Here is a 55,756-nt window from a genome sequence, read left to right as displayed (position 1 = left end):
CCCGTCTGCGACGCGGCAGCAGCGGGCAGCGTGCCCTGAGCCTGCCCGGGATAAAAACGGCTGCCCTGACCGCTGGCGGGACCGCCTGCCGGATCGGTGATGTGCCACTGCGCCGGTCCGGCCGGTCCCAGCGGAACCGGGCCGTTCTGCCCTGCACCGGGCGCTGACGGCGTGCCGGATGCGCCCGGCTGCGTCGCGGCATGCGTACCCTGCGACTGAAGCTTGTCCAGTGCCGCCGTGATCTGCTCCAGCTTCCGGTCGAGCGAGGCCGCCTGGCTGTCGACTTTGGTGTTGAGGTCCTTCAGACCCTGCTCAAGCCCGGCCGTTTTGTTCTGCTGCTGCGCCAGCACGGAGGTTGTGACCGCGTCGGTGAAGGTGGGCGTGACCAGCCCGGAGCCGGTCAGGTCGGCAGGCTTATGCGCCGCCTGGTGCTTCAGCGCCGCCTGATGCTGGTTGTAAAACCAGATGCCGCCGCCGGTAACGGTCATGGCCGCCAGCGCCCCGCCTGCTATCAGCCACTGACGGCGGCGGGTGACGGTGTTGATGTTGCTCACGATGCACCCCCTTCATCGGTGGAAAAAATCACCCAGACATAGCCCTCTCCGCCCGCATAAAGGGTACGGGTGGACAGCATCACGGCGCGCACCCCCTTCTGCCAGAACTGCCTCTCCGTCAGGGCCCGGGTGACGTAGCCGGTGTTTTTCATGCGGTAGCGCATGACGCGGAAATGCGCCCCTGCCAGCTGGCGCTCCGGCGTGAGCAGCACGCCGGCGGCCGGGGTGTAGTCCGGCCCCTGCGAGGCGGAAAGCTCGGTGTAGTTATCAGGTACGCCGCCGTTCACCACGGTGCGCGCCAGCGCCACCAGGGTTTTCTGGAAAGGCTGGCTTTCCTCCCAGGCCTTCGCGTCCGGGTTCGGTTTCAGACGGGTGCGGGCCGGAATGAGCAGCAGCGTGCGGCCGTTACCCTTATCCGGCACCACGTCGAGCGACAGGCCGATGCCGTCGGCAGTTTCCAGAAAAATGGTGAAGTCATGCGGCGTGAGCGGCGTAATCAGCAGCGCGCCGTCCGCCGTGTTCTGCTGGGTAAAAGCGCCGTCAGGACCCGACACGCCGGTGATCAGCTCGCCGTCGATGATGATTTTGTTGGGACTGGTGAGGCTCATCTTTGAGCGCAGATGCGCGTTGTTATCAAAAACCGTGCCCGCCGGGCCGCTGATGGCGGCGACGGCACAGGGCGACAGGCAGGCACCGGCAACCAGTGCGGCAGTCAGGGAGATTTTCATGGTTTTTTCCCGGAATCATCGGTGTTGAAAATGGCAGGCCAGGCCACTTCAGGGAACGCCGTCAGGCGGATGAGCCCGTTGTCGTACTGAATGTGCAGGCGGTATGCTTTTTTCTCGTCGGGCAGAGCAGCTCCTGCGGTGCCGTTTGCCGTGGTGGTTCGCACCGCGCCGGGCTGACTGAGCGCCACGGTCCCGTTCATGGTGCTGGCATGTATCGTGCCGCCGACAATGATGTCACCGGTTTTGGGATCGGTGGCTTCATGCTCAATGCTGTAAACGCTGGAGATGCCGTTTTTCTTTATGTAGCTCGCCTCAATGGCCAGCACTTTCTTCAGCGCTGAACGCTCCTCCGGCGGCACCCAGCTCAGCAGCCGCGCGTGCTGCCTGTCCACGGTTTCGGGGGTAACGCTCAGGCGAAGGCTGATGAGCGAGCGCGCCAGCATGCTGTAGAGGTTGTCGTCCCCGCCGTCCATGGTCGATGAAAAGGGACGGTCATACACCATCGGTGTGGTAATGGTCCGCTGGTGCCAGTAACAGTACCAGGCCAGCGATCCGGTAATGCAGTTGGCCACTACGCTGACAATCAGCAGACCGCTGAGCGTGAGCAGAAGCAGGGCCAGCAGGCGGTCGCGTGATTCTTTAACCTCGAGCTTCATTATTCCTCCCGCTTGCGGGGAAAAGGCCGCCCGGGAAGGGCGGCATGAGATTTACTGCATCCAGTGACGGTTACAGGAATCGGGGATACGCAAGAACCGCACCCTGAAGAACAGGGTGGGCAGATACCAGTAAAGGAGATTCAGGAGCCACCAGGACCCCTGCCCTTTCTTGAGGTGACGGATACCCATCCAGAAAACGGCACTGATGCAGAGCATGGTGACAAAGTTATTGCAGAAGAACCCGATTAACCCGAACGTGAGCAGCACGCACGCCTCCTCGGGGGAAGACCCAGCCAGCGTTTCTGCTGATTAAGGGTTTCGGGGAAGCGGTATCTGGCTGATTCCCGCTCGTCCATCGGTCAGCCTCCGATCATTCCGTACATGGCGCGGGAGATGACCAACATGATGACCAGACCGACGAAGATGAGCGGGTTGCGGGTTTTGATGAAGCCCACGAGGGACATCACGATTTCACCCATATAAATCCAGCGCAGAACGGTACTGTTCAGGCCGAACGTATCCGTGGCATCACCTGTCTGCGAAGACATCAGGTCGGTTGCGCTGGCCACGTGCGGGACAATAACAACCGCAAGCATCAGCGCGAAAAGCATCGCGTTCTGCATTGCGGGGGTGTGGTTTTTATTAAAGGATCTGAATCGGGTGTTGCGAAGGTTTTTAAGACGGGAGGCGGTGTACTGAATGAAATTACCTGGCCGCACTCGGGGGCGTTCAGGCAATGCTACCGCCACGTCAGCCGGTTCCCCGGAAACGAATTTATCAGCGTGCATTTATTTAATCCTGTAAGTGACGATCGAAAAGAACATACGTAAGTGAATTACATATGCGGTTTTCAGATATATAACGGGTAATGCCAGAAATGGTTTCCGGGTGGTTGACCTCCTGCTGTGTGTAGAATAAATAATTACATTACTGCCTGAGTAAAAAAGCCCTGGTGTTGGCTTTAATTCATATATAAAAAATTGGTTTTATGTTTTTTTCAGTTACGGTTACTGGTTTACAGACTCAACATGCATATCGTCTGTAAGCTCATTAAGGTGAGCACTTGTTGTGACAGAAACCCTTAACAAAACAACTCAAAAGATACTCACCAATGAATCATATATGGACTCGATAGGTAAGAAACCTCATCCTGTCTATCAGATCTCTTGTCATGTCAGCACAATCCGGCTTAGGCGATAGGCTGTATTTGCTGACTTGCGTGGCGTTTACAAAACTATACTAAAAGTCAGCACATTTTGTGAAGACCCTTTTTGAGGTGTTTTTGAGTTTTATAAATGAACTTTTTATGACGACATATTAAACTCCTTATTATTTAATAACTTGCAGAGTTATCACCATCCTCAAACACGACGCATTCGTGTATGATTTCCCTGATTAAGACAAATTTTCAAGTGCGGGTACAGGTACTGCCAGCCTGAGCACAATGACTGGGAAATCGCCGTGGACGAGAACAACAAAAACCTTGAGAAAGTACTGGAGTTGTTTGAAAGAAAAGGCATAGAGAAAAGGAAGCAGGCCACAACCATGGCCGGGATACTGGGCATCCAGTACAAGAGTGCTAAACAGAAGCTCGATGGCAAAAGAGGCGTTCGGTTTGAAGAAGTACAAAAAATACACGAACACTTCCATGAGGCCTACAATAAACGCCCTAAATACAATGGCATTTTCATCGTCAATGATCTGCATATGAGATGTAACATTGAAGTTGAAACTGAAGATACAGAAAAACCAGAACCAGGCACAAACTATGCCTACAAAGACGGCGAGTACTGGATAGTTAACCCCACGTCTAACCGGATACACAGATCGGTAAAAAAAGTCATTAAGATGGAAGTTCTGCCAGCTCCACGCATAGCCATACTCGACAACGATCCTGAAATACTTGAACTGATGAAATCGCTTTCGAACCGGTTTGGAATTGAAGCAACGCTTTTCAGTGATAAATCAACAATGCTTGAGCACGTCAGGCGGCACTTTTACGATGCTTATGTCCTTGACTGGCTACTGGATTTTGAAGAAAACGCAGGCGAAATCATTAAAACTATCCGCGCTAACAACCCCAGGGTCCCCGTAATCATTTTAACGGCTCAACTGGACCAGCATGAAAATGAGATAGGGGAAATCATCGCTAAACAGGGTGTGGAAATCCTCGAAAAGCCGTCACGCGTGACCATCATTTCATCGATCCTGATATCTCACCTCTTTTACTGACTGCGGGATTACACACAGCAGAGTGCGGTAAAGAATGTCTTCCCCTTTTAAAGTTATGTCCGCAGGCTTTCTCTGGTAATAAAGGACATGCCTTGCGCATCCGGAAGTGTGAATTGAAGCGCTCATTTATCCTTATAATCATATGCAGGTAGGATTAGATACTATCCGACATAATTATCGCTCTTCACAGAGACGGATCTTATTAAACGGCTGACAAAAATGTTCTCATCCCGTATTTTTCCTGAAACTGGTTCATGATTAAGGAGATCTAAAGTGGAATTTCTCAAACTCAGTACCGAACACCTCAAAGAGGTGTATGACATCCGCTTTTCCGTTACTGAGAATCTGGTTCACGCTCATCAAATCCAGTATCTGCAGCGCCAGCAGGCACTGGAAGACATCGCTCAGGGCGGTGGATGGATATGCCGCGTCGGAGAGGAATATGCCGGCTATGGGCTGGGCATTTACATCCCCTCTGATGACCAGGTCAATTATGTCACACACGCGCTGATAGGCGGCCTGTTTGTCAGACCGGAATACCAGGGCCGGCATATCGGCACGGAACTCATTCAGCGCATCACTCGCTGGTTTTTCGACAAGGGTACAGAACAGATCGAACTGACCACCGACAGGGATTCACGGGCGGTTGAATTTTATAAAAAGAACGGCTGGCAGCCGGAAGGTCTGGATGAGTTCGGTCAGCTGGTTATGAAAAGGAATCGCAGAGATGACGAGTAAAATCCTTGCACTGGTATTGAGTGTCATGCTGAGTCCAGTGGCACTGGCAGACAGCTTCAAGCTGGTTGACGGTAACACTGTGAAAACTGTATCGACCACTGACCTGGAGAAAATGCCAGTGGCCAGCATCACCACAGGAACCAACTTTACGCCGAAGGCCACATTCACCGGCGTTCCGTTTCAGGATTTCCTTGATAAGTACGGTGTTACAGCAAAGGCACTGCGTTTTTTTGCGCTGGATGAGTACAGCTACACCGTGCCCGTGAATGAGCTGCTGAAATACCATGCCATACTGGCCTACCGTAAAAACGGAAAAAACCTGCCTGTTTCGGATATGGGGCCCTACGTAGTCATCTTTCCACGCGATGAGCATCCGGAACTCCCCAGAGCAGATATCAATGCTAAAACGGTATGGATGATTTCAGAAGTTAAGGTGGTCCGGTGAAAGGCAAACTGTTTACCCTGATATGTCTGTTACTGACTTCACTGATGGCTGTAAGCATGTACCTGACGGTTTCACACTTTAATGCCATTAAGCATCAATATAATCAGCTCGATCCGAACCTGGATAATTACTCGACAGGTGAGGTTCTCTTTTTAAGTTTTGAACGGATGCGAACGGCAGCATACGAAACAGATTCTCCCGAAGCCTTCCCGCTACAGAAGGAAATTTTTGATGCAAAAGTGAATGTGCTTAACTTCAAATCCATGGACAGCCATTCATTCTATTACAATAAACATTTTTCTGCTGACGTGAAGTTACTTGAAACTCAGAGTAAAAAACTTGGTGAGATATATTCATCTATGCCACCAGGTAAGGCTCGTCAGAATGCTGTACTTCATCAGTTAGACGTCATGATGCCGACAATGGAGGATATACAGGAGGTCATTTACAGCATTCAGCTTAACAACTTCCAGAGTATGAAGTTTCTGATAACGGATAACTCAGGCTTAGCAGAGATATATTCTCTCTGCTGCCTGTTTTTATTTTTTCTCTTTGTTGCTTTCACCAGCTATTACGTCCTTACCCTTAAGGAGGTAATAAAGAAAAAAAATATGTTTATCTCAACAATCTATCATGAATTTTCCGGTTCAATTCATAAGATTCAGATGTCAGCAGACATGATTAATCCACGTGACGATGTATTCAATACAGAAAAATATCTCAGCAAAATCATGTTTCATACCAATAAACTTTTTCATCAGACCAGAGAAATCATGGAGTATTCTAAAATTGAAGTCGGGAATACAAAACTGAAAAATACATCTTTCACTCTGAAATCACTGATGGTATCAGCCGTTTCATTATTCAACGAACAAAACGGCAATTGTCTGGTGACGCGTACACATCCTTATGACGGCATAATTTTTTCTGACATGGGAAAGATGACATCAATAATTCATAACTTTATGGACAATGCCAATAAAAACACCATCAAGGGAACGATAAAAGTTTATCTGAAAAAAACGCAACGATATGTGGTGATTCGTGTCAGTGATAACGGTTCAGGATTTGATATCAAAAAACTTCCCTTTCTGTTTCGTCCGTTCAATCAGGGGATAAAATCAGAAACAAGGCAGGGCATTGGTCTGGGCCTCGCCATTGTAAAAAACCACGTTAAAGCGCTGAACGGGAAAATAAAAGTCAGATCAGAACCAGGCAAAGGCTCAGTTTTCACCGTTTTTATTCCGATAAATACGTAACGCCAGGGGCAACCGGCCCCTGTTCTATTTTTCTTCCTGCAGATAATACCGTCCTTCCGCTTCTACTTCCGCTTTGTTCATAGCTTTAAGATTTTCATCCAGCATTTCAACTATCCTTTCTTCAGTGTTATCTCCGCGCATATGGAGGTAGATTTCGGAGACCATAGCAATAAGAATGCTGATACCTTCACGGCTTCCGCTCACCTTACGTATGAGTTCACGGTTAAAGCCTTCCTGATCAAATCTGTCGCCTTCTTTTTGAAGTTTTTTAATTCTTAGTCCTATCTCAACGAGTTTACCCACTTCGGAGGAGAAATTAACTTCGCCGTGTGTGGCACCGTTCTGGATTTCGATCTGAACAAGCTCATCGACCTCCCTTAAAATTTTCTCTCTGAAATAAACATTCCTTCTGGCCATAATCTACCCGTATAATTTCCTGCGTTGTAAAATTAAATTTATAAAAAACCTTTATGTTTATTGCATTGATATCATTCAGCGGCATCGAAAATTATCTTTCAGTTTCTTCGTGTGTGTCAATCAGGCACTGTGTAATAATTTTTATTGGCCTCCGGAATGTGTGTCAATCCGGCACTTAAGAGCATGCTTTAAGTATATAACCAACTGAAGAGGCTTGAAAATACATAAAATCATGAAATTTTATGTGTGTTGTTCCGGCACTATATAGCCTTTTTATGTGTGTCAGTCAGGCACCACATGTGTATAATCTAGCCATAACCTACTGAATTTAAATATTAAACACAATTAACACACAATGCAGTGCCTGTTACAGTGCCTTATTAACACACAAAGCGGCACTTAATAAGCACACTATTCAGCACTGTAATAACACACCATCAGGCACTAATTTGTGTGTGTATTAGCACACATTTTCCGATATACATTCAAAAAAACATTTAAATTAGAACATAACATCATGTTTTTAAAAAACAAAACGGCAAGATGAAATCTTGCGTGGGGTGTGATGATAGTAAAACTGTAAAAGCGGTTTGTGAAATAACCGCCTTATCTTAAATTTAAATAAACCCCACACCGGTTTCGAAACTCATCCGCAAGCGCACAGTGCGCGTCTGTAACGAATTATCTTGCGCGGGATGATCTGAAAGGGTATTTTTTGACAGGTAAATCACAGCGCATTATGCGCGCGCATATGAGACTTATTAAATATGAAGTGGTTAACCGCCGCCGTCTTTTTTACCGCGTTAAGCGTCCAGGCTCAGCCTGATATGTGTTTCACTAAAGCCGGGCATGATTTCGGTATTGATCCGCGTTTACTCATGGCACATTCCATTCAGGAGTCGCATATGCGTAATAACGCTATAAACAGCAAAAGCGCGCGAAAAAGCACTGACGTATGCAACATGCAAATCAACAGTTCAAACTTCAATGCTTTAAAGAAATTCAATATTACGCGGGAACGTTTACTGGCCGATCCGTGTATTTGCATTTATACCGGCGCATGGATCGAGGCGAGCAATTTCAAAAAGTATGGCAGGACGTGGGACACGGTCGGCATGTATAACACCGGACCGAATCCGAAACTGATCAAACAGCGCAGGGAATATGCGGCGATAATAAAAAGCATCTATCGCGTTCTGGTGGCAAGGGATGAAGTGTACGCGAGGATGAATAAGGGCGCGTCGCCTGAAACATCGCCCCCCTTAACGCTCAGCAGAAATGATACTGGCACCGCCAAAAAGTAAGCCCCGGCGAACCGGGGTTTATTTTTTTCAGCTTTTCAGCTTCGCGAATTCCTCCGCCATCTTCCACAGCGCCTGATTTAGTTTTATGTCGCCGTCGATGCCGTTAACGGGGCGCGTGGTGGTACGCTTCCCTTTTTCAGTGCGTCCCGGCAGGCCACCTTTTACCAGATTCTCCTGCACGATATTAAAGGATGTCCACAGGTCGGTGCCTTTGTCATGCCAGCGGCGGGGGTGAATAATATTTTCGGCGGTCACCGGCGGTGCCTTGTCTTCATATTTGTATTCCAGCGCCAGCTGGCCCAGCAGCAGCCTTTCCGCCTTATCCAGCTGAATCCTCTTCATCATGCCGATATTATTTTCGACTTTTTCAAACACATCGAGAACCGAATACGCGCCTTCGATCACCTGACTGACAATATCGCCTTTGTGAGGCACGCTGATTTCGCCGAACGTTTTCCAGCAGACCAGCCCGTTGGTGCAGACTTCGCGAAAAATACCGGGGATCATTTTATAACTGCTGGAACCGTCATGACTGTTAACCAGAACAATTTCAGGCACCTCTTTGCCGCTGCCGTTATTTCCGCGACGCAGGCGGATCATGTGTTTGGTAAAATCCCGGCGGTTCTGGTCGCGCACGCGGGACTGTTTTGCATAGAAAGGTTCGAACCCTTCGGAGCGGAGTTTGTCGAGCAGGGTAATCGTCGGAATATACGTATAACGGTCTGAACGCGACTCATGTTTTTCAACGGAAAACGCGCTCGGGACGTATCGCATCAGCTCATCATTGGTGAGCGGGCGGTTTTCGCGAATGGATGTTTTCCGGGCATAACGGCTTGCAAAACTGACCATGATAATAACCTCTCTGCGTGAGTTAATTTATTTTGAGATTCACAGCCGGGTTTTCACCCGGCATCAGATATCACGTTCTCAGCGCGGCGCTGATTTATTCCCCGCGTTTTCCAGGGACCAGGCGATCATTTTTCGGGTCTGCGCGTAATTGATCGCCGTGTAGCCCAGGTCGAATTCGTAAAGGGCGTATGGCCAGCCCTCCCAGACATAAATTTTGCGTGGCTCACCGTCTTCGGACGGGTCGGTGATTTCGTCAAACAGCGCCAGTTCCTGCCAGGTCACCCCGCCCGGCCCGCAGAAGGTGCCGTTGTCGATGATGAAATCGCTGAGATCCTGAAACTGTGCCGCCGTGAGTCCGGTGTTGACTTTTGTCCCTTCAACCCGTGTTTCGGTAGATTCAGAAGCGGCGGTTTTGACGTTGATGTTGTGGGGGTTCATGCTGATTCTCCTCTCTCGGTTGCTGTTAACCCTGTTTCGGTGAGTTCATCGCGGCGAAGGGCAAAGTGGCACCGGCCGGCGACCGGAACACAGGCGTCCCGGAAGCCGCAGCGCAAGCGAGCCGGTTTTCCGGCGAGTGCGAACGGGTGAGGAACGGCGTAAGCGAACCTGTGTGGGAGGGAGAAGGACTGTGCGACTGTCAGCCCTCCGCGGTGGACCACCGGAACAGAACAGCCGCACGGGATGAAATGAGCATGAACACCTCCGGCACGGCGGAACGGCGTGACGGCCTTACAGGGCGCGACCGCGCCCGGTGAACGCATCGGCGACAGCCGGTTGCAGCCCTTGATCTCAGCCATCAGACCTTAGCCGGGAGGCCCGAAACGCGGCCCTTTGCGGTTCGGCGGAGACAGGCGGCAGCTTTATCGCCGCCTGTCGGAGTGGGGCTGACGACTGCCCGCCAGGGCAGGAGCCGAAGGGGGCCATGTTCCGGCTGTGGCTTCTGAAAAGGCGAAAATGGTTAATCAGGCAGAGGAAGCTGGCCATAAACTCACCCGGCCATACCCGTTCTGGCATGAATACCGGCCAGAATGGTCACATTACATAGCAGAGTGGTCACGCTGCCCCGCAAAGTCACAACACGCGGAGGGAGGGAGCCGGTGCGTCAGCACCGGGTTTTGCCCGGCCCGGAGGGCCTGCAGGGTCTGCGCCCTGCACGGCACCGAATCAGCCTGCGGCTTCAACCCTTAAATGCTCACCGGCGCGGATAAGCAGCTCGCAGAACGGCAGATCTTTAGCGCTGCACAGGTGCATAAGATTTGCCAGCAGATCGGTAATGGCCGTTTCTGCCAGGTCATTTTTACTGTCCAGCCCCGTGCAACGGGCGAAGGTGACGACTGCCGCCGCAGCGCTACAGGCCACGTCGGTTATTTCCCACGGAACCGGATGCAGCGCGTAATCCGCCAGGTCATCGAGGTCGGCTATTTTCAGTGATTCCGGGCGCATAACAACGGGGGACGCCATCCCGTCCGGTCGGGTGTTATTCAGCATGGTAGACTCCTGTTACATTCACAACAGCGGGGCCGGATGCCTCCGGCCCGCGCTTATCAGAGGATGATTGTGCGGCTGTAAGTTGCCCTGAAATTACCCGTATCGCCTTCATTAAGCGGCTTTAACGTCAGCAGTTTTTCAGCCAGACCGTTCATGACGAGAATACGCTCAACAGCCTCAGACCAGCTTTCGTGCTCTCCCACCGGAAACCACAGGTTATCGTTATGCCCACTGAGGAGAGGGTGATTGCAGAAATGTACCCCCCTGCCCTTCACCTCGCTGCACGTCACGGTGACTGTACCGCACACCTCGCTCTTAGGCGCTTTGCGGGCGAGCTGCTCGACAATGTCATTCCAGCACCAGTCTTCCTCTTCCGGCACAGCCAGATCGATACAGTGCAAAAACGCATCCGCAGCCCGTGCGGACAGTTTTGCGATCTCACTGACTGGCGGGTCTTTAAGGGCTGCATCAGCGCACTCAATGAAATGGCCATTGATGTAAAAGGCCTCGTCACCGTTATCCAGACGTATCAGACAGTACGGTCCCAGAACACGCGTGATGTCTTCCTGCGTCACGGGTCGCAGGTCGGCGGCGTTTACCACCTGATTTTTCTGGTTCATGCGCTGGCCCTCATCATCTGCCTGACGCAGCCGATAAAAACGGGCCACAGTCTGAACGGCATGGCCGGTACGTGTGCGGACTGGCCGTTGCGCAGTGCGTTTACAAACAGCGCCGCCTGTGCGACGATTTGCGTGTCAAAATTCATCTTTACTTCCCCGTTTAGATTTTTTTGATGTGGCGGGTAGCTCCAACTACCCACCGTGAAGAAAGCAGGGGCAACCCTGCTTTTTTTGCGCCTAAAACTCCATGCCCTCCATGATTTCGGTTTCATCCAGGCGCGTGGACGGATGCTGATATTCCCGCAGCGCTTCAGCCACATGCGGGTGATTCAGCCAGAAAGCATGAACGCTGCTTACATCGAGCATGTCGGCCTCCTGCCTTAGCTGGCGGGCCGTCGCATGGCTGTCCCAGCTGGCCTCGTAAGCGGCCTGCTCACGCAGTGCCTTTTTCTTTGCCGCAATACGTTCAAATGCAGCCGGATCGGTTTCCGGTGCGGCCCACTCCAGCGTGCGGGCGTTGCCGCGCAGCACCACGCGGCGTGCAGTGTCGGTAATGGTGGCGATGTGCGGTTCAAAACCGTACCCACCGTGTTACTCCTGCTTCCAGTCTCCGCTCAGGCTTGCCTTTACCAGCAGCTCCATCGCCTCCGGGAGAGAGTCCGCACGGCCCAGGGAGACTTCCGCGTCACACCAGTACGTTCCGGGATAGAAATCGTCGTCGGGAAACTCCATGCGACCGCTGACGGTAAGGCCAAACGGACGCGCCGCCTCGATAAATGACTGACGCAGCGCTTCGCGCTGAAGCGGGGCATTTTCCTGAAGCCACGACAGACCTGGCAGGTCAGGCACGTCCACCCATTCCCACTCTTCTGGTGGCACAGTTTCAGTGATCAGCGACCGGACGGACGTCGCCAGCTCGTACGCAACCGGGGTGGCGATGTCGCCTTCATCAAGCATCGTCGTGATGCGTTCTGCCGCGTACCGGACATCAGATAACAGGTCATCAAGGTGATCCGGCCCCAACACATCCAGCGCAGCCAGGGCGCGGTACATCATCAGATTGCCTTCCAGTTGCGCCAGGGTGAGCAGGCGGTTTGTACGCACGGGCAGTTGCCCGTCGAAGTTTTGTTTCACCCGTGTTTCGGTAGATTCAGAAGCGGCGGTTTTGATGTTGACGTTGTGGGTGTTCATGCTGGTTCTCCTCTCTCGGTTGCTGTTATCCCTGTTTCGGTGAGTTCATCGCGGCGAAGGGCAAAGTGGCACCGGCCGCCGACCGGAACACAGGCGTCCCGGAAGCCGCAGCGCAAGCGAGCCGGTTTTCCGGCGAGTGCGAACGGGTGAGGAACGGCGTAAGCGAACCTGTGTGGGAGGGAGAAGGACTGTGCGACTGTCAGCCCTCCGCGGTGGACCACCGGAACAGAACAGCCGCACGGGGTGAAATGAGCATGAACACCTCCGGCACGGCGGAACGGCGTGACGGCCTTACAGGGCGCGCCCGCGCCCGGTGAACGCACCGGCGAAGCCGGTTGCAGCCGTTGACGTTGACCTCAGCCATCAGACACTAGCCGTCAGGCACGAACCGCGGCCCTCTGCGGTTCGGCGGAGCTTAGCGGCTGTGCCGCTTAGCGGAGTGTGGCTCGACGACTGCCCGCCAGGGCAGGAGCCGAAGGGGGCCATGTCCCGGCTGTTGCTGTTGCCGTTGCTGTTGCTGTTGCTGTTGCTGTTAAGTCAGTAAAGGCAGCAACCACATACTGGCCAGCCCAACCGGCACCGGCATAAAGACAACAGGGGAATAACGGATACCGGCAGAAGGCTGAACAGAGCGCGGCGGGGGGAGGCGCGGTGCGTCAGCACCGCCTCTGCCCTGCCCCGCAGGGGCGCGGGGGTGATGCGGCGGTGCAGGCGGCGTTCCGGTCAGGCGTCTTATGCGTCCTTACCGGTCTGCGCGTCTTCTGAGAAGGGGGCCAGGCCAGGGCGCAGCATGACGCCCGACACATCAGTATTTTCCCGCGCTTTGTGCAGGTCGAAAGCGGCCTGCATCGCCAGCCAGAGACGCGCGGCAATGCCTAACCCCGCCTCCAGCCGTACCGCCATTTCGGGGCTGACGGCCGCCTTGCCGGACGCCACCTTGCTCAGCGCCGCCGGAGAGACGCCCAGGTCTTTCGCCATTTTACGCAGGCTCACGTTATTGTCTTCCAGGTACTCCGTAATGAAGCCACCAGGATGCGGGGGATTGTGCATCGCCATCAGTGATAGTCCTCCAGGTTGAGAATGTAAGCGTTGCCGTCGGTAAACTCGAAGGTGATGCGCCAGTTGGCCCGCACCGTAATGGCATACAGGTTTTTGCGATCACCTTTGAGCGGATGGAAACGAAAACCGGGATAGCGGCTGAACTCATCCGTCGAACCGGCCTCATCGATGGCCAGCAGGCGCAGCCGGATACGTTCAGCATCCTTTGCCTGAACGCCGCTCGTGTCGCCTTTTTCATAGAGCTTCTGCAACCCTTTGTGCTTCCAGCTTTTGATCATGCTCCATCCCCTTGTTTCCCGTCACGAAACATTATACCAGAGCGTTTCGCATAAGGAAACACTTTACCCGCACTTTCCCGCCCACTGACGGGCGACTGTGAACGGCCGCCCGCAGGAGGCGGCCCGACTGCGACGGCTACGGGCCCGTGTTTACCGGCCCGTCAGACAGGGAGCGCATGAAATCCATCATCGCGTTAATTCTGCGCTGCGCTTTCAGCCGCTCCTCAAACCCGTTGATGTAATACACCGGCGTGTAACGCACGCGGCTGAACTGCATTGTCAGCGTGTTGCCGGTGATGACTTCGGCGGGAATGCCCAGCAATGAAAGCTGAATAAACGCCATGTCCGCCGCCACCGGATCAATGTCGATGCAGTTTACAAACATCTGCTCTGAGGGATTCAGCCCCGTCTCAAGCATACATTCGGCCACCGCAACCACCATGTCGCCCGCGCCGCAGGTCGGCTCTGACAGCGTAAACAGCCCTTCACGCTTCAAGGCTTCCTCCACGCCAGGCATGAGCATGCGCGCCATCAGCGACTGTACGGAGTACGGCGTAAAATACTGCCCCTGCCTGCCGTCGCCCAGCTCCAGCTCCATGAAAATGGCCCCCAGAAAGTCATGAAACTTCGCTTCCAGGGCGCTCACCATCAGGCTGAAAAGCCGGTGAAGATCCTGAATGTCCTCCGGCCTGTAGCGCCCGCAGATTTTGCGGCAGCGCTCCATGCTTTCCGGTGCGCGGATCGTGGCAAGGTCGAGTTCACTGGCCGCAAGCGTAATGAAGTCGCTGAACACGTCCCAGCGACGCAGGTGCCGGGCCGTGTGCCTGAACACGCTGACGAACTGTTTACGCGCCGTCTCAGTGCTCATCATGCGGTGCGCGGGGGACAGATCGCAGGCGGGGGCTGACGGGGTCATGACAACCGGCGCGGGGGCGGGATCTTCAGCCTGGTTAAAAAAATCGGCAAAATCTAACTGTGACATAAACCACTCCTTAAACGGCCACCCCGCAGGGGGCGGCCGGATTTACATCACGCGAGGCCGAGGCCCGCGTTGACCAGGGCAATAAAGAACGGCCACTGCCTCACCTGCATAGCCGGAACGCGGGCACGTTTCCCGTTACGGCGGGCATTTACAAACGCCTGCGCGTGTGACACGATTTGCGGGTCAAATTGCATGGTTTTACCTCCATACTGGTTTTACGATGCCGGATGCAAACTTTTGCGGGGGTCACATCCGGCGTGGACAGAGCAGGCTCAGGCCTGCTTTTTTCATTTCTGACTCAGGTCAAAGGCCTCCTTAACGCGCGTCATGATCTGCGCGTGGCTGAGGTGGGAATAATCCCGCAGCCGGAAGTAACGCGCGCCGGTACGGGCGTAAATGTCGGTCACCTGCCCGCAGTAAAAGTCGGCCAGCATGAACGTTTCACACTCCCCGTCTTCACTGCATGACCAGTTCAGCGGATACGCCACGCCCAGCGCGTCGTGAAAGCGGTGAACGTCAATTTCCGCAGGCGCTTTCAGCGCGGCTTTTTCGCGGCCCTGCCAGTAAAGCCGCTCCTCTTCGGCGGTATCGCGCCCGCCGTCATACACTGAGGCGATAAACGCCGCCTCGCGGGGATTGCGGCATGTCAGCCGGTCGGCATCAAGGCCGGTCAGGACGTCACGGATAATCAGGTTCATAAAGTTCTCCCTGTCAGTGGTTGAGGGTTACGCCGCCTGCGCGGCGCATAAAAATCACCAGATGTTGTCGCGCCAGAAGTAAAAGCCCGCGTCCAGTTCCGTACGCAGGTAGTTCAGGGCATACGCCCATGCGCCCTGTCCGATATCACCGAACTGCGCCAGGGCAACGTCACGCGCCGCAAGCCACGCCCTGACCAGCGGAAACGGCAGACGTGGGCGACTGGCTGACCAGTCCGGCACGGCATCGCGCAGGGCTTCCGCGAGGCTTAACAGCGAACCGAGCAGCAGTTCCGCACGTTCGCCCTCTTCCATGCCGTCCTCTGCCAGATGGCCCAGAAATGCCAGCGTCTGCGCGACACCGGACGGAAGGCCGTTGACTTTTGGCCGTAAAACCCGTGTTTCGGTAGATTCAGAAGCGGCGGTTTTGACGTTGACGTTGTGGGTGTTCATGCTGGTTCTCCTCTCTCGGTTGCTGTTATCCCTGTTTCGGTGAGTTCATCGCGGCGAAGGGCAAAGTGGCACCGGCCGCCGACCGGAACACAGGCGTCCCGGAAGCCGCAGCGCAAGCGAGCCGGTTTTCCGGCGAGTGCGAACGGGTGAGGAACGGCGTAAGCGAACCTGTGTGGGAGGGAGAAGGACTGTGCGACTGTCAGCCCTCCGCGGTGGACCACCGGAACAGAACAGCCGCACGGGGTGAAATGAGCATGAACACCTCCGGCACGGCGGAACGGCGTGACGGCCTTACAGGGCGCGGCCGCGCCCGGTGAACGCACCGGCGAAGCCGGTTGCAGCCCTTGACCTCAGCCATCAGACCTTAGCCGGGAGGCCCGAAACGCGGCCCTTTGCGGTTCGGCGGAGACGGGCGGCAGCTTTTCCGCCGCCGGTCGGAGTGAGGCTGACGACTGCCCGACAGGGCAGGAGCCGAAGGGGGCCATGGTTCACAGGGGTTTGCTCTGAGATGAGCCTGAGAGAAAAAGGAAGGCGAACTCGGAGAAGATGAACACCGGAAAGAAGAACACCGGGAAAAAGAACACAGACAGGAACAGGCCGGAAAAACCCGCCTTAACACAGCCACTGAAAACCCCCGCCCGGCTGAGCGGGGTCAGCAGTCAGCTTCAGCGCATCATCCTGAGCAGTCTGATAAAGCGTACAGCCTTCATGCCTGCGCGTGCCGCGACATACAGGCTGCACACGATCATGACGGCCATCAGTGACAGCACCAGCGGATTATTCACCCCCGTCATCACCTCATGCATGTTTACTGCCTGGACTAAATCCATTATCACCCTCTCAGTATGATGTTAACCCGCACAGATCAGCGTTCATGTCATTCTGCGCCTGTCTGCGTTTTACGGCAACAGCCTGCCCTGCGTGAGCCTGTTCGGCACCATCAAGCGCTCCAGCGCCCGTACCGCTTCGCCCGCCTCCGCTGACAGGAAACCGGCCTCGGCGGTGAGCCGCCACAACGGCTCACCGTCAAAGTACAGCCGGACAAAACCGGCCATCGAGGGAAAGCGATCGGCCCAGCGGTAAAACTGGCTGATCAGTTCGCTCTCGCTGACCGCTGTGTCTGACCACTTTGAGGCCCAGCTGGCGACCGTGGCAGGCGTCTGGAAGGCGAGTTCGATTTCAGCCTGCGCCGTCAGCGCCTGAACCGCCCGCGCCTTCAGCGCCTCCCTGCGGCGAAACTGTCGGCTGTATTTTTCGGCGCACATCTCTGCCTTTCTGTGCCGCCGCTCGCCGCACTGAAAGATGACTTCCGGAAAGAGCAGGCGGGCCGCGTCCGACGGCAGCGGGTGGGTGGCGCAGCCCCCGCTTTCGATGAGCCAGTCAACGGCCTGCAGCCACTCACGTCTGCGGCCGCGTAACGCTTCCGCGCGCAGAACCGGATCGAAGAAGCGCAGTTCACGCAGGGTGATGCGCCTGCTGCCCTTCAGGAAGCGGAAGAACGCCTGCGCATAAGGGAAGTCAGCGCGAAGCGTCTGACGTTCGCGCCTGCGCTCCACGTAATCAACAGCCTGAAGCATCGCGCGCCGCGCCTCGCAGAGCGGCACCAGTGAACGGTTGCCGGGGATCATACGTCGCCCTCCTGTACCAGGTAATCAGCCAGGCCGCTGACGCTGTACTCCATCAGACAGGCCTGCGCCGCTGCGGCGATCAGGGCGCTGATGCGCGCAGGATCGAACGGCGTCAGCCGGAGGACGTCGCGCACGCAGCCGCCATCCGCCGAGGCAATCAGGACAAGCCACTCCCCGGCGACTTCGCCGGGACTGCACACGCACAGGCAGAATGCCTCACCGGGCGGCGCAAAGCGCAACTGCACCGGGAACAGGCCGCCGAATTCGGCCCGGTATTCGCCGTTGACCGTCCAGCCCGCCGGGACGGTCAGCAGCGAAAGCACGGCGCTGGTCAGCACATGCCTTTCGCCCTCGCCCCGCGCACGCCACTCTTCAAACTCACAGGGATGCATTGACGCCAGCATACTGAGATTGTTCATTACGGTATTTTTCATGATGGTCTCCCTGCGGCCCCGAAGGGCCGCGCTCCCTGTCAGGCCGCGTGAGCGGAACCGGTGTTGTCACTGTCGCTGTCAGCCTCGCTGGCAGCGGCGTCGTCAGTGGCCTTTTCCGGCTCCGGCCCCTTCATCCAGGCAGGCACCCAGCGCGTGTCGCGCATTCTGTTTTCAGCCAGTTCTGCGGCGTCGCCCTTCTTCATTTTCTGTGCATCCCGCGCCGCGCCCGTGAGTCCGGCCTCGTTCAGGGCATCGATAATCTGGGTGTGTTTCAGGTCAGCGAAGAATCCGGCTTTTGTCGGCTGCCACCAGTCGCGCAGGTTGAAGCCCAGCGCGGCTTCAAGCTCGATAAGCTGGCTGCGCAAGGTGTGGCCACATTCGCGGGTCTGGACGCCGTCCACCGAGCAGGCGACACAGAAGGTCATGAGGGCCATGAGCGTTTCGCCGTTCAGGGTAAAAAATGTGGTGAAATCCCTGGCCCATTCCTGCGGCAGAAGGGCTTTCAGCCGCTGACGCTCCTCAGTAAGTGCCAGAAAGGCGGCCCCGTTTTCGCCGGAAGGCGCATTGCCCGTCAGGGTGGAATGTGACTCGGTCAGGCTGATCCGGAACGGTCTGCTTGGGGTATAACCGCCAGAAAACACGCTCCTGCAGAGTTGCCAGGTCAGCAGGGCAATGGCTTTTTTCTGCTGCTGCATCAGCGCGGCCTGCACGGCAAGGGTGCGCTCAGAGGACATTTTCGTGAGCAGCGGCAGGCTGATCCCCCCGGCCTCATCGGGCGGTGACTGATATTCAAAGCGGCTGGCACCGGATGTCTGCGCGTCGTTTTCCTGCGGCTCCGTTCCGCTGCTTTCTTCCGTTTCCACCGTCTCGATATCCGACAGACGGATCACGCCGCGCTGTACAGAGAGTTCGCCAATGCCGTTAAAGCCGACCACCACGCCCGTTACGGCGCGGGTTTCAGGTGTCCATGCGCGGATCTGCGCGGCCAGATCAATGGCTTCGATTTCATCCCTTGCCGCGAGGTAACCGTCATCATCGTCGCTACTGGCACAGTCATCGGCCTTTTCGTACAGGGCATTAATACGTGATTCTTCGTCATCGATATACACAGGCTCCGGCTCGTCCGTCAGGCGGTATTCCAGACCATCCCCGTGCGGCCACAGTGATCTCATCCGGCCCATGCTCCACTTCCATCCCTCCTGTTCCTGGATTTCCTGCGCCATTGCCTCCAGCTTCTGCACGGTCAGTTTTTCCAGCAGCACGATGTCTGCCGTTCCTTCGCCGTCCTGCTGGCTGAACAGGTCTTCACGTACCACGCCGCCTGCGTTCTCGTAGGCCTCACGGCCCACGAACAGGAAACGGCGGTCGGTGACGGAAATTTCTTTGTCGGTGATCTGCTGTTTCAGCATAAAGAGGGGCAGGTCAGGCCTGCCCGATTTCACCGACTCGTAGACGCTCACCTGACGTTCCTGATCGTCTTCCAGGCAGAGCACCTGACACTGTTCAACGGTCAGTTTGTCGTCTGCCAGCAGCTTAAGGAGTGACGGGGCGAGGTTCGCGAGTTTGAGCATGCGCTGAACGTGGCGGGTGCTGTAACCCGCCTCTGCACCGATCTGTTCGGCGGTTTTCCCCTGCGCCGCCTGCGTACCGAAGCTGGCTATCTGCTCTGCCGCATGCATGTCGCTGCGCTGGGCGTTTTCGATATAAGAAACGAGCGCCGCCATGTCTTCAGACACGCGCTTGAACGCCACCGGATGATCGGGCGTCAGAACCTGCTGTGACAGCAGCAGATTCAGGGCGGTGAGGCGTCTGCCGCCTGCGGCCACCGCCAGTTGCCCGTCAGGCAGCGCGTGGGCGACCAGATTCTGCAACAGGCCGACCGACTTAATGGTGGCCGCCAGGCTCTCCACGCTCTCAGCGGAATACGGGATGGTGCGCGCATTAAGCGGCGACATCACAAAGGCCGACAGGGGTGCGTGTTCAAGTGGTGCAGCGTCCAGCGCTGCCTTTACCGTCGCCTGTTCATCAGCGGTTACCTTTTTGGCTCTGGTGCTTTTAGGCGTTTTTGCTTTAACATCTGTTACTGACATCTTTGGAACCTCATTCGTTTAATGACTGTCACGCCCTGCGGAGTATCAGATCCGCAGGGCACCTTTCACTGCTTACTGCGCCTTACGGATGCCGTACTCACCGATATAACGGTTGAGCCAGTAACCCGCCTTTGCCTCAAAATTCCATGCGCGCCAGGCCACCTGACCGTCTTTGCGAACGACCAGGCGAAAGTGCGTACCCTGATCGTCCTCGATGGCGACGTTGGTGTACTGCGCTGCGACTGCATTCGCTTCCTCACGGGTAAAGATGTCGTCCGGTAAGCGCACCACTGCTGACTGTTCCACTGAAATCCCCTCTTTTTTTTGCCCTTAAAAACCGTCACCCGTTGAGTTGCCGGGGCCGCGGTCTTGACGTTTTGCGGGGAACTGCTGCTTTCTCCCCAGGTTGTATCCTTCACCCGTTTGAGAGCCGTTCGCCGCAATGGGCGTAACGGGCACGGGCCGGTGCAGCTGTCCGGGCGCGAGCGGAAAAATTTTTGGCCAGACAAAAAATTTTCCGGCGAGAGGCTTCAGCCGTCCCTGGACAGCCAGGCGGTTTGTGCTTGTCTCAGCCCCGGCGAAAGGACTCAGACGGGCGAACACAACCCCTGCGGAAAGCGGGAACCCGCCGCAACGACGTGACGCGCGGGCGCGAAACGGCGTTGCCCCTTACATCCCGCCGTGTGTACTGGCGGGATGCACTGAGCGCCGGAGACGGCGCGACTGAGCGGCGCAGCCGGCGCGACTGAGCGGCGCAGCCGGAACGGCTGCTGCAGGCGAAAGGTGTTGCGTCAGGATGGAAACCCGCTGCCCCGGAACGGGGCCGGGCAGAGACGGCGCGCCGGCTCTGTGCGGAGCATGACAGCCGACAGGACGCCCGGTGAGACAGCATTTTTTTCGTGTCCCACGGGCAAAACCCGCTAAGGCGCCCGCGCATCACGACAGAAAACACTGAAAAAATGGCGGCAAACGCCTCGCTGAAGAATGCTGTTATCAGAAGCGGTGCGGTGGCCGCGCCGTCAGGCGCGCGCCCTGCCGCTCCGCCGCCGCAGGCGCGGGGTTTTAGGCGGGCTGACAGGCGGCCGTAACCGCCTGAACGTTTCTGATTATCCCCTGCTGTCCTGCTTAATGAAGCGGCCGCCGATGTAGACGGCACACTGGCAGGTCATGAAATGGCAGATTTCATCCACGACTTCTTCCGTTCTGAGTTCTCTCAGTCCACTGCTGCGGCGGTGCTCGTTAATCAGCGCCCTGTACTGGCGAAGAATGTCGCGGGTTTGCGGTGACAGTTTCATTTTTTCTCCTTACCTGTTCAGAGCCACTCTTGCCCGGGCGACTGCCTGCAAAATCGGGTCGGGGTCGTCCTCTCCTCCGGTCTGGACTAAGCGCCCTGCGGCCTCGGTCAGCGTCTGAAGGCTTCTGGCGTCAAGGCTGACTTCGCGTACCTGATGCATCGCCCGAATGTTACTGAGATGCTCCCATACGCTCTGTCTGTTGATACCGTGCGCAATGTAGTTCTCATCCTGTGCGATGCGTCTGAGCACCTCGACAGCCTCCTGTTCGGTAATGCCCATGTCTTCGCTACAGACTTCCACATCTTCAACTGTCCACACCAGAACGGTCAGGGCGCACCCCGGGATATAGTTTTCCAGCAGCCAGGCGCAGACTTCATTTACGGTGCCATGCATGTTTTTTTCTCCTGTAGGGGGCGGCCCGCCGCCCCGTGGGTTATCAGTCAAGGGCGCAGAAAATCGCGGCGGCTTCGGGATGGATTTGTGCAAATGCGGTCAGCTGGCGGTAGCGACGGCAGAAATGCGCGCACATTTCTTCGTCGTCGTGGCGGTCGTAGAGCCAGCTGCGGTGATTCAGTACCAGCGCCGTGATGATGATCCCCGCCGCGTCCGAACTGATTTCAAGGTCGGTCCAGACGTGGGGGCTGGAAAACTGCCAGCGTTCTTCTCCGGCGGGCTTCATGTAGCCGCCGCCGTGGGGCACGCCTGGCACCCGTACAAAGTCCCACACCGCCCCGTCATAGTTGGCCAGATAGCGGTCGGCGTAGAGGTACACGTTGTTTTCGGCCCGTATGAAATCGTGGCCAAAGAGCGCAGGCAGAAAATGCAGCCTTTCAGAATCGGCCAGCACGGACGCTGGCGGGTAAACCTGGAATTGTGTGTTCATCAGACATCTCCGCAGTCAGAGGGAATTACCGTTACGGCCTGTGCCGTGCCTGAATGACAGCCCGACGAAAAGCGGAGTGATCAGGAGCGACGACGAGGCCGCAGCGCAAGCGAGCGGAGACGTGATTACGCACGGCGCTGACGCGAAAACTGAGCGGAAGCGCGACGGAAGTAAGCGCGGCGGAGGGAGTGCGAACGGGGGAGGAGTCGAGCGCAGCGATCTCTTGATCACGCAGCGGTCGGGCTAGAGTGAAGGCACGGCACCGGCCGCAGACCGCACGGACCGGGTTTTCGGCCCTGTCCCGCCGACAGGCGGAGCAAAGCGGCGCGCAGCAACCTCCTTATTCCCGGTTGTCCACAGCACGGTGAATAAACCGGCCGGAACCCTGTGGATAAAAGCACAGCGGCGGCAGTATCCGCGAAGTAGAAAGGAGTGGTCACTAAATGACCACTCCGGCATCTTAATTCATGTGGCTGCGCATCAGGGCGGCGCGCCGGTAAAGCTCAAGGAGCTGCAAATCCATGTCCTCAATCAGGACGCCCGCCATTTTCTGCGCCGGCGAGGCGCCGCGGTACAGGTTGCGCTTTATCATGTCCCGCAGCCGCAGGTGAAACTCGTAAAGCGATTCCTCCAGGTCGTTCACGTCTTCGGTGAGCTGTGTCAGTTCTGCATTCAGGGTCTGGTCTGTCATGGTGCTGTCCTTCTGGTCTGGTTAAGAAAAATCAATCAGGCGGCCCGGGCGGCGCGCAGTTCGCCGATGCGCTTAAGACCGGCTGCGTGGTACTGCTCCAGCAGTTCGATCCCAATCCAGCGCCGGCCGCACTGGTCCGCGGCGACGCAGGTCGAACCGCTTCCCGCGAAAGGGTCCAGAACCAGGTCGCCGGGCTTCGTGAAGGACTCGATAAGCGGCCGCAGCACACTCACCGGCTTTTCGGTCGGGTGGTGGCGGTTGCCCGTGTACTGCCAGGGAATGACGTCGGGCAGCGGGTTCGCCGGCAGCGGCGGACGGCCCTTGGCCAGCACGTAGGCGTTTTCGTGCTGATACCCGACAAAGGCCGATTTCGAGGCGTAGGATTTGGTGAAAACGAGGTGTCCGACGACGCGGAAGCCCGCCGCCTTCCAGGCCTGCATGAAAACGTCAATGCGGTTCCAGCCGTAGAAACTCACCGCCAGGCTGTTGTTTTTCAGCACCCGGAACATCTGCCGGCTCGCCGGCAGCACCCACTCGTCGTTGACGTCGCCCGCAATCGAACGGCCGGACCGGTCCTTAAAGCCGACAAGGTACGGCGGGTCGGTCAGGATGAAATCAATGCACGCATCCGGAAAGCCGGACATTACCTGTACGCTGTCGCCACGCATGAATCGGGACATAACTTTGCTCCTCACGGTCAGAGGGCACCCCTGTGGTGCCGTGACCGCCACACAGCCGGGCGACCGGCTGAGCAGACAAGGGCGGGCGCGAAGCCGCACGCGCCGCCGGAGCGGACTGAATGTGCCGCGCACGGCGGGGAACGGGTGAGCAGCCCGGCGAAGCTTCGCTTGTCTGAGAAGCAGCCCGGCTACCGTGAGGGCACGGCACGTTGCCGTCGCCGGTTTCCGGCCAGCGGACGGGAAGCGGCAATAAAGCGGAGCGGAGCGACTTACTTATGGCTTTCTGAAGGCGATGCCGCCGGTCGGGGCGGCATCGGGGTGAAAGGTCAGGGCCGGTAATCTTCCCACCGGCAGTCGCTGCGGTCACAGATGACGGGCGCATCCGGCGTCCCGCTCACCCCCCACTCATCGAGGAACCGCAGGCCGGTCAGGGTGTCGGCCTCCCGTTCATCAAGCAGGACGATGCTTTTGAGCCAGACGCTGCCCCGATCAAACTGCCAGTAACAGCCCTGCGAGCAGACGGGCCGCTCCGGTGGCCACCAGTTTTCACCCATCCGCTCGCACGCCGCCTCCGCCAGCCGGAAGTCGCTTCCCCTGAGCAGCATGTGATACTCGTGCGAGGTGCTGCCCACCTCTTCCTGCCAGCTGACAAGCCAGGTATTCATACGTCACCACCCTGTTTCATTTCGCCGATGGCCCATTCCAGATGCCGCCAGTTGAACCCCTGCCCTTCTGCCCGCGCGTAGAGAGGACGCACCTCTCCCTCCATACGCGCCCGCACCTTACTCACGTTCTCCGCCAGGCCGGTCACACGCAGCCTGTTTGCACACCAGTTCGGCATGATTTGCTCCTCAGTCAGTGGTTGCACGGCCTCACCTGCGCCGTGCCGCCACAGCAGCCGGGCGAAAAGCGGAGCAGTCAGGGGCGGACGCGCAAGCCGCATGCGCCGCCGGAGCGGACTGAATGTCCCGCGCGCGGCGGGGAACGGGTGAGCGAGCGAGCGCCAGCGGCACTTGACTGCGCAGCGGCCCGGCTAACGTGAAGGCACGGTGCAGGCCCTGAAAAAAGAGAAAGAGAGAGAAATGCGTCAGAGGGAAACGGTGAAGTCCGGCGTCAGGCGAAGCCGCCACGCCGGTGAAAAGCGGAGCGCGGCGACGGCCTTCAGACTTCAGACGAAAAGAAGCCGCCAGACGGTGGTCTGCTTTGAGCTGAAACAGCGGGGGGCAATCCGGGACCGCAAAGCGGTGACGGCAGCGGGGTCGTTAAGCCTCCGGTGAGACTGGCTTTGATGCAGAGGACGTCTGAAGGCTGCCAGTGACGTCACGCTTATGTCACGTCCGGCATGGTAATATTCTGATGCTACACACACTATCAATGATGAACTGCGCGCCTCAGCGCACTTACCCGGCCTGACTCCACCTGTGGCCGGGTTCTTTTTTTGCACCCTCGCGCCCGTCAGACTCTGCCCCGCTGGAGTTCAGGCGTGGTCAGCGCCAGCGGCAGCACCTTCTGCCTGTCTTGTCTCAGTCCGGTTCTGGCCAGTACTGGCTGCTGCCGGTGAGTCACGTACTGCAGGCCCTGCTTTCACTCGCGGTGCTCTCCGGACTGACGTTCATCCTGAAAGAGAAGCACATCATTCCGGGAGTCGTCCCCGGGGGCGTGGCTTTTGCCATTTTTCTGCCGCACTTCATCCTGAGCGCAATATTTGCCGTGCGCTTTTCGTCAGTGATTTTTTTCTGAATACCGGCAGGTCTTCATCTGAGATGAGATAAAAAAACCGCCCGGTACCGGGCGGCTGAACAATCAGGCATTCATAAGGTTGCTTAACTTGCGGAATCCTCAGCCTGGCCGTACCGGAGCATGCCTGCAAGCGTAAGCGGTAACCTTTTTGCTTAAACGGGTGAAACTCTCTCCTGTCCGGGCGCTGATTATGCTGAGGATTCACGCCCGGTCACACACGGAATTGTTTTGCTTACAACAATACTGCTGAACGCGACTAGGCTTGCTGCTGCACACAGACGTGTCAGTCTGAAGATGGTATTTTTTTGATTTACTTAGCCCGGCACGCCGGGCCCTTTTTATCTGTGATGACTGAGCTTTCTCCGCTCAGACATGGCCTGCCGGACCAGCCAGAATCCGGGTGAGTAAAACGCACGACCCAGCTTTTCCGTCACGACCAGTATGTCGCGCAGAATAAGGCTGACCTCACTCTCCCGCAGACCGGAACGCCGGCAGAGCCCGTCCGTGTTCATGCCGTATTCGGCCAGCAGAGACGCCAGAAAACGGCCCACTGAATCCTGCTCTTCCATCTGGCTTTCCTTCAGCCGTAAATTTCACCTGAGCATAAAATAAGCACCCCGCCCGTTCAACGTTTACACAGTCCGGTAATTCTGCCCTTAAAACGTGAGGTGGCCACGCTCGCCGCAGAACATGGCTGAGGCGTACCGCAGCGCAGCGAGGAACGAACAGCCGTGTCGAGGAAGCGTCATTTCACTTATGTCAGCAACGACTGCTTACGCGCGCTCCTGACTGAAACTGCCTGACAAAAAAATAATTAGTCTGCTCAGTAAGATAGGCATCCCTTTAACAGAGTACCGTTTCGTTCCTCTTGCCATGCGTCTCCGGCTCAATAATACTGTTTTTATATACAGTGTTATTTAGGGAGGAAATTAACCATGCCAGATTCATTCACTGCCGCACCCGCTTCAGGCCATGCAGTCCGGAGAGCGGTACCATGAAAGCGACATCTTCTCAGGGCGGACTGACGATATTCAGGCCTGCCGATATCCGTCCCGTCATGCGTATCCCGCTGTTTGTTGAGCGCTGCGCCGCCGGGTTTCCCTCCCCTGCAACCGATTATGTCGAGTCCGAGCTGGATCTGAACGAGCTCTGCATCACCCACCGGGCCGCCACGTTTTTTGTGCGCGCCAGCGGCAGCAGCATGGAAGACCTGGGCCTGTACGACGGCGACGTGATGGTCGTCGACCGCGCGAAAACAGCCACGCACGGTGACATTGTCATCGCAGAGGTCGGCGGGGAGTTCACCGTCAAACGCCTGCAGCTGCACCCACAGATTGCCCTGCGACCGATGAACCCGGCCTATCCGGTGATATACCCGGAGGAGCTGCACCTGCTGGGCGTGGTCACCTGGTTTTTCCACAATACCGAGGCGCGCCGGAGGTAACCATGCCGATGTTTGGTCTGGCTGACGTCAACAGCTTTTATGCGTCCTGTGAGGCCCTGTTCAGGCCTGATTTGCGGGGAAAACCCGTTGTGGTCCTTTCGAACAACGATGGCTGCGTCATTGCCCGTAGCAAAGCTGCCCGCGCCCTGGGCATAAAAATGGGGGTGCCGTGGTTTCAGTTAAAAGCGCTGGATTTCCCTGAAAAGGTTCACATTTTCAGTTCTAACTATGCGTTGTACCATTCATTATCAGTCAGGATCATGTCAACGCTTGAGGAAATGGTCCCCCGCGCAGAACAGTACTCAATTGATGAATGTTTCCTCGACCTGACCGGCATTGATGGTTGCGAAGACTTTGAGCACTTTGGGCACCGGCTGCGTGCCCACGTTCTGGCCAGAACCGGACTGACAATTGGCGCCGGCATCGGCCCGACCAAAACGCTGGCCAAATCAGCCCAGTGGGCATCAAAAGAGTGGCCCCAGTTTAAGGGCGTGCTGGCACTCACACCCGGAAACCCGAAGCGGACCGAAGCGCTGCTGATACGCCAGCCCGTCGAGGAAATCTGGGGCGTTGGCAGGCGTATCGGCAAGAAACTGAACCAGCTCGGCATCACAAACGCGCTCGAGCTGGCGCGCACGCACCCCGCCTTCATCCGTAAGAACTTTTCGGTGGTGCTGGAAAGGACGGTGCGCGAGCTGAACGGCGAGGCGTGTATTCCCCTTGAGGAGATGCCGCCGGCAAAACAGCAGATTGTCTGCAGCCGCAGCTTCGGTTCTCGCATCACCACGAAAGTGGCCATGCAGCAGGCACTTTGCCAGTACGCCACGCGCGCCGCGGAGAAGCTGCGGGGCGAACGCCAGTACTGCCGGCACATCAGCGTGTTTGTCCGGACCTCGCCCCATGCGGTCGGCGAGACGTTCTACGGCAACACGGCCGGGGAAAAACTTACCCTGCCCACCCAGGACACGCGGGACATCATCGGCGTGGCCATGCGCGCGCTGGACCGAATCTGGCTGGATGGCCACCGGTACATGAAGGCCGGCGTCATGCTTGATGACTTCACGCCTCACGGCGTCAGCCAGCTCAACCTGTTTGACGACAACCGGCCCCGGGCGAACAGCGCGCAGCTGATGCAGGTACTGGACGGCATCAACCAGTCAGGCCTCGGAAGGGTATGGTTTGCGGGTCAGGGAATTGATACGGAGTGGAAGATGAAGCGGGACATGCTGTCACCGGCGTGGACTACTCGCTGGAGCGATATACCCGTCGCTAAAGTTACTTGATGAATACTACAACTACGGGTATCAGAAACACCGGATTCAGCACATATGAGCGGGTCAGGGTTTTTGTTTGTTTTTCTTCCACGTTTCGCTGGCGAGAAAAGCGGAGCGTGTCCCGACGGCTGCCCACAGCAGTTGCAGAACCACAGATACGATGACGCCGGGATGTTCCCAGAACAACAGCGGAACGATAAACAGCATACTGATGAGAAAGCCCCACTCCCCTGCATTTTTCCTGTCTTTGCCGGTGAGTGTTTTTAAACCCATGAATCCTGAGATCAGCAATAAAATTCTATTCATAAGGTCCTCAACGTGATTCAGTTCAGATTAACATCACCTTCAATCAGTCATTCATCACTGCTGTCTACAATCAAATAAATATTAAATTAATATTAAAAAAACCTTTTTTAGTATCAAAATGATTGCAAAACAGGTCTTGACTGATGCACAGGCTACATACAGAGGCGAACCCTTAATTGGATAATTGGTGGCAACACCGTCATCTAAAATAGGATTATTTTAATATTAAAATAATATCATTCAAAAATCAGATATAATTATTTTAATGTGACTAACCACCAACCTGTGCGCCCTTATCGAGTAACTGACGAACGGCCATTCGTATCAGAGCAGCACGAGACAACCCTTCGTGTAATGCCAGCTCATCGAGCTGAGTAAGTATCGCACTGTCGAAGGTTACCGTAATTTGTTCACGCTGCCCTTTTTTGACGCCCCGCTTTTCTGCTTTGTTGCCATCTGGCGCTTTGTTGATAAATTCATCAATCTGAGCCTGTTCCGCTGAAGTCCCGCCAGAGGCTTTAGGTTTAGGTGTAATCGCCATAGATGTCCTTTCAATATTTATTTAATATTAAAACAACATCATATCAATCTGTAAATACGATTGAAATAAGTTTTTCCAGTTCTGTTTTAGCTGGCCGTTCATGGGGCTTCAGTTTCATCTCAACAACTGAGCGGCCACTTCCTGCAGCATTTGCAAAGGCTTTCCTTGTAAAGAGAATGTGCTCAAGCACAGGAAGGTCAGCAGCATATTCAGACATGGCTTCATGCATTTCCTGATTGTCTTTGGTACGCGGATTAACATCGGCTCTGTTGAGAATTGAAAATGCCGGAAAATCATCACGAATACTTCTGGCATCCCTGAGCATGTTTACGACATCCTCCATCGCCCATGCTTCAAAGCTTCCAGGGACGAAAGGAACCAGCAGATAGTCAGTGAGTGTGAGTGCAGCCCTCATTGCAGTAGAATCGCGGCCACCACATTCAATGATCACATCATCGTAATTATCTTTTTGCTGTAAAACCTGCGTCCTTAATACAGGCCCATCAGGATAGTGTGAACAGGCAATTCCAGGCTGAATATCCGCTTCTGAACGAATCAAAATAGCGGTTTGTGAAGACCCCTGTTTGTCACCGTCTACCAGCCAGACTTTCTTGCCCTGCATAGCTCGGGCAACTGCAAGGTTGACAGCAAGAGTAGATTTACCGACACCACCCTTTGTGTTAGCGATAGTTAAAATCATATCCTTATAACCCCATTTTAATATTAAAACAATATCATTAAGATATGCAAATGATATAGCAATGTTAGACTATTGCAGATACAAAAACAATCGAAATCACATCATAAAAACATCACTTTAATATTAAAAAGATATTACTTTGATAGAAGTACAGTATAGTCGAGGGGTAGGGTAGGGCTGGCAGGGGACTGTTAGTCCCCGTGCATTAGGCATCACGTCGGGCCATAATCTTAATCGTCAGGCGTTGACTTATTCAGGTAGAACGACTGTATCGCAGATTCCATCTGTTCATAATAGCGCATGAACTCACTGACAACGTAGGGTAAAAAAAGCTCGTTTAGCTGGATACTCAGGGTATCATTTGATATGCCGCCCTTGTCGTTTTCAATTCTGCGCAGCGCCCTGACCAGGGATTTTCGACTGTCGTTCAGGATCATTCCGTTGTTATGCGCCAGCAGGTTCCGGATGATGAGGAGGTGTTTTATGTTGCTGGCTTTGCTTTTTTTCTCTTCAGCCAGAATGTGCTTAAGCAGACGATCCGTTTTCTCAACAGTGCCGTTCTTCATTTTGTCAAAAGGTGTGCTGTAACCCGACATCCCTGCCATCAGCCTGCCGCAGGCTTCCAGATGATATTCAAACAACCCAAACAGGGTCAGAAAGGTTGAGCGTCTGGACAGTTGTTCAATCAGCAGACCGTATTCCTGCTTCACACCGGACTCATCATAACCGGACAGTCCCTTGTAGCTGTACAGGTCGACCATCATTTCAGAGCCGTCTTCAGCACAGTCACAGACCTGCCCGACGATAACGTTACTGTCATCCACTATCTCACTGAGCGTATGCGCGATAACAGACTCAGTCTGCTCGACAAGGAGCATCATATCCCGCCGGACAGACACCCCTGTCATGGCCAGTGCCAGAAAAAAAGGCTTTCTCAGTTTCGCCACCGGACCTCCCCGGATTCACCAGTATGTCGGTTATTCAGCCTGTGCCGGCTCATGAATTTTTGAGCATCGCCACAGCCTCAGTGCCCGGCATGTGAAACTGCACCCGGTGCCTGGCCGCCACGTCCAGTGCAAACACCTTCGTATAGACCTCCGTCGACTTCATGCTCTTGTGGCCCATCAGGCTCTGCAGCGCCTTGAGCGGAATCCCCGCGTATAGCATGTGCATGGCGTAACTGTGCCGGAACGTATGCGGCGTCACCGGCACCGAAAAATTCACTCCGTCCTCCGCTGCGGCGGCTACCGCTTCATTAATCCATTTGCGGACGGTCCGGTCGGTCACGGTCCACAGCCGCACCTTTTCCGTCCGGCCGGTTTCCGGGTTGCGCCGCTCAAGCGGAATGCGCAGCGTGGCCACCATCATCTCGAGCTGGGCAATGTACTGCGGATCGGACAGCGGTACCAGGCGGTGCGGAACCACCCCCGAGGGAAAACGACCGGAGCTACGGGCTGCTTTTTCACCACGCTGTTTCAGCGTGGCCAGCTGCACGAAGGGATGGGGCGGCGTCAGGGTGAAGTCGGCCCGGGTAAGGGCCAGCGCCTCGTTGATACGCGCACCGGTGTTCCACATCGTGGTCAGCAGCATCTTGCGGTGCAGATCCGGCACGTAGTGGAGCAGGGCGCTGACCTCCGGCGCAAGCAGGTATTTCGGCAAATCGTCAATGAGTGCGGCCATCTGACGGAGCGCAAGCGCGGCCGGATAGTCAATGGCCACCGGCAGCTGGGCAGCTGCAGGCGGCTGAAACAGGGTGGGCAGATTCATGGTCGTAAAACCTCATTTACCGGCAGTGGTGTGCTGATAGAACTGACGGTCTTGTCCGTATGCATAAGGGTTAATGCTCCTGTGTGCGTGTCCCGGTATTCAGAATCTCTCATTAACCTAAAGAAGATCCATTTTGAATGCCGCCTCATCAGGTATGCTCAAATCGATTTCAACCGCGCCGGCCGGAAGAGAACTGAAGGTCAGTGCGGTACCAGAAAGCTGTACCGACCAGTCTTTCATATCCGGAGCATCGAGCCGGCTGGCCATTTCTTCGTACACGCCGTTTTCCTCATCAAGAAGCACGAGGAGGTTTTCGCCAAGGGAGTTGACGGTCCGGAGAAGCCAGCACGTCCGGCAGCCGTAACCTGCCCAGTAGGCGACAACCTCCGCCGGAGAATAACTGTTCCCTTCGTTAGTAAATTTTTCGTTAGTCATAAAGTAATTTCCTTATCAATATTCACATCCGTGTTTGTATTGAACATGACAATCACACCCGTAGCATTCACCCCCACATCATGTGACATGAATAAACTACAAGCCTGCTAAATGTTACTACCGCAATTACCGGAGCAGCAGAAATGAAGATTCCGACTTATTCCTTTTATGGCATTTATCGGAACTCAAGAAGCAGAAAAAGAAAGTGATGCTCAATATCTGAGTTACGATTCAAGCATGTAAGCATCCTCGTAACCTATTGTATATTATAGCACATAACTTTTTTCTGTTTCAAAAATAACCGTTCCATCTTTAAGATCCGGTTCCACCTTTTTTCGGATCCGCGGGAGGTAACAGAAGCGGCGTGTGCAGCATGCAGTGAATCAGGCGGTAAATACTCAGAAGACAGCAGAAAAGCCTTCAAGGCAGCTTTAAGTATTAAAAGGTAAAATCCTGCATAACGGCAGTATTAATCGCCGCATGCAGGATTACAGATGACAGAGCTAATTACGTCTGAATACAGGACTGTTGTGTGGAATAAACCAGATACGATCACGTTCCTCGTTCCAGCTCAGGGAACGAATGAAGCCCGCCTTCTGAAGCAGGCTGGCCACCTGCCAGAATGGATCGTTGTGCTTTAAGGAGCGGTGAGATTTATCGCTGATGAAAACCTGATAAACCGCATCGGAGAAAGATTTGAGGATGACAATGATGTCCTCATCTGAACATAATTCATCTTCCTCGAGACACCGGACAAGCAGATGGCGGCGGAGGTCATCACTTTCAAGGTGAGGGGACAGTTCCGCCACCTTTGCTGCCGGCAATGACACCGAATCGCGGAACACTACTTGATTGTAATCCCAGATCCACGAAAGGATTTTCGCCTGGAACGTATCCGCAAGGCTGTCGCCCAGGAAAAGCTCTCTGGCCAGAAATTCGTCAAACACATCATTTTCCATCATGACCACATCGGGGAACTGGAGCAGGGAAGGGTTCTGGAAAACAAGTCCGGCCAGAAGCGGTGCCCGGATTTTCGGCTCCTCACTGTAGCGCTGCCTGATATCGTCAAAATTTTCCTGGGTGGGATTCAGAAGCTTTTGATTAATTAAACAACGAATACTGTCAAAATGCAGGTATGAAGGAACATCTGAATGAGGAAATCCGAACAGATTCAGAATTGAGATACGCCCTTCATCACTCATCGCACCGGAGTTAAACAGTATCGTGAATATGAGATTTAAATGGTCTTCAGTCAGGGGTAAACGCGGGGATACAAATTCAGTGTGGTTTCTGTCGAACCACACAGCCAGTCCGGGAGATGAAATTTCCAACTCATCTTCCATTTCAGCCATATATAAAAAATTTTCCCAGCTGATTTTTATACGATCATTTTCAAGAAGTAACTCATATATATAATAGCTCACTTCACTATTTTTTAATTTCTCTACTGTACCTTTTCGGTTTTTTATCGTTTTTACATCAGAAATTGTAAATTTCATTTTCAAGATGATTTCACAAACAAGAACAAAACTGACGTCCTTGTTATTCAGAAGTTCTGGAATTCTGTCATAATCCTCCGAGCGGAGGAAGAAATCCATGATGAACGGGTCAATGCTGGACAGTACCGTTTCGTAGAGGCCCTGAACTTTGGTATTTCTGACGGCACTGAGCGGTTTTTTCATAATCTCATCTGGATTAAGGCCGCTATTTTCTGAGAGAGTAATAATGATACTTTTAAAAGCGCTTTCTGAATAAGACCATAATTTATGCGTTGCAATACCCCTTACAATTTCCTTACCCTGTTCAGAGGTACACACATCCAGCGTCAAAACTTCGACCGCCTTGTTTTTAAGACTCTCGATAAAATCACGGCCATATTTTTCCGGTACCTGGTCCGGGAAGGAACTGCAGTCTCTCAGTATTATTTGTGCCCAATAACGCATATCGACTACATCGGACTTCCAAGCTGGTACAGAGGAGCACAGGTGTAAAATAAGTAATTCAGACGCGATTTTTTTGTCATTCATAAAAACAACACATCTCATGAACGAACTGGCCATGTCATCCCCTTGAGTGAGATTCCTCAGATAGTTCATGCGTTGCGGTACAGTCCAGTTAGTGAATGTCTGCTCAATTAACTGTATCAGACAGTCTTCATCATCGACCTGCGCAAGGAAAACGGGTTTGAGTTTCTCGAGGCAATTTTCTAGCATATAGAGAAGAATATCGGGGTGCCAGGCGCCTGGCTCCATCATCATCCCCAGACTCTCCAGCTTGGCCACAACGTTATCGATTTTTCTCAGCGGCATGCCCGATGTCTGTCTGTACGTTCTGGATCTACTGACCTCTTTGATAAATTCATTGTCCTCATGACTCAGGCTGCCCGGTTTGAATACAGACCTGAAAAACATATAGTCCGGCGCGATATAATTGTTGCTCAGCAGAAAATAAAGAAAATCAAGGCAATCATTTCTTTTCTTGATTTTTTCAGGTGCTGACTCCTCAAATTTGCAATTTTCACTCACCCATCGAAAAAAATTTTCACTTCCTGATGTCCGCACTAAATCTGCCATATTAGCCTGGTGTAACTTATTTATCTCTCCCTGAGTGGTTTTAATTTTTTGATTAAGCCTGCTGATTTCCCCTTGGTTTTTTAGGTCTAAGGCTTTTTTTCTTTTTTCGTAGCAATCAATCATCTCACTGACAGCATTCTGTTCAATTGCAAAAACATTAGTTCTCCTGTCAGCAGACCATAAATACAGAGTATCAACTGTTCGGAGCTTATTAAATAACTCTTCCTTCTCAGAAAGATCGCCCAACTCAAAAATGTCAGCCCCTCCAAAGTGGAACAGGATTTTTTTCTCTGTCTTAGGAGTTACGTATTCTGAAAGAATACTCTTTCTGATCTCCGTGGCATTTCCGGCCTCGTCACTGAGAAGACCATCAACCTCCTTTTGTATTAAATTAATCTCATCAAGCTTTAATTTTACAGGCTCTTTTTTTAAATCACCTGAAACGAATGCTCTGACAAATAAATACAGCACACTTTTTCTTTCATCAATGCCATGATAGTCTTCAGAGAAGATATTTTTGTATGCAATCATGGATAGAAGTCGCGTAATATTTTCAGAACCATTCACCAGATTCTGGTAGATCCTGAACTCATTCGCAATATTTCGCATAATACGCATATCTGGTATGAAGAGTGAAAGGTGGGAGACACACTTGCTGAAACCCACTTCATCAAGTTCATTTTCTCTGAACATACTGCTGAAATGCTCGGCAGCATTTTCGCTGTCCATGACGGGTATTACGGGTATCACAAAGTCGAAAAATTTCGTTCTTGCTTCAGCAGTTGAGAAAAGTCCGTCCCTTACGGCGTAAATAAACCGGACAGGCTTGGCATCAGGACGTGTGTTGTTGATGATCTGGTTTATTTCCCGTAGCTTGATAAAAATGGCACCATCATTGTGGCGATCCAGATCTTCAAAAATGACCACGTTGTGCCCGGTCTGCTCGAAGAAATACACAATTTCGTCGATATAGATATTAAGAAGAGACGGTGAGGAAGGTCGGGTTGATATAGCGCCTTTGAGTATGTCGATCTTATCAACACTGACCCTGCGGTCAAAGAGGCCGATACGGTGCAGTTTATTGACAGAAAGAAACAGCGCCGTAAAAAGCAGTAATCCGGCCAGAACAAGTCTTAATGCTGTCATTTCAATGAAATACGGGCCGATTATGTCAGTCAAAGAAAGTTTGTCACTGACGTACTCGGGAAAGAGGCAGAGCAGGCCTGCAAGCATGACAGTCAGTAATATAAACAGCTCAAAAGCTACTGAAGCGACCCGGGAATAAGTGATATTAGAAATGCGTTCAATACGTGAATAGGGAAGTGCACTCTTCTTTTCTTTGTACAGCAGCTGCTGAAGGATGCTGTACTCGATGGTTTTTTCTTCCGCTGCGGCTTTTTTATCTTCGCCAGGGCTTGGTGCCCCATCCTTTTCCGCAGGCTCAGCTTTTGGCCTCGGAGCTGACTGCATCTCGAAGTCAGCCAGTGAGACGGTCATGATGCGTAAATCGTTATCAGGACACTCCTTCCATGTCCGCAGGACAGAGCTTTTACCCGCACCATAGGCACCGGTGACGGCAATGTTTCTGATATCCCCACGGGAACAGGCGAAGTTTAGTGCATCTGTATAAGTGGACGACTCCTGCGGATCGATGATGCTGGGCGTAAGCGCTTCATACTCATCAGCAGTACTTATTTCGTCTGGCTCCGGAGAGGCTGCATGAAAAAGAACATCAGCCAGCCTTGGCTGTTTAGGCATATTGTCACCTGATTATTTTTTGTAATTCACATCAGTATATCTTCACTTTCCTGGTGAGTTCACTGTAATAAAGCACCCGAATGGTGGCAGCGGCATATATATTGAGAAGGAGCATCAGACAGGGATGCGGTACCGCCTATTTACGAATGCCTGTACGTTAAAAAAGGCGACATCAGGGTCAGCATCCCGGACTGTTGCGGGATTAAACCGAATCCGATGAACGGCCTGATGCGTTTTAAATGATTCAGGGGAAAGTTAGAGCGGAAGAGCTTTTACATACGAAAACCGCCCGTGATATTGCACACCGATAACACCAATCCCGGCAGAAAAGAGTCAGCACTCCTGTGCTCAAGGAATTCTCCCTGTCAGCCCGTTGACGGGCTCTGCACAGAGTAAAGGCCCGGTAATCCCGGTGCAGGGACTTCCCGGCTTTAATCCACCGGCGCAGCGGACTTCTCCATATCGCAGCGGCCTGCATTTTTTTTCAAGTAAAGATAAACATTAAGGGCAAGCAGAAGAAAAAGCAGGATGGTATCAGCAGATAAAACCCAGGCAATTTCACCGGACTGCAACGCTGTACCTATAGTGGTCATCCCGAAGAATGTCACCACTGAACGCGGAACGCGGAATGCGGCCATGGTCTGGCCATATTCACCTTCATGACTTGCAGCCCTGACCTGACCGGCAATAAAAATTGACCACCATACTCCCGTGAGTTCAAGACAGAGGGCAAGAGAGGGAAGAAACCACGGCTCTTTGTCGTAGTCCCAGAAAGTAAGTAAGACCGCTCCCGAAAAAATAACTAAAAAGGTGCACAGAAAAAAACGCCACCGGAAGTTAACCGTAGTTTTCCCCACCGAGCGGGGATAAAACCACGAAGCCAGGCTGTCAAGAACGCCGCTAATCGCGCCCAGAATAAAAACAGCAGCGAAAGGTGTGGTACCTAGTGAAAATGCAATCACGTCAAAATTGGTATTAAACGACGTCTCCGTAAACGCCATCACGCACATAGCCAGCGCAAGAAACCAGTTGCGTTTCAGGCACCGGAAAGCCTGACGATAGATACCGGAGAAATCTTTTTCTTCCGTATCAGGAACAGCCTCCTCCGGACCGGCGCAGCTCTTACCGCGGATCAGGGGAAGAAGAGTAAGGGCCGAAAGGAGGAAACAGCCGGCGGCCACACTGAAAAACAGGGAGGGTGAATAGCGGTCATAAAGGGCGGCAAGCACCAGTCCAGTGACGAAAACGGCGATCCCGCTGATGTATGACGCCACGGCCACACTCGTTTCATAATCCCTGTGAAGTTCAGGCAGCAGATACTGATTAACGATAATCGTCGCAAAATTTATGGTGAGAGAAAGGGATATAACCAGTACAGGTGTGACTACGAGACTGAAATGCGACTGGTTTCCGAAAGCGAAAACCAGAAAGCCACAACACGCCTGCGCAGTCATCAGCCAGAAGAACCGGTGACGGCTCCTGTCGATGAGCCGCCCGGCCAGAGGCCCCCACGCCAGGCTTGACAGCGCAGTTGAACCTATCAGTACTGAAATAAAAAGGGGGTCGGTTTTGATTTTAACCAGATAAAAGGAAAAAAAACCCAGATAAAGGCAGAAGCCGAGTGTGGACGACAGTATGAAAAGACACAGCGTAAGCTGCCGGAAGCTCTTAATCATGCACATCTTCCCTACCCAGAAAAGCATACTCCATCACCCGCTTTCTTCCGGCACGCTCAGCGGCGCGTATTGAAGGATGGTTACTGCTTTCAATGGTTCCCCATAGCGATGCCGGTGTGCGGGGCGTGCTGAGAAAAGAAAGTAAGGCCTGTTGTGCAGAACCCGCAACGTGCTTTCCGCGAAAGCGCGGAATAACGATCTCTTCGGTGATCCACAGTCCTGATATAAACGCCCTGCGTCCGTTCTCACAGATGATAAAACCGGCATGCGCCTCTTCATAAACTATGATGAACAGGCTTCCATCCTTAATGGCGTCGCGAATGTCTTCTTCATCTGCAGGAAACACCTTATCTTTAAGGAAAGGATAGCGGGAATACGTCCCTGCATAGGCAAGTTCCAGAGCCTGAAGGCACCACTCAGCTGACTGTGGGCAGGCACGCTCAATGCTGACAGCCTGGCCGCTGATAACCGCTTCATTTCTTTCATGCATGCTTTCGCCGACATAGAAAAACTGATCGGCACAACCACGCGTGTCCTCAGACACGGGCCGGAGAACGCGGACTGAAAGTGCGCCCATGGGATGCCATACGTCCAGTATTGAGGCCATTGCCCGCCGGGTCAGAGGAGCAGAGCTGGCGACCAGATCAATGAACGGCTTCTTCAAATCGCCGCCTCTGTATCGTGGTCCGGTGAGATAGTCATTACCGTCGCAGGAAACGATTTTCTGAAGAAAAAAATCCTGAGGCAGGCCGGTCTCACGGAAAGGAAAGTTTGATGAAAAATTGCTGTCCTCACACCAGAGCAGCTGTTCATCAATATAGTCTTTCATGCCGTTCCTGAGTAACCCGGAGTCAACAGGCAGCCTGCTGAACTGCTCAACCATGTAATCAAGCATTAACTTGTTCCTTTTATTTCCACGGGGATGCCTGTTTTATAGAAAGAAAGAATGAGGTTGATGACGTCTTTTCTGTCAGCTCCGGGGCGTGAAGAGAAACTGCTGAGGCTCCGGCGTTCAAAGATGTGATGAAAGACTTCTTTCGTTAATTCAAGGACATTTTCCCTGTAAGTGAACCGGATGTAAGAATCCTCCTCATCCAATAAAACATCCTGCCCCGTATGCAGTGCCGGTTCAGCCCCCCGAGCAGATTGCCCATACTGCGGAAAAATGTCACCGCTGAGACATCGCCAGGGTGATCTCCTGCAGACGCGGGGTCGGGGAAAGCAGGGAAAGAGGACACCCCGTAAACGAGCCCCACCGTCAGGTGCAGCGACTGGTGTCCGTCTTCCGTTACCGGGTCATGAAGCGTCCCTTTACGGACGAAGAGAATATCGCCTGCTTTTAGCGTGATGTCTTCGTGTTCAAACCTCCATTTTTTCTTACCCGCAAGCTGCACGATGACCACATCATGGTCATCAGTGTGGGCACCGGCACCGGTGCTGTCTGCGGGCGACCAGTAAATATTGTAGTGTGAAAGGATCCCTTTTTTATCAGCCAGATAAGTGTACAGAGAAAAGTATTCCGGCATCCTTTTCTCGAGGTGGTTGAATACGATGGTCCGCTTACGAAGCAGCATAAGGGCCATCGTGTAAAATCCCAGTATTCCGTCAGTACACGTCTCACTGGCAGGATAGTAGACATCACCACAGCAGAGCAATTTGATGTCTTTTTCAGGATGGCGGATCCCGCGAAAAAGATGGTGAAGTGAGTAATTAAATAAAGCCTCCGAGAAGGAGGCATTTCCCTCTGACAATACGTAGTCCTTTTTAAAAGGTTCAGTGTCTGTCAGCAGAGCCGTCAGCTCATTCACAGGAAAGGTAATCATACCAGCACTCCGGTGCGGATCAGTTGCGTGATAACCTTATTGAAAACACCTTCCGCGTCAGTATCACGGAATTCATAGCTGAAGCCAGGTCTGGCCATCTCATTTTTAAGATCAAACAGCTTGTCCGCCACTTCATTTCTGACTAAAAAATCTTTTCCACGGAGGTATATCCGCGTTGAGCCGCCTTCCGTTTCCCCGAAGACGATGTCACCATGAAATTGATAAGTCCTTTTACCGGTCATTCGGTCGGGTGAAGTATATTTGAAATAACTGTTACTTTTAAGCCGGTTTAATAGCCGTGCCAGACCTTTGTATGCAATACCATCAAGGCTGTTTTTTCCAGAGTCAGGAGGGATAACGGCTGTAATAACATCCTTAACGTCAGCCTCGGCCCTCAGAGGCAGAGTGATATACGGATCCTCGGTATTATGGACAGCCAAGAAATCTGACAAAAAAGACGTCAGTAATTGTGATCTTTTCATTTCATAAGGAGCAATACCCAGCGTGACGGAAAATTCGGGATTTTCCAGAACATGATACCAGTTCTGAGGAATAAACAGTGCATCCCCCGGGCGCAGAGTGACCTCCGTCGCCCATGAGAGGGTTTCCTTCAGATTAAAGGAGTCAGACTTCACAACCGGCGCAATGTCTTTTATGGCCGGATCCCACACCCATGCTTTTTTGATTCCGGGGCCGAGGTGGTAAAGAAACGTATGCTCCTGATCTTTGTGAATACCAAATGGTGTCAGGCTGTATCGCCCCATAAAGCTGTAAACATCAATCCCCTGGCTCGGAATACCGTATTTCTCAACCCATTCTTTATTGAAATCCCGGTTAATCTTCTGTGCCAGAGAGTCGGACCATCCGTTAAGCCCGTTAATAACGGCACAAAAGCTGGAGGCGCCGGTTATTCGCTCAAGCCATTCACTGAGGCTCTCGTCTTCGCGAGGGGGATGATTCGACACACTGTAACCAAAGTCATCGCGAGTGCCATTATTAATAAACACACGGGCATTGAGCAGGCTTTCTGAAATACTTCTTCTTTTACGGATAATATGCTCTATATCGGCAAGCAGCGAGCCAGGATCCGTCAGAACTCCCGACTGATGGTAGAATTCATTGATATTAAATTCTGTCAGGTGACCGGTTAACATGCTTACACACATCTTTACCTCCTGAGTTAGCAGCTGATAATGAGAGAAATTATTTTATCCAGCAAGGGCATTTCATGGTTAAACGGATTTCCTTTTTTATCAAAACCACACGTGAATTCCATGATATCGGCACCCACGACGGAAAGGCATGAATTCTTAATCAGGCTCAGAACATCCGTCATATTTTCCTCGTTCATCCCCTCATCCAGCGGCGTTGTGACGTGCGGAAAAATATCAGGATCCATCACGTCTGCATCAAAACTTATATAGACATTTTTCCCCTCAATTAACGACGCAAGCCTTATTTTATCGTCGGTGCTCATTACTGCACTGAACTGAGTAATGGATGAAGATTGAAGATAATCCATTGAATATCTGATTGTTTTCTCTCTGACACCAATCTGTATAACTGACCTGACTGCGTTATCAGCAATGAGTTTTGAAACAAAATTTGCATGGTAAAGAGTCGCGTTTGACTTATCCGTGCTGGTATTGATATCGGAATGTGCATCCAGTTGTATCAGCACGAGTTCAGGGATAAACCTCGCTGTTTCTGCCACTGAAAAATAAGTCAGCGAGTGATCGCCGCCGAGCATCATCGCTTTATTGTTTTTCGCTCTGATTTTGGCAACAACATGCTGAATTTTCTCCCCGAAGCTGTATATATTATCAGTTGTACTATAAGCGATGTCGCCAACATCCCTCATTTCAGCGTGGTTCCGTCCTAATTTACGGTAAATGTAGGGGCCATGCGCCGGCGATCTGGGGGGATCTAATGCAAAATCTGCCGGGGCACCAAAAAAGCACCACTGATCTTGCGGGATGTCAGGTATGGATAATGCCGCCGTTTGCATTCGCGCAGGGTTATACAAAATGCCGTCTTTTAGTAACTCATCGTCCTTCCGGGAGATTAATATATCGTTAAAGTACAAAATTGAAGTAATTTCTTTAAGGTGCGCATTGTCCGTCGAAAGCAGGTCTTTAAAGTTTATGTCCTGTTCTGTTATTTTTCTTAAAATCTGATACAGCTTACCACTGACCGTCACACTGACTCTTCTTTCATTAAGCGTGAGCTCAACCTTGTCACCTTCTTCGTTGATAACCGTATTTCTGTTAATAACAACATCATCTTCATGCATATTTCACCCCCGCCATGGATAAAAAATCATTACCTCATATTCAGGTAATTTCAATATTCTTTTCCAGACGATTCAACTTTTCTCAAAAAAAATAATTAATAACCTCATGATTATCTTATTAAATTACATCTTAAAAAAAATACACCCATCCCAATTTAATAGCTTAAATCTATCAATATTGTTCAAGTTAAATTATTTTTATTATTAATAATAAAGGGTAAAGTTTTTTTAAAACTGCATTTTTTACTATTCAACTGAAGATAAAAGAATTTTATCTTAGCGCACTTTGTTTACGCTTTTAAATAAGTTTTTTTCATAACTTTATTAGTTGACTTTCATTCAGGCCCAATACAAGAATTCTTCTGCCAGCCGTTGCTGGCAGTTTGACCAACTTTAAATATTGGAGGTATGTATGTCCTTGAATAAATATGGCGAGTCACAAAAAGATAATCTGGATAAGATCGCGGCTGAGCTGTCAGCTTTCAGCCACGATGATGTCATTGTGGAAGTAAAAAAAGACAGTAACAATCACATCGACATCGGTGGTGGTGGATTAGGGCGTGATCGCCGCGATACCGGCCACTGATGAAAAAGAGGAGCAGCCGACAGGCTGCTCCTTTACTGATTAACAGGGCTTTGCTGGCTGAGTTCAGAAAATTACCATTACTGATACCCGCTCAGTAAAATACACTTACAGCACCCGGAAAAATTGCTCCTCCTGTCTGTAACAAGATTCTTTGGATATTTTTAAATTTTCACTATCAGTAACAGGGTAGACATCACAATAAGAGAGATGATAACCAGTTTTCTCCGGAAGTTCTTCTCTCCGATGAATAATGCGGACAGAATGAAACCCACCACAAGGCTCATTCTCCTGAATACCGAAAGATATGTCACATTAGCATCGGGGTCTGTGATTGCAAAAAAATAGATGAGTTCCGCAATAACCCATGAAAAACCAACCAGGGGAATGTACAGACTCCACATGCAACGCAGGTTGCTCCGCCCAAGCCGGATAAACGCAAAGAGAAACGCTGCAGCGAAGATAAACCGGTAAAGTGAAGAATAAGCCTGAATGGTATAAGCCGATATATCGAGATTGTGCACGATATATTTGTCAAAAACGGTTGTTAATGAGGACAGTATGGTTGCAAGAAGCATCATGGCCACGGGGAGACTGCGTAGCGTGTTGATCCCTTCCTTTTTGCCTGTCTGTGATAACCCGTAATAACAGAGCACGGAAACGAGTACCGCTGTGAACTGCAGGGGGGACAGGAACTCGCCGAAAACCACGCTGCCGCCCGCAAGCGTCCATAACGGCCCTGAGGCCCTGACGGAACCTGAAAAGGACATCGGCAACTCTCTTACAGAGAAATAAGCGAAAACCCAAGACAGGGTCATCATCAGACTCTTTACCAGAATAGGCCACTGTTCTGCAAAACGAACAGGACCTATTTTCAGCTGCGGGCTCAACGCCTGTACCTGAGGCAAAAATACGGGCAGCCACAACAGAGCGCCAAAAAAAGAACTGTAGAAAACCACCTGAAACAGACCATTCCCTGACATGGCCTTTTTAGTCCAGAAATCATAAAAACCCAGAATAACGCCGGCTGAAACACCGTAATAAATCCACATGTTCGATCGGTCCTTCAGCCTGTCAGGCCTTTTTCACTGGATGATAAACTGACTGCAGTTCAATACCGCTCTCTTCAAAGCGTCCGGCGCCATTGATGACGCGGCCTCGGGGTATGTTAAGGTTTCGGGCTGTACCAAATCCCTTCAGCAGCCCGGCTCTTTCATCAGGTGAAGGCTCATGCCAGTCCCCACCGCTTTCGAGTGTGCAGCTGTCAACAGTAATCTGCCCCAGAATCTGGCTTCCGGACTGAAGGTCGGAGACGCCAAAAACTGACGCGCCCCCCAGATAACGGCCATGGTTACCTATTTTTACAACGGCACCGGTTCTGTTAGCCTTAACGGTGAAGCCCCCTTCACCAAACTGGTTTTCTGACCCAATGAAAACCGGTCCGGCCGAGGCATCGATCGATGTATTGCTGAAGAAGATGTTGGAATCTCCTATCTCAAGGGTATTTCCGTTTTTGCCAGCAAGAATTACGTTAGGGAAGAAAATGTTTCCCTTCCCGATTTTTATGTCCTTGTATATAAGTGTCGAGAAGGGATCGTAAATAATATTCCCGGCTTCACACAATCCACCGAGTTCGTCGAGCGTCAGAAATCCACTGTCTTTTCTCATACGGTTAAAAATAGAAATGTCCATCACGCAATTTTCTCCAGCACACGGAACTCATCACAGGGACGCATAGCAACAGAAGCGTTATCTATTGCGTCATGAAGATAGGCGACCAGCTTGTCAGTTAAAAACGGGGCTTCCGTCATTTTTCCGGGTAAGGCGAGTATATGGCCTGGAACCGGCTCTGCGATGGCAACGTTGAGTGAACGGTTGCAGTTCAGGGATGTCTGCAGATCCACTTTGACGCAGGCTATACTTACAGAATTCCGACTGTCCCAGCCGGGAAATATTGAAGCGATGCCCCTTTTAATATTTTCAGCTCTTTCATTTATCACCTCATAATCGGCACATGGCGACAGTAAAGCGTCTTCATTGAAACCCACAATGCTGTGGTCGCCGTGATGCATCATCGCAGCCTGATGCGGGTCCAGATAAAAAACGCCTTCTGCACAGAGCCTTGGTGTGATGATGAGATGACTTTTCCAGTACCTGATAGGAATGGCGAGGTCATGATGTCTGGTAAATAAATCCCTGGCCCCGGTACCGGAAGAGTAAACGATGCGCTGACCAGCTATAGCGGCTTTGTCCCCCGAAAGACTTTCGAGGTGAAGTGTCTGGCCCTCGATCGCGGTAATCTCATGCCCCAGGTAGAATACGCATCCTGCTTTCTGAGCAGCACTGATCAGCTTTCTGTAGAGTAAGCGGGTGTTCAGGCTGACGTCGTCGACCGCAAAAATAGCTTTCGTCTCAGTAAAATCGGCTTCAGGAACCAGGCTGCGCGCTTTTGACAACGTCAGAGGGGTAAAGGACACGCCGGCTTCATTCCAGCGGGAAATAACCTCATCCACTCGCGATTCGTCCTTTAATAACGCGAGAGGCCGCTTGTCAATGTCCTCCAGGGCTTCCGGGGCAAACTCACGTATGTATTCGTGTCCATAAATACATCGCTTAGCCACCTGCACAGCCTCCTGCCTGTTTTTAATCGAGGTCGCGTGATAAGTCCCCTTATGGAGCCAGCCTTCATTGCGTGTAGACGGGCCTGCTGCGAACACAGGTTTGTTTTCAACCAGCGCCACAGACAGGCCAATATTACAGAGCTTATAGGCAGACATCAGTCCGGCAATACCCCCGCCGATAAGAACAACATCGTAACTGTTCATTTTATTTTATCCTTTTTTGGTGAAGCGCTATTTTTATGAACATATTGTTATTTTTCTATTTAATTTTTAACAGACTTAAAAAAAACATCACTTCCAGAAATTAGCAAGCAAACGAAAAAAAACCTAACCTCATGATTAAAATAAAAAATAATAAAAAACACATTGCAATTAAATATTCATTAAAATTAAATAATAATGAAATATTAACAAAAAAATAAAAGTTTAGCCTGAGTTAACTCATAATATCAGATCACTATGCTTACAGAACCTGACATTTCAAGACCAAATAAATTGAAATAATTCATTTTCTGGAAATATGAGAGCCAGAAAACCCTAAAAGTGATGTCAACCCTGAAAAGCGGAAGAAGAAGCTTCTGCAGATTCCCAGTCCGTCAAATTTATTTAATTTCATCGCCAGCAGGATTACAGATACGGCTTTGATAAAAAAAAGGCCATTACAGGTATACTCAAAATGACCGCTACCAGAGCTCAAAAAAGAAGAGGGTGATGCATGCCTGGGACAAAAACGAAAACTTTTTCGGGAAGGGTCGAACGCGTTGTACATGTGGCCACTGTCGATGACGTTAACCTGATGCTGTATGGCGTTCTGCTTTCAGGAGAGCCGGAATGGTTGCGCATCTGCACGACTGAGATTAAACACGCTGAAAAAATCGCGTTTCTCAGCCCGGACGCTTACGTTGAAATCAGGGTACGGGACGACATTAATATCCAGGGGACGACGTACAGGGAATTTCACTCCCTCAGTTAACATCCTTTGCCCGGACTGAAAACATTCCCGGAGGTCACAGTGAAACCCTTCAGCCCTTTAGTGAACCATCCACTGGATGAAACCTATCTCAGTCCCCCGGGAGACTTCTGTGCGGAGGATGAACTGCCAGCAGAGGAGACTGAGGTGCGTCAGGCGCTTACAGCCATGTATGTTCTGACAAATCGCCTGATGAACACCGGCTTATGGGACCGTCTGTTCAGAACCCGTAAATACTCGTCAGCCAGCCGTTCGGCGACAGAGGCACAGCGGCAACTGATGGCGCTCGTGAACAGTACGCCCCTTCATAAAGCCGCGCTGAGAAGGATTGTGAGCGTCATGCCTGAAGACAACGGCGGCCGGGAAGCGCTCAGGGATTATTTACGTTAAGAGGACAGGACCGCTAAACCTATGCAGATTGCACGTATCTATCTTCGGGTCAGTACGGATGAACAGGAACTGACGCGGCAGAACAGCATTATTGAAGATGCCCGGGGCAGGGGGTTTTATGTCGCCGGCGTTTATAAAGAGAAAGCTTCCGGTGCCAGATCTGACCGCCCTGAACTCCAGCGCATGATTGCCGACCTGCAGCCCGGTGAGGTGGTTGTGGCAGAGAAGATTGACCGCATCAGCCGTCTTCCCCTTAATGAGGCCGAGCAACTGATTGGCTCGATAAAAGCCAGAGGGGCTAAGCTGGCCATCCCCGGCATAGTGGATCTGTCCGAACTGGCCATAAGTCAGGACGGCGTGGCCAGAATCGTGCTTGAGTCAGTTCAGGACATGTTGCTTAAGGTAGCCCTTCAGACCGCACGTGACGATTACGAAACCCGTCGCGAAAGGCAGCGGCAGGGCGTGGAGCTTGCAAAGGCTTCGGGTAAGTACAAAGGGCGCAGACCGGAACCCAAAACACACGAACGTATCATTGCCCTTCGCGAGTCCGGTATGACCATTGCGCGCACAGCAACGCTTGCCGGATGCAGCGTAAGCCAGGTAAAGCGCATATGGGCCATCTACAGGGCTCAGAAATCCGGTCAGTAGCGGTATGAGTTAACGTGCGCGAGTATTCATAATGTCCGGGGTGCCATCAGTCCGGACTTTTTCTGGCCACATCTCACAGAATAGAGCTGCAAACCAGCAGGAAACAGATGTCTGCTATTCCCTGTAATGACGCTGCCGCCCGCCAGAAATGCACTGGCGGGCAGGTATTTTCAGCCAAATAATGCTTCAATGAAATCGTCGAATGAATCAGCAACAGACACAAGCTCCTTTTCATCCATAAGAAAAACGAAAATCTCACCGAAAGAATCCCCCTCTTTCAACGACAACAGGAAACAGTTCCCCCCCTCATCATGAGCAAAGGGCACCATTTTCCTTAATTCTCCAAAGTTTTTAGTCAAATCCTTATAAAGCTGCTCTATAGGTAGTTCACCGTACTTAACGGGGATGAACCCTCCCAGCATAAAAAAATTGCCATCCTCATTATTGAGGGGATATCCGCCATTGTTTTCCAGATAAAAATCCTGAAATGACTGGGGAAGAAGATTGTCAAAAAGCGCATTGAAGGACGCCATTTCCTCTCGCGTAAGCTTCTGTTCTGAATCTGAAAGATACATCAGCAATTTTCTCCTGTGGTTTTTCGTACCCTGTTCCAGCGCGGGAAAGCATAGTCCCCGGTCCTGCCTGTAGCGGCCTTGTACTGGCTGACTCCGCCAACGTGATTGATACCCAGATGTGAAGTTCTTTTAACAAGCTGCATAGTGCCGGTGTTGGTCTCAGGGTTATAATCGTCGAGATGGTGCCAGACATACCCACTTGGTGTCGTTTTCTGGTTGAGGCCCGCCTTGTAGTTAGCTGCCTCAAAGTCTTTCAGATAATCCCCCGTATATTCAATAGGCACAGTGGGATTAACACCTTCCCGGAGGTTATACAGAGCGTTACTGTCTTTATAATCGAGCCCGCCTGCCGGTGTCTTAACCACTCCCGTGTAGCCGCGACTTTCCAAGTCAGCTATTGGATCATAAGCCAGCCCCAGGGGATCGATCCAGGTGAGTGGGTTAGGAGCATACTGATAAAGATTCCAGCCGCCCGCCAGCCCTATCGGGTCCTGCACCATGAACCGGCCTGTCTGCGGATCATAATAGCGGAACAGGTTGTAATGCAGGCCTGTTTCCGCGTCCGCATACTGCCCGGCGTAGCGAAGCGGCTGATGTGAAAGAGACGGCAGTGAAGACAGGCGGTAAAAACCTTCTGTCTGACGTCTGACCTCACCGAAGCTGCCGTACTGGCCGCTCCAGCTCAGCTTCCCTGACGCATCCGTCACTTCAAGCGGTGCGCCGTTCAGGTCGGTGCTGAACCACAGTACAGCGCCCCGTGTTTCATTCTGCTGATGGTCAATGCGCGCCAGTGGACTCCAGGTCTCTGCAGGGTCATACACGTAAGAGCTGCACGTTCCGTCAGGATGTTGCTCCTGCAGCAGATGCCATCCCTGCCACAGGAAGCGGGTTTCCGCCTTACCCCGCGCGGTGGTAACCGTCTTGAGTGTGCGCCGGCCCAGCGCATCGTAGTGATAGTGTGCTTCAAAAGCTCCTTCCGGCCCCGTTCCACGTGCCGAGATCAGCCGGTTGTCCGCGTCATACTCATAGTACTGCTCATCCGTCCCGCGCCTGCGGCGGATAATGTTGCCCCATGCGTCATAGGACATGAACAGGTTCTGCCACTGTTCCAGCCGGTTATCCCGAACGGCGTCTGCAGGTTCTTCTGTTTCGTCAGGCAGCAGGTTGTCAGCCATGTCGTACCGGAACGCATCGCTGCGGTGTCCCTGTCTGGCCTCGTAGTGCTTCAGCAGGCGTCCCACGGCATCGTAACCGTACTGTACCTCCCCGCGCAGCGTGTCGCTGACGCCGGCAAGTTCATCCCGCGAGGTATAGCGGAAAGCGCGTGACAGGATCTCCTGTTCCGGCAGGGTCGCGCCTGAGGCAATGAGGCTGCGCTGCAGTATCCGCCGGCCGTTGCTGTCATATTCCCGTCGCTGCTCTCTGGCCCCCTGCGTCCGGGACAGTTCGCGGTGCAGCCGGTCACGGGTAAATTCGGTGATCGTCTGCCTGCCGAAGCGAATGGCGCTGACGTGCCCGGAGCCGTAATGCAGCCAGCTCAGTTGCTGACCGCCGGGCAGGGTGAGTCTGGTCAGATTACCGAGGGCATCCCGCTCATATTCAAGCTGGCCGTTCCCCCCCGACTCCTGCGTAATCCAGCCCGCGGCGTCGCGCGTCAGGACAATATCATCGCCCGTCAGGCCTTTGTCTGCCCCTTCAGCGGTAGGGGTGCACGTCAGACGAATGAGCTGCCCACCAGAATCACGGTGGTAACGATACTCCGCATCGCGTGTCATGCGCGCCATCAGACGGCCACTGTCGTCATAGCTGAACAGCTGCACCCGCTGTGGCATTCCTCCGTCAGCTGCGGGACGACCGTGCTCATACAGCGCCCCTGGCATTCCCCGCTCATCCCAGCGCCACAGCCGATCTGTTTCATCCGGACGCACCTCCCGCAGGAGACGACCGGCAGGATCATACGTAAACCGGTAAGTCCCCCCGTTGCCGTTATCCAGCTGCAGCAGATTTCCGCGAGGGTCATAGTGCCAGCGGCGTACCCGTCCGATACGGTCGCTGACACTGACCGGCAGGCCCAGCGCGTTGTACTGCCAGCGCATTTCCTCTTCCAGCGCGTCCCGCCAGGCGGCAAGCCGGCCGTGCGCATCCCAGCGCAGCGTTTCCCGCGTTCCGTCCGGCCTGATAACGGCTGTCAGCTGTCCGGCGCTGTTCCATTCCCGCCGGGTGACGTTCTCTTCCGCATCCGTGCTGGTAATGAGCTGCCCGAAGCGGTCATAACTGAAGCGGGTTACGCTGCCGGAACAGTCGGTGCGGCCTGTCAGCAGCCCCTGCCGGTTCCATTCCAGCCTGACCACACCCCCGACAGCATCGGTGATGAAATCCGGCAACAGGTCTGTATCGTCCGGATAATGGTAACTGGTAATATGGTTCAGAACGTCCGTTTCCGACAGCAGTCGGTCATAAAGGTCATACGTCGCTGACGTATGCGAGCCGTCAGGATAGTCCGTGCGGACAATACGGTCCGTCAGGCGGTACCAGTGATAACACGTCCGCCGTCCGGCCGGGTCAGTTTCCTCCGTCATGCGCCCGTAGCGGTCCCAGCGGCTCCGGCGAATGGCACCGCCTGGCAGGATGACATCGCAAAGTGCCCCGTCCTGATACACGAACGCCGTCTGCAGACCATCGAAGTCCGTATAGCGGGCGACGTTATCATCGTCGTCCAGCAGCCAGTGCGCCTCGCTCCCGTCGTCGCGCAGAGCCCGACGCGTACCCTGCCCGAAATCGTATTCAAAGCTGAGTCGCTCTCCCGCGCTGTGCCTGAAGGCAATCACGCGCGGCAGTCCGCTTATTTCCTGCCAGCGGTACTCACACAGTAACCCGTCAGCATCCTCATGGGCGGTCATCAGGCCGTCCTGCCACTGAAAACGACGCGTTACCCGTCCGCCACGTCCTGTCACGCTGACCAGCTGATCCACGGCATCATAGTCGTAGCGTACGAGGCGGGTGCCGTCATCCCGAAAAACCTCAAGAAGGCGGCCACCGGCATAACGGCATGACACGCGCTGACCGGCGCTGTCGGTGAGTGCGCTGAGGGTATGGTCATCATTCCATTCAAAGCGGACAGCATTGCCGCAGGGGTCTGACAGCCGGTCGGGCAGGGCGGGAGCATCATCACGCGGCGGCGGGAAGTGCCATCGCTCCCCGCTGATGTCATAGACAGACCAGGAGTCGTCGCTGTGATGCTCCAGCCAGCGATGTTCAGTTTCGCAGTATGTCCGCATGCCTTTCGGCACGACAGGAAAAGCAACGTAGTCCCCGGAGGGTGCGCGCCATACCAGCCCGTCCTGGTAGCGTTCCAGCCGCGTCTCCCAGAACAGGCTCCAGCCGCGGCCCAGCACACTGTCAGCGGGATTACCGCTGCGCCAGTAACGCTGCCAGCGAACCGGCAGGCGTGAGGGCAGCACAAAGTCAAGCTCGTCATCCCCGTTCAGGAATTTCTGGCCGCTGACAATATCTACCGGCCGGGCAATGATTCCGGCCGCAGAAACTGCAGTCATCAGAGCGCCGAAGCGGCATGCAATGCGTTTAAGTTTGTTAATTCCGGGCAGTTTTCTGAGCAGCTTTGCCAGTGCGCCGGCTTTGCCGGCTGCTCCACCCCAGCCGCCGGCCAGACCGGCAAAAAGCAGCGTGAGGTCAGAGGCTTTATAGAGCCATTCCGGCACCTCGGAGGTGATGTCCAGCGTCTGCTCGGCATCACCGCCAATGAGCACATTCTGTGAGCCGCTCATGACTTTTGCGCCACAGGTTACCCTGTCACCCAGCCGGGCAGCGGGCAGGCCGTTAATGAATACGCGGGATGAACCTTCCGCCATCTGCTGTGCACCGTCCTCCGAACAGCTTACCGTGCTGGAGGTGGCCATCGCCGCCGGCCTGCCGTTGATAAAGACATCCGCTGAACCGGTCAGGACAGCACCGGTGGGCGACATGTCCGCCGCCCCCGCATCTGCAATACTGTCGCGGGCAGCGGTGGCAAGCTCTCCGGTAAGATAACCCACGGCCAGGCTGGCTCCGACGAGCAGGACGCCCACGCCGAGGCAGGACGCACCCAGCCCCGCCACCATAAGTGCACCTGCTGCAATACCGCCTGCGGCCGCAAGCAGTCCGCCAACAACGGTGCCCAGGATCATTCCTGCAAGCGCATGAGAATGTCCGGTGGTGTCCCCGACCCTTGCCGCCTCAAACATCTGCTTCTCCTCCTTCAGCCGTGCAGGCGAAATGACAGCAGCAGGTCGTTCAGGACATCACGGTCAGGATCAGTCAGCGGACCGTCCGCGCTGACGGTGAAAACCAGCACCTGTGTGTCCGGCAGGACAAACACCGCCTGACGCTGTGATACGCGCTTTCCGCCGCGCAGGTAAGTGGCTTCAACCACTTCTCCTTGTCCCAGATCATTTCCGGGCACGGCAGTATCCCGTGACAGGAGCTTCCAGCCCTTCAGGTGCTGTGCCATCAGGGCAGTCTGACGGGTGACATAGTCAGACAGGTTTTCACCTTCTTCCGTGCGGTCACGGGACAGGTTAAGAGGCGGCTGCCCGGGCGCGGTGAATACGTTAACTGTCCTGTCCTGGTAACCGGCTGGCAACGTGAGCATACCTTCAGTAAACAGGCAGTCATGTGGTGAGAGATTCATCCTTCTGCTTCCTTTGCATAAGAAAGTCTTAAGGCTGACATATCCGGCAAAAAATAACCAGCTCAGGGAAGTGAGTCAACTCGCAGTTTAAAAACCGGCAACTTGCCAAAAACGGAACACCAGTATTCAGATGTGAAGGCATTTTAACGGGCAGGAAAGTCAGGCATTTCAGACTCACCGACAGCATTCCAGCACCACCAGTGGCCCGGACCGTATTCCCTGTCGTAGTGGGCGGTCTTCTCCTGCTTACGCTGCAGGTACTCCGGCGTGTTCATGCCGAAGACCTCCATGGGCAGCGCATCCACGCCGGGAACGTCCTTCAGCACAAAGTCCGGGAATACGTCTTCCTCGCCGTCGTAGCGCAGCGGCTTAATGAAGGCACGTTTTTCCTGCCACAGCTTCTCTTCGACACTGCCCTCATAGCCGGAATCCAGCGGAATGAAGCGCGGGCTGACCGTCATCAGCGCCACGTCGATGACGGTGCTGCAGCTGAACGGCCGGTTGCGCCCGTCTGTGTGCCTGAACGTCGTTTCCGGCGGCTCCGTTTCCGCAATGACCACGACCTTCATGCCCCGGCGCCAGTCGCCCAGCTCGCGGCCAAAGCTCCTCTCCAGACGCAGGCGCACGTCCTCCGGCAGCACCAGGTCAGGGAAACCAGAAAACAGGCCCAGCGGCAGCGTGGACTGCAGACGGGCTTCAGCAGCCTCATTCCAGCCGGCCAGCACGGACACCACGATGAGCCGCCTTTTGTTCTTTTCGGCCGCTCGCAGGTGCTCCCGGTTGGCCACGACCTGCGGCGTGCCCTTCATGGCCATGAGCAGCAGCGACTCTTCCAGCGGCACGCGGCCGACGCGTATCCGGCCAGCCGTCTGCTGCAGGTGCCAGCTCACCCAGCCGGGCGTACGCTTCTTTTTGTCGAAGGCGGGGTGCCAGACGTTGATGCCGGACTGCTCCCACAGCAGGTGAAGTAATCCCAGCAGGCGCATCGAGGGCCGGCGTTTGCGCTTTACAGGCTCATCAACAGACACGTCTTCAGCCGGCTTTACCTCTGACGGGGCCTTTTTCTGCAGGCCGGTGGGCAGCCTGACCACAATGGTGCCGTCCGCGGCGGTGCGGACCGCATCGCCCTGATAAATCTCCGCCTGGCGTTCGTCTGACCACACCGAATAAAACCGGCAGTCGGGCTTGTGTTCGTTACCTGTAAAGGCATATGAAGAGAGCCAGCATCGTTCAGTCTCCTGAGAATAATGCACCTTCAGGCGGCGCCTGACGGGGTCGGTCTCTGCCGGCAGGCAGCTGCAGGTGACCACCGTGGTCTTTTTGTTGTCGCGGGCGTGCTTCAGCCAGCGCTGCCAGGTCCCGGTTTCCTCCTGCTGGAAGGCTTCACTGGCGTCCCGCTCACCGCGCTGTCCACGGAAATGCACTGCGTAGGTTTTCTTTCTGGCCATTCCCGTCCCCCCGTCCGGAATTACGTTTTGCCCCCGCACCGGACATCACGCATTTATTTATCCTGACACGTCACCGGCGTGGATTCATTCCACAGTCTTTCGAATTCTGCGTTATATTCAGCAGCAACTGCTTTATTATCCAAAACTGCCAGCGCATTTTCCGCATTGCGCTTTTCAGCCGACGAGGTGTAATTAAACGACCCGGTTTCCGTATTCACTCCGTCGGCCACAATAAACTTGTTGTGCATGATGCTGTACCGGTCGTCCGTCCGGACCGGCACCCCGCTGCAGGCCAGCAGGGAGACCAGCGAATGACTGCCGTGACTGACCTTTTCATCCGCAACCAGCCGGACCGCCACGCCGCGCTGCGACTGGCTTATCAGCGCCTGTGCGACGGGCCGGCTGGTAAATTCGTAGGCCGCGACGTCCAGCGTTTTTCCTGCCCCCGCGATGAGATTCAGGATAAGGCGCTGCGCGCTTCCGCCCGGCGAAAACCCCACGGCGATATCGTCTCCTGCGGACGCAGAAACGCTGAATACGGCAGACAAAATAAATAAGCTGAACCGCATAAGTTTCATTATTTATTCTTTTCCTGACAGGAAATCAGAATGGTATTATGCCCCCGTTCCGTAGCGGAATAACAGCGCACAGACACAGTAAATATTAATTTAATACAGCAGGCATTCTCGCTCTGAGATTCATTCTGCGTCAGAACGTAAAAGGGGTGGCCGTGTTATACATGACGTTGTGTCTTTTCCTGCTGGTGATGAGCCTGCATGAACTCTTCTGCCTCCGTAACGCCGGCACCGTTCTCCTGGCATCCGCCATTATGCTGCTTCCCCTGACGCTGGTTGCACCGGTTCTGGCAGGGTTCTGGGCGGCCAGAATGGAAATGACACAGCATACCCTGAACGAGGTGGCCATAACGGCCCAGTGGACAGGCGTGGCCGGGGCGGCCTTCCTGAGCGGCCTCTACTTCATGCTGGCCCGGCGCGCCGGCAGGCGTTTCTGGTACACTGGCGCTTTCATCGCTTCAGTTCTGCTGGCGTTCATCTTCTCCAACAGTCTGTGGTTTGTGTCGCAGAAAGACGCCGCCATCGCGTCGCCCGTGCTGCTGGGAGAGGGGGAGGAAGACTGCGACGCGCCGGCCGTACTCGTTCGCTATCATCCGGATGCGCCGTCTGACTGGCGCTGTCCCACCGGCATAGTGCTGATGGGCGAATCCTCACATCCTTTCCTGCCCTGGCCGGACTACCGGCAGGGAAAAAGCCGTCAGATGAGTGATAACATCAACGCCCTGATAAAGCATGCGCAGGAGGAATCAGAAAAGAAGGCCGGATGATGCACAGGATTCACCCTGCCTAGGTTGCCGGGTTACAGATGCCGTCATAATCTGTTATATACATCAGTCAGTATCAGGATTCAGTAAATGAATGTCAGCGATGAAGCCCTGCTGAAATCGGGTATCAGCCAGGCAGATTTAAGCAGAATAAAACACAACGTGTCGGTACACGGGGGCACGCTGGAGGAAGCTGTAGAAAGCCTTGCAAACCGCTTCCGGGCCCTGACATGGGTTATCACGTTCAGCGTGCTGGTGATGGCGGCCCTGCTGGTATTCAGCTCCCCCGTCAAAATTATTGCAGGTGGGGTGTCATTTCTGATCGTGATTGCAATAGTGTTCTCTGCTCAGCCCGTAACGCTCGCCTGGAAATGCTGGCGTCACCGGAGAGCTGCCCGTCGTTAATTATCCTGTGACCTAGCTGTTTCAACATGATCAACAACAACTTTGCCTCTGACCCCGTAGCTGACAATTTTAAGCGCCATTTTTGGCCGGCTCATTGACTCCAGCTTGTTT

At 53.5% G+C, this 55,756-nt stretch carries 64 protein-coding genes and 2 pseudogenes (1 of these 66 only partly in view); 14 read left to right on the top strand and 52 right to left on the bottom strand.

Annotation, left to right across the window (positions count from 1 at the left end; genetic code table 11):
* The 5 genes and pseudogenes from traB to GC090_RS22595 all read right to left on the bottom strand — a co-directional run.
* Positions 1–554, bottom strand: the beginning of a protein-coding gene (gene traB, locus GC090_RS22615) for an F-type conjugal transfer pilus assembly protein TraB (protein ID WP_324022067.1). It extends 835 nt beyond the left edge of the window; the window shows 554 of its 1,389 coding nt (coding positions 1–554); the start codon lies at positions 552–554; its stop codon lies beyond the left edge, outside the window.
* Positions 551–1,282 carry an F-type conjugal transfer protein TraK gene (gene traK / locus GC090_RS22610; RefSeq protein ID WP_110287008.1) on the bottom strand — a complete coding sequence of 244 codons (732 nt, stop codon included), beginning with the start codon at positions 1,280–1,282 and terminating at the stop codon, positions 551–553. The genes traB and traK overlap by 4 nt, the downstream gene beginning before the upstream one ends.
* On the bottom strand, positions 1,279–1,938 hold the full coding sequence (locus GC090_RS22605; RefSeq protein WP_205954796.1) for a TraE/TraK family type IV conjugative transfer system protein: 660 nt from the start codon (positions 1,936–1,938) through the stop codon (positions 1,279–1,281). The genes traK and GC090_RS22605 overlap by 4 nt, the downstream gene beginning before the upstream one ends.
* Positions 1,939–1,989: 51 nt before the next feature.
* Positions 1,990–2,294, bottom strand: a pseudogene (gene traL, locus GC090_RS22600) (type IV conjugative transfer system protein TraL).
* A gap of 3 nt (positions 2,295–2,297) precedes the next feature.
* Positions 2,298–2,726 carry a type IV conjugative transfer system pilin TraA gene (locus GC090_RS22595; RefSeq protein WP_273759566.1) on the bottom strand — a complete coding sequence of 143 codons (429 nt, stop codon included), beginning with the start codon at positions 2,724–2,726 and terminating at the stop codon, positions 2,298–2,300.
* 673 nt (positions 2,727–3,399) lie between these two features.
* Here GC090_RS22595 and GC090_RS22590 point away from each other — a divergent pair.
* The 4 genes from GC090_RS22590 (at position 3,400) to GC090_RS22575 (ending at position 6,612) form a co-directional block, all read left to right on the top strand.
* On the top strand, positions 3,400–4,170 hold the full coding sequence (locus tag GC090_RS22590) for a response regulator (protein ID WP_324022063.1): 771 nt from the start codon (positions 3,400–3,402) through the stop codon (positions 4,168–4,170).
* Positions 4,171–4,443: 273 nt separating this feature from the next.
* Positions 4,444–4,908, top strand: a complete 465-nt coding sequence (locus GC090_RS22585) for a GNAT family N-acetyltransferase (RefSeq protein WP_273759570.1) — start codon at positions 4,444–4,446, stop codon at positions 4,906–4,908.
* Entirely contained in the window at positions 4,898–5,353 is a 456-nt protein-coding gene (locus tag GC090_RS22580; RefSeq protein WP_324022062.1) for a putative pterin-binding protein, read from the top strand. Before GC090_RS22585 ends, GC090_RS22580 begins: the two co-directional genes overlap by 11 nt.
* Complete coding sequence (locus GC090_RS22575; RefSeq protein WP_324022061.1) at positions 5,350–6,612, top strand: sensor histidine kinase; 1,263 nt, start codon at positions 5,350–5,352, stop codon at positions 6,610–6,612. The genes GC090_RS22580 and GC090_RS22575 overlap by 4 nt, the downstream gene beginning before the upstream one ends.
* Positions 6,613–6,636: 24 nt before the next feature.
* On the opposite strand, the gene GC090_RS22570 is transcribed toward GC090_RS22575, so the two are convergent.
* On the bottom strand, positions 6,637–7,029 hold the full coding sequence (locus tag GC090_RS22570) for a relaxosome protein TraM (protein ID WP_210510735.1): 393 nt from the start codon (positions 7,027–7,029) through the stop codon (positions 6,637–6,639).
* Between the two features lie 767 nt (positions 7,030–7,796).
* Between GC090_RS22570 and GC090_RS22565 the strand changes: the two genes are divergently transcribed.
* Positions 7,797–8,333 carry a lytic transglycosylase domain-containing protein gene (locus GC090_RS22565; RefSeq protein ID WP_324022059.1) on the top strand — a complete coding sequence of 179 codons (537 nt, stop codon included), beginning with the start codon at positions 7,797–7,799 and terminating at the stop codon, positions 8,331–8,333.
* Between the two features lie 27 nt (positions 8,334–8,360).
* Here GC090_RS22565 and GC090_RS22560 read toward each other — a convergent pair whose 3' ends face one another.
* From GC090_RS22560 to GC090_RS22475, 18 genes are all read right to left on the bottom strand, one after another.
* Complete coding sequence (locus GC090_RS22560) at positions 8,361–9,182, bottom strand: DUF932 domain-containing protein (RefSeq protein WP_088900867.1); 822 nt, start codon at positions 9,180–9,182, stop codon at positions 8,361–8,363.
* Positions 9,183–9,260: 78 nt separating this feature from the next.
* Positions 9,261–9,620, bottom strand: a complete 360-nt coding sequence (locus GC090_RS22555; protein ID WP_088900868.1) for a hypothetical protein — start codon at positions 9,618–9,620, stop codon at positions 9,261–9,263.
* Between the two features lie 726 nt (positions 9,621–10,346).
* Positions 10,347–10,670 (bottom strand): hypothetical protein, encoded by a 324-nt coding sequence (locus GC090_RS22550; RefSeq protein WP_324022057.1) that lies wholly within the window; start codon positions 10,668–10,670, stop codon positions 10,347–10,349.
* Between the two features lie 56 nt (positions 10,671–10,726).
* Complete coding sequence (locus tag GC090_RS22545) at positions 10,727–11,290, bottom strand: hypothetical protein (RefSeq protein WP_324022056.1); 564 nt, start codon at positions 11,288–11,290, stop codon at positions 10,727–10,729.
* A complete protein-coding gene (locus GC090_RS22540; protein ID WP_324022055.1) occupies positions 11,287–11,436 on the bottom strand; it encodes a succinate dehydrogenase flavoprotein subunit in 150 nt (49 codons plus the stop codon). Before GC090_RS22540 ends, GC090_RS22545 begins: the two co-directional genes overlap by 4 nt.
* Before the next feature lie 91 nt (positions 11,437–11,527).
* Positions 11,528–11,824 carry a hypothetical protein gene (locus GC090_RS22535; protein WP_324022053.1) on the bottom strand — a complete coding sequence of 99 codons (297 nt, stop codon included), beginning with the start codon at positions 11,822–11,824 and terminating at the stop codon, positions 11,528–11,530.
* 57 nt (positions 11,825–11,881) lie between these two features.
* Entirely contained in the window at positions 11,882–12,481 is a 600-nt protein-coding gene (locus tag GC090_RS22530) for a hypothetical protein (protein ID WP_324022052.1), read from the bottom strand.
* A 732-nt stretch (positions 12,482–13,213) separates the two neighbouring features.
* Positions 13,214–13,603, bottom strand: a complete 390-nt coding sequence (locus GC090_RS22525) for a HigA family addiction module antitoxin (RefSeq protein WP_072209206.1) — start codon at positions 13,601–13,603, stop codon at positions 13,214–13,216.
* Positions 13,537–13,818 (bottom strand): type II toxin-antitoxin system RelE/ParE family toxin, encoded by a 282-nt coding sequence (locus GC090_RS22520; RefSeq protein WP_019104686.1) that lies wholly within the window; start codon positions 13,816–13,818, stop codon positions 13,537–13,539. The genes GC090_RS22525 and GC090_RS22520 overlap by 67 nt, the downstream gene beginning before the upstream one ends.
* Positions 13,819–13,954: 136 nt before the next feature.
* A complete protein-coding gene (locus GC090_RS22515) occupies positions 13,955–14,800 on the bottom strand; it encodes an N-6 DNA methylase (protein ID WP_324022050.1) in 846 nt (281 codons plus the stop codon).
* Positions 14,801–14,847: 47 nt separating this feature from the next.
* Positions 14,848–14,994, bottom strand: a complete 147-nt coding sequence (locus GC090_RS22510; RefSeq protein WP_019106772.1) for a hypothetical protein — start codon at positions 14,992–14,994, stop codon at positions 14,848–14,850.
* Positions 14,995–15,087: 93 nt separating this feature from the next.
* A complete protein-coding gene (locus tag GC090_RS22505) occupies positions 15,088–15,417 on the bottom strand; it encodes a hypothetical protein (protein WP_324022220.1) in 330 nt (109 codons plus the stop codon).
* 135 nt (positions 15,418–15,552) lie between these two features.
* Positions 15,553–15,948, bottom strand: coding sequence for a hypothetical protein (locus tag GC090_RS22500; RefSeq protein ID WP_324022048.1), 396 nt, complete (start codon positions 15,946–15,948; stop codon positions 15,553–15,555).
* A 665-nt stretch (positions 15,949–16,613) separates the two neighbouring features.
* Positions 16,614–16,778, bottom strand: a complete 165-nt coding sequence (locus tag GC090_RS22495; protein ID WP_324022046.1) for a hypothetical protein — start codon at positions 16,776–16,778, stop codon at positions 16,614–16,616.
* A 69-nt stretch (positions 16,779–16,847) separates the two neighbouring features.
* The gene (locus tag GC090_RS22490) at positions 16,848–17,576 is read right to left on the bottom strand and encodes a plasmid SOS inhibition protein A (RefSeq protein ID WP_324022044.1); all 729 of its coding nucleotides are present in this window, start codon (positions 17,574–17,576) and stop codon (positions 16,848–16,850) included.
* A complete protein-coding gene (gene psiB / locus GC090_RS22485; protein WP_324022042.1) occupies positions 17,573–18,010 on the bottom strand; it encodes a conjugation system SOS inhibitor PsiB in 438 nt (145 codons plus the stop codon). The genes GC090_RS22490 and psiB overlap by 4 nt, the downstream gene beginning before the upstream one ends.
* A 38-nt stretch (positions 18,011–18,048) precedes the next feature.
* A complete protein-coding gene (locus tag GC090_RS22480; protein ID WP_324022040.1) occupies positions 18,049–20,100 on the bottom strand; it encodes a ParB/RepB/Spo0J family partition protein in 2,052 nt (683 codons plus the stop codon).
* Positions 20,101–20,172: 72 nt separating this feature from the next.
* Positions 20,173–20,406, bottom strand: coding sequence for a DUF905 domain-containing protein (locus tag GC090_RS22475; RefSeq protein ID WP_324022038.1), 234 nt, complete (start codon positions 20,404–20,406; stop codon positions 20,173–20,175).
* Positions 20,407–20,659: 253 nt separating this feature from the next.
* Between GC090_RS22475 and GC090_RS23335 the strand changes: the two are divergent.
* Positions 20,660–20,824: pseudogene (locus GC090_RS23335) on the top strand (hypothetical protein); the annotation flags it as partial.
* Between the two features lie 382 nt (positions 20,825–21,206).
* On the opposite strand, the gene GC090_RS22470 reads toward GC090_RS23335, so the two are convergent.
* The 7 genes from GC090_RS22470 to GC090_RS22440 all read right to left on the bottom strand — a co-directional run bounded on the left by GC090_RS22470 (position 21,207) and on the right by GC090_RS22440 (position 24,517).
* Complete coding sequence (locus GC090_RS22470) at positions 21,207–21,395, bottom strand: hypothetical protein (RefSeq protein WP_324022036.1); 189 nt, start codon at positions 21,393–21,395, stop codon at positions 21,207–21,209.
* Positions 21,396–21,404: 9 nt separating this feature from the next.
* Positions 21,405–21,788, bottom strand: a complete 384-nt coding sequence (locus GC090_RS22465; RefSeq protein ID WP_324022034.1) for a DUF1380 family protein — start codon at positions 21,786–21,788, stop codon at positions 21,405–21,407.
* Between the two features lie 43 nt (positions 21,789–21,831).
* Positions 21,832–22,278 carry an antirestriction protein gene (locus GC090_RS22460; RefSeq protein WP_324022032.1) on the bottom strand — a complete coding sequence of 149 codons (447 nt, stop codon included), beginning with the start codon at positions 22,276–22,278 and terminating at the stop codon, positions 21,832–21,834.
* Positions 22,279–22,738: 460 nt separating this feature from the next.
* A complete protein-coding gene (locus GC090_RS22455; protein ID WP_324022030.1) occupies positions 22,739–22,969 on the bottom strand; it encodes a YubE family protein in 231 nt (76 codons plus the stop codon).
* 35 nt (positions 22,970–23,004) lie between these two features.
* Complete coding sequence (locus GC090_RS22450; protein WP_324022028.1) at positions 23,005–23,649, bottom strand: DNA methyltransferase; 645 nt, start codon at positions 23,647–23,649, stop codon at positions 23,005–23,007.
* A 326-nt stretch (positions 23,650–23,975) separates the two neighbouring features.
* Complete coding sequence (locus GC090_RS22445) at positions 23,976–24,314, bottom strand: hypothetical protein (RefSeq protein ID WP_205954683.1); 339 nt, start codon at positions 24,312–24,314, stop codon at positions 23,976–23,978.
* Entirely contained in the window at positions 24,311–24,517 is a 207-nt protein-coding gene (locus tag GC090_RS22440; protein WP_205954727.1) for a hypothetical protein, read from the bottom strand. Before GC090_RS22440 ends, GC090_RS22445 begins: the two co-directional genes overlap by 4 nt.
* A 689-nt stretch (positions 24,518–25,206) precedes the next feature.
* On the opposite strand from GC090_RS22440, the gene GC090_RS22435 reads away from it, so the two are divergent.
* A complete protein-coding gene (locus tag GC090_RS22435) occupies positions 25,207–25,389 on the top strand; it encodes a hypothetical protein (RefSeq protein ID WP_324022026.1) in 183 nt (60 codons plus the stop codon).
* Positions 25,390–25,727: 338 nt separating this feature from the next.
* Here the strand turns inward: GC090_RS22435 and GC090_RS22430 are convergent, their stop codons facing one another.
* The gene (locus GC090_RS22430) at positions 25,728–25,958 is read right to left on the bottom strand and encodes an XRE family transcriptional regulator (RefSeq protein ID WP_324022025.1); all 231 of its coding nucleotides are present in this window, start codon (positions 25,956–25,958) and stop codon (positions 25,728–25,730) included.
* Positions 25,959–26,383: 425 nt separating this feature from the next.
* Here GC090_RS22430 and umuD point away from each other — a divergent pair, with 425 nt between their 5' ends.
* Together umuD and umuC are read left to right on the top strand one after the other, a co-directional pair.
* Positions 26,384–26,833, top strand: coding sequence for a translesion error-prone DNA polymerase V autoproteolytic subunit (gene umuD, locus GC090_RS22425; protein WP_324022023.1), 450 nt, complete (start codon positions 26,384–26,386; stop codon positions 26,831–26,833).
* 8 nt (positions 26,834–26,841) lie between these two features.
* Positions 26,842–28,116 carry a translesion error-prone DNA polymerase V subunit UmuC gene (gene umuC / locus GC090_RS22420; protein WP_324022218.1) on the top strand — a complete coding sequence of 425 codons (1,275 nt, stop codon included), beginning with the start codon at positions 26,842–26,844 and terminating at the stop codon, positions 28,114–28,116.
* Between the two features lie 54 nt (positions 28,117–28,170).
* Here the strand turns inward: umuC and GC090_RS22415 are convergent, their stop codons facing one another.
* From GC090_RS22415 to GC090_RS22360, 12 genes are all read right to left on the bottom strand, one after another.
* The gene (locus tag GC090_RS22415; protein ID WP_324022021.1) at positions 28,171–28,413 is read right to left on the bottom strand and encodes a hypothetical protein; all 243 of its coding nucleotides are present in this window, start codon (positions 28,411–28,413) and stop codon (positions 28,171–28,173) included.
* Positions 28,414–28,684: 271 nt separating this feature from the next.
* Complete coding sequence (locus GC090_RS22410) at positions 28,685–28,954, bottom strand: ribbon-helix-helix domain-containing protein (RefSeq protein ID WP_028722243.1); 270 nt, start codon at positions 28,952–28,954, stop codon at positions 28,685–28,687.
* A gap of 43 nt (positions 28,955–28,997) precedes the next feature.
* Positions 28,998–29,654 (bottom strand): AAA family ATPase, encoded by a 657-nt coding sequence (locus GC090_RS22405; protein ID WP_324022019.1) that lies wholly within the window; start codon positions 29,652–29,654, stop codon positions 28,998–29,000.
* A gap of 230 nt (positions 29,655–29,884) precedes the next feature.
* The gene (locus tag GC090_RS22400) at positions 29,885–30,601 is read right to left on the bottom strand and encodes a hypothetical protein (RefSeq protein ID WP_324022017.1); all 717 of its coding nucleotides are present in this window, start codon (positions 30,599–30,601) and stop codon (positions 29,885–29,887) included.
* A 49-nt stretch (positions 30,602–30,650) separates the two neighbouring features.
* The gene (locus GC090_RS22395) at positions 30,651–31,421 is read right to left on the bottom strand and encodes a site-specific integrase (RefSeq protein WP_324022015.1); all 771 of its coding nucleotides are present in this window, start codon (positions 31,419–31,421) and stop codon (positions 30,651–30,653) included.
* A gap of 117 nt (positions 31,422–31,538) precedes the next feature.
* Complete coding sequence (locus GC090_RS22390) at positions 31,539–31,856, bottom strand: hypothetical protein (RefSeq protein ID WP_324022013.1); 318 nt, start codon at positions 31,854–31,856, stop codon at positions 31,539–31,541.
* Positions 31,857–32,359: 503 nt separating this feature from the next.
* Entirely contained in the window at positions 32,360–36,187 is a 3,828-nt protein-coding gene (locus GC090_RS22385) for a YobI family P-loop NTPase (RefSeq protein WP_324022012.1), read from the bottom strand.
* Positions 36,188–36,618: 431 nt separating this feature from the next.
* Positions 36,619–37,863 carry an MFS transporter gene (locus tag GC090_RS22380; protein ID WP_324022010.1) on the bottom strand — a complete coding sequence of 415 codons (1,245 nt, stop codon included), beginning with the start codon at positions 37,861–37,863 and terminating at the stop codon, positions 36,619–36,621.
* Positions 37,856–38,758 carry a GNAT family protein gene (locus GC090_RS22375; protein ID WP_324022008.1) on the bottom strand — a complete coding sequence of 301 codons (903 nt, stop codon included), beginning with the start codon at positions 38,756–38,758 and terminating at the stop codon, positions 37,856–37,858. The genes GC090_RS22380 and GC090_RS22375 overlap by 8 nt, the downstream gene beginning before the upstream one ends.
* A 145-nt stretch (positions 38,759–38,903) precedes the next feature.
* Positions 38,904–39,686, bottom strand: coding sequence for a JmjC domain-containing protein (locus GC090_RS22370; protein WP_324022006.1), 783 nt, complete (start codon positions 39,684–39,686; stop codon positions 38,904–38,906).
* Positions 39,683–40,852, bottom strand: coding sequence for a JmjC domain-containing protein (locus GC090_RS22365; protein ID WP_324022004.1), 1,170 nt, complete (start codon positions 40,850–40,852; stop codon positions 39,683–39,685). The genes GC090_RS22370 and GC090_RS22365 overlap by 4 nt, the downstream gene beginning before the upstream one ends.
* 14 nt (positions 40,853–40,866) lie before the next feature.
* A complete protein-coding gene (locus GC090_RS22360) occupies positions 40,867–41,979 on the bottom strand; it encodes an arginase family protein (RefSeq protein ID WP_324022002.1) in 1,113 nt (370 codons plus the stop codon).
* A gap of 412 nt (positions 41,980–42,391) precedes the next feature.
* On the opposite strand from GC090_RS22360, the gene GC090_RS22355 reads away from it, so the two are divergent.
* The gene (locus GC090_RS22355; RefSeq protein ID WP_155683843.1) at positions 42,392–42,565 is read left to right on the top strand and encodes a hypothetical protein; all 174 of its coding nucleotides are present in this window, start codon (positions 42,392–42,394) and stop codon (positions 42,563–42,565) included.
* Positions 42,566–42,726: 161 nt separating this feature from the next.
* Here the strand turns inward: GC090_RS22355 and GC090_RS22350 are convergent, their stop codons facing one another.
* From GC090_RS22350 to GC090_RS22340, 3 genes are read right to left on the bottom strand one after another with little or no spacing between them, the layout of a single operon-like run.
* Positions 42,727–43,614 carry an EamA family transporter gene (locus GC090_RS22350; RefSeq protein ID WP_116197927.1) on the bottom strand — a complete coding sequence of 296 codons (888 nt, stop codon included), beginning with the start codon at positions 43,612–43,614 and terminating at the stop codon, positions 42,727–42,729.
* Positions 43,615–43,636: 22 nt separating this feature from the next.
* On the bottom strand, positions 43,637–44,254 hold the full coding sequence (locus tag GC090_RS22345; protein WP_324022216.1) for a hypothetical protein: 618 nt from the start codon (positions 44,252–44,254) through the stop codon (positions 43,637–43,639).
* Entirely contained in the window at positions 44,254–45,387 is a 1,134-nt protein-coding gene (locus tag GC090_RS22340; RefSeq protein WP_416381890.1) for an NAD(P)/FAD-dependent oxidoreductase, read from the bottom strand. Before GC090_RS22340 ends, GC090_RS22345 begins: the two co-directional genes overlap by 1 nt.
* A gap of 808 nt (positions 45,388–46,195) precedes the next feature.
* Here GC090_RS22340 and GC090_RS22335 point away from each other — a divergent pair.
* Together GC090_RS22335 and GC090_RS22330 are read left to right on the top strand one after the other, a co-directional pair.
* On the top strand, positions 46,196–46,543 hold the full coding sequence (locus GC090_RS22335; RefSeq protein ID WP_324021999.1) for a hypothetical protein: 348 nt from the start codon (positions 46,196–46,198) through the stop codon (positions 46,541–46,543).
* A gap of 21 nt (positions 46,544–46,564) precedes the next feature.
* Positions 46,565–47,191, top strand: a complete 627-nt coding sequence (locus GC090_RS22330; protein WP_324021998.1) for a recombinase family protein — start codon at positions 46,565–46,567, stop codon at positions 47,189–47,191.
* A gap of 170 nt (positions 47,192–47,361) precedes the next feature.
* On the opposite strand, the gene GC090_RS22325 is transcribed toward GC090_RS22330, so the two are convergent.
* The 5 genes from GC090_RS22325 to GC090_RS22305 all read right to left on the bottom strand — a co-directional run bounded on the left by GC090_RS22325 (position 47,362) and on the right by GC090_RS22305 (position 54,479).
* Positions 47,362–47,766 (bottom strand): SMI1/KNR4 family protein, encoded by a 405-nt coding sequence (locus GC090_RS22325; RefSeq protein ID WP_238492955.1) that lies wholly within the window; start codon positions 47,764–47,766, stop codon positions 47,362–47,364.
* Positions 47,766–52,007 carry an RHS repeat-associated core domain-containing protein gene (locus tag GC090_RS22320; protein WP_324021996.1) on the bottom strand — a complete coding sequence of 1,414 codons (4,242 nt, stop codon included), beginning with the start codon at positions 52,005–52,007 and terminating at the stop codon, positions 47,766–47,768. The genes GC090_RS22325 and GC090_RS22320 overlap by 1 nt, the downstream gene beginning before the upstream one ends.
* A 14-nt stretch (positions 52,008–52,021) precedes the next feature.
* On the bottom strand, positions 52,022–52,453 hold the full coding sequence (locus GC090_RS22315) for a DcrB-related protein (RefSeq protein ID WP_105077855.1): 432 nt from the start codon (positions 52,451–52,453) through the stop codon (positions 52,022–52,024).
* 143 nt (positions 52,454–52,596) lie between these two features.
* Positions 52,597–53,901 (bottom strand): DUF1173 family protein, encoded by a 1,305-nt coding sequence (locus GC090_RS22310; protein ID WP_324021994.1) that lies wholly within the window; start codon positions 53,899–53,901, stop codon positions 52,597–52,599.
* Positions 53,902–53,954: 53 nt separating this feature from the next.
* The gene (locus GC090_RS22305; protein ID WP_324021992.1) at positions 53,955–54,479 is read right to left on the bottom strand and encodes a phospholipase D family nuclease; all 525 of its coding nucleotides are present in this window, start codon (positions 54,477–54,479) and stop codon (positions 53,955–53,957) included.
* A gap of 161 nt (positions 54,480–54,640) precedes the next feature.
* On the opposite strand from GC090_RS22305, the gene GC090_RS22300 reads away from it, so the two are divergent.
* Both GC090_RS22300 and GC090_RS22295 read left to right on the top strand, forming a co-directional pair.
* Positions 54,641–55,243: a hypothetical protein gene (locus tag GC090_RS22300; RefSeq protein ID WP_324022212.1), complete on the top strand. Its 603-nt coding sequence runs from the start codon at positions 54,641–54,643 to the stop codon at positions 55,241–55,243.
* An 87-nt stretch (positions 55,244–55,330) separates the two neighbouring features.
* Positions 55,331–55,645, top strand: a complete 315-nt coding sequence (locus tag GC090_RS22295; protein WP_324021990.1) for a hypothetical protein — start codon at positions 55,331–55,333, stop codon at positions 55,643–55,645.
* The last annotated feature ends 111 nt before the right edge of the window (positions 55,646–55,756 follow it).

This window comes from Pantoea sp. JZ29, assembly GCF_035190385.1.
GTDB lineage: Bacteria > Pseudomonadota > Gammaproteobacteria > Enterobacterales > Enterobacteriaceae > Pantoea > Pantoea stewartii.
Note: the sequence above shows the minus strand (reverse complement) of the source record. Positions and strands in the feature narration are given on the sequence as shown.

Bases quoted from the DNA above. Each gene is read 5' to 3' on its own strand.
- traK (WP_110287008.1), bottom strand. From the start codon at position 1,282: ATGAAAATCTCCCTGACTGCCGCACTGGTTGCCGGTGCCTGCCTGTCG.
- GC090_RS22605 (WP_205954796.1), bottom strand. From the start codon at position 1,938: ATGAAGCTCGAGGTTAAAGAATCACGCGACCGCCTGCTGGCCCTGCTT.
- GC090_RS22595 (WP_273759566.1), bottom strand. From the start codon at position 2,726: ATGCACGCTGATAAATTCGTTTCCGGGGAACCGGCTGACGTGGCGGTA.
- GC090_RS22580 (WP_324022062.1), top strand. From the start codon at position 4,898: ATGACGAGTAAAATCCTTGCACTGGTATTGAGTGTCATGCTGAGTCCA.
- GC090_RS22570 (WP_210510735.1), bottom strand. From the start codon at position 7,029: ATGGCCAGAAGGAATGTTTATTTCAGAGAGAAAATTTTAAGGGAGGTC.
- GC090_RS22565 (WP_324022059.1), top strand. From the start codon at position 7,797: ATGAAGTGGTTAACCGCCGCCGTCTTTTTTACCGCGTTAAGCGTCCAG.
- GC090_RS22560 (WP_088900867.1), bottom strand. From the start codon at position 9,182: ATGGTCAGTTTTGCAAGCCGTTATGCCCGGAAAACATCCATTCGCGAA.
- GC090_RS22555 (WP_088900868.1), bottom strand. From the start codon at position 9,620: ATGAACCCCCACAACATCAACGTCAAAACCGCCGCTTCTGAATCTACC.
- GC090_RS22550 (WP_324022057.1), bottom strand. From the start codon at position 10,670: ATGCTGAATAACACCCGACCGGACGGGATGGCGTCCCCCGTTGTTATG.
- GC090_RS22545 (WP_324022056.1), bottom strand. From the start codon at position 11,290: ATGAACCAGAAAAATCAGGTGGTAAACGCCGCCGACCTGCGACCCGTG.
- GC090_RS22540 (WP_324022055.1), bottom strand. From the start codon at position 11,436: ATGAATTTTGACACGCAAATCGTCGCACAGGCGGCGCTGTTTGTAAAC.
- GC090_RS22530 (WP_324022052.1), bottom strand. From the start codon at position 12,481: ATGAACACCCACAACGTCAACATCAAAACCGCCGCTTCTGAATCTACC.
- GC090_RS22520 (WP_019104686.1), bottom strand. From the start codon at position 13,818: ATGATCAAAAGCTGGAAGCACAAAGGGTTGCAGAAGCTCTATGAAAAA.
- GC090_RS22515 (WP_324022050.1), bottom strand. From the start codon at position 14,800: ATGTCACAGTTAGATTTTGCCGATTTTTTTAACCAGGCTGAAGATCCC.
- GC090_RS22510 (WP_019106772.1), bottom strand. From the start codon at position 14,994: ATGCAATTTGACCCGCAAATCGTGTCACACGCGCAGGCGTTTGTAAAT.
- GC090_RS22500 (WP_324022048.1), bottom strand. From the start codon at position 15,948: ATGAACACCCACAACGTCAACGTCAAAACCGCCGCTTCTGAATCTACC.
- GC090_RS22495 (WP_324022046.1), bottom strand. From the start codon at position 16,778: ATGGATTTAGTCCAGGCAGTAAACATGCATGAGGTGATGACGGGGGTG.
- GC090_RS22490 (WP_324022044.1), bottom strand. From the start codon at position 17,576: ATGATCCCCGGCAACCGTTCACTGGTGCCGCTCTGCGAGGCGCGGCGC.
- psiB (WP_324022042.1), bottom strand. From the start codon at position 18,010: ATGAAAAATACCGTAATGAACAATCTCAGTATGCTGGCGTCAATGCAT.
- GC090_RS22480 (WP_324022040.1), bottom strand. From the start codon at position 20,100: ATGTCAGTAACAGATGTTAAAGCAAAAACGCCTAAAAGCACCAGAGCC.
- GC090_RS22470 (WP_324022036.1), bottom strand. From the start codon at position 21,395: ATGAAACTGTCACCGCAAACCCGCGACATTCTTCGCCAGTACAGGGCG.
- GC090_RS22465 (WP_324022034.1), bottom strand. From the start codon at position 21,788: ATGCATGGCACCGTAAATGAAGTCTGCGCCTGGCTGCTGGAAAACTAT.
- GC090_RS22460 (WP_324022032.1), bottom strand. From the start codon at position 22,278: ATGAACACACAATTCCAGGTTTACCCGCCAGCGTCCGTGCTGGCCGAT.
- GC090_RS22455 (WP_324022030.1), bottom strand. From the start codon at position 22,969: ATGACAGACCAGACCCTGAATGCAGAACTGACACAGCTCACCGAAGAC.
- GC090_RS22450 (WP_324022028.1), bottom strand. From the start codon at position 23,649: ATGTCCCGATTCATGCGTGGCGACAGCGTACAGGTAATGTCCGGCTTT.
- GC090_RS22445 (WP_205954683.1), bottom strand. From the start codon at position 24,314: ATGAATACCTGGCTTGTCAGCTGGCAGGAAGAGGTGGGCAGCACCTCG.
- GC090_RS22430 (WP_324022025.1), bottom strand. From the start codon at position 25,958: ATGGAAGAGCAGGATTCAGTGGGCCGTTTTCTGGCGTCTCTGCTGGCC.
- umuD (WP_324022023.1), top strand. From the start codon at position 26,384: ATGAAAGCGACATCTTCTCAGGGCGGACTGACGATATTCAGGCCTGCC.
- umuC (WP_324022218.1), top strand. From the start codon at position 26,842: ATGTTTGGTCTGGCTGACGTCAACAGCTTTTATGCGTCCTGTGAGGCC.
- GC090_RS22415 (WP_324022021.1), bottom strand. From the start codon at position 28,413: ATGAATAGAATTTTATTGCTGATCTCAGGATTCATGGGTTTAAAAACA.
- GC090_RS22410 (WP_028722243.1), bottom strand. From the start codon at position 28,954: ATGGCGATTACACCTAAACCTAAAGCCTCTGGCGGGACTTCAGCGGAA.
- GC090_RS22405 (WP_324022019.1), bottom strand. From the start codon at position 29,654: ATGATTTTAACTATCGCTAACACAAAGGGTGGTGTCGGTAAATCTACT.
- GC090_RS22395 (WP_324022015.1), bottom strand. From the start codon at position 31,421: ATGAATCTGCCCACCCTGTTTCAGCCGCCTGCAGCTGCCCAGCTGCCG.
- GC090_RS22390 (WP_324022013.1), bottom strand. From the start codon at position 31,856: ATGACTAACGAAAAATTTACTAACGAAGGGAACAGTTATTCTCCGGCG.
- GC090_RS22385 (WP_324022012.1), bottom strand. From the start codon at position 36,187: ATGCCTAAACAGCCAAGGCTGGCTGATGTTCTTTTTCATGCAGCCTCT.
- GC090_RS22380 (WP_324022010.1), bottom strand. From the start codon at position 37,863: ATGATTAAGAGCTTCCGGCAGCTTACGCTGTGTCTTTTCATACTGTCG.
- GC090_RS22375 (WP_324022008.1), bottom strand. From the start codon at position 38,758: ATGCTTGATTACATGGTTGAGCAGTTCAGCAGGCTGCCTGTTGACTCC.
- GC090_RS22370 (WP_324022006.1), bottom strand. From the start codon at position 39,686: ATGATTACCTTTCCTGTGAATGAGCTGACGGCTCTGCTGACAGACACT.
- GC090_RS22365 (WP_324022004.1), bottom strand. From the start codon at position 40,852: ATGTGTGTAAGCATGTTAACCGGTCACCTGACAGAATTTAATATCAAT.
- GC090_RS22360 (WP_324022002.1), bottom strand. From the start codon at position 41,979: ATGCATGAAGATGATGTTGTTATTAACAGAAATACGGTTATCAACGAA.
- GC090_RS22355 (WP_155683843.1), top strand. From the start codon at position 42,392: ATGTCCTTGAATAAATATGGCGAGTCACAAAAAGATAATCTGGATAAG.
- GC090_RS22350 (WP_116197927.1), bottom strand. From the start codon at position 43,614: ATGTGGATTTATTACGGTGTTTCAGCCGGCGTTATTCTGGGTTTTTAT.
- GC090_RS22345 (WP_324022216.1), bottom strand. From the start codon at position 44,254: ATGGACATTTCTATTTTTAACCGTATGAGAAAAGACAGTGGATTTCTG.
- GC090_RS22340 (WP_416381890.1), bottom strand. From the start codon at position 45,387: ATGAACAGTTACGATGTTGTTCTTATCGGCGGGGGTATTGCCGGACTG.
- GC090_RS22330 (WP_324021998.1), top strand. From the start codon at position 46,565: ATGCAGATTGCACGTATCTATCTTCGGGTCAGTACGGATGAACAGGAA.
- GC090_RS22325 (WP_238492955.1), bottom strand. From the start codon at position 47,766: ATGTATCTTTCAGATTCAGAACAGAAGCTTACGCGAGAGGAAATGGCG.
- GC090_RS22320 (WP_324021996.1), bottom strand. From the start codon at position 52,007: ATGTTTGAGGCGGCAAGGGTCGGGGACACCACCGGACATTCTCATGCG.
- GC090_RS22315 (WP_105077855.1), bottom strand. From the start codon at position 52,453: ATGAATCTCTCACCACATGACTGCCTGTTTACTGAAGGTATGCTCACG.
- GC090_RS22310 (WP_324021994.1), bottom strand. From the start codon at position 53,901: ATGGCCAGAAAGAAAACCTACGCAGTGCATTTCCGTGGACAGCGCGGT.
- GC090_RS22305 (WP_324021992.1), bottom strand. From the start codon at position 54,479: ATGAAACTTATGCGGTTCAGCTTATTTATTTTGTCTGCCGTATTCAGC.
- GC090_RS22300 (WP_324022212.1), top strand. From the start codon at position 54,641: ATGACGTTGTGTCTTTTCCTGCTGGTGATGAGCCTGCATGAACTCTTC.
- GC090_RS22295 (WP_324021990.1), top strand. From the start codon at position 55,331: ATGAATGTCAGCGATGAAGCCCTGCTGAAATCGGGTATCAGCCAGGCA.